This is a genomic window from Blattabacterium cuenoti, from assembly GCF_014251255.1.
GTDB classification, from domain to species: Bacteria; Bacteroidota; Bacteroidia; order Flavobacteriales; family Blattabacteriaceae; genus Blattabacterium; species Blattabacterium cuenoti_W.
Map to the genome: position 1 here is coordinate 519,043 of NZ_CP059182.1, position 57,671 is coordinate 576,713.

The window sequence follows — 57,671 nt, forward strand, 5'->3', positions numbered from 1 at the left end:
TAAAATACAGAAGGATAAAAAATATATTGAAATTTGGTTAACTTCTAAAAAAAATACGACTAATCAACCAAAAGAATTACTGGAAAATTTAATAAAATCACATGAAAAAATAATTCAAAATAATGAGGATAACCCTAAAAAAAATATTGAAGATAAAAATCATTTAGAAAAAAAAACGAAAATTGAAACAAAAAAAAATGAAAATAATAAAAAATAGCTTTTTACAAAAAAAATGACTCCTGTATTAAAATTTATTGCAAATCAAGATCAGAAACCTATTAGAATTGATAAATTTTTGATGCAATTAATTCCAAATATTAGCAGAAATCAAATTCAAAAAGCGACTAGATCAGGAAAAATTTTAGTCAATCAACATATTATAAAAAAAAATAATTATTTAATAAAGCCTTTCGATTTGGTAATAGTAGAAAAAACTATTACAAATAGTTCTATTTTTTTAGATTCCTCTTTTTTTTTAGAAAATATTACTGAAGAAAAAATACCTCTTAATATCATTCATGAAGATGAAGATCTTTTAGTTATAAATAAACCTGCGGGAATAGTCGTACATCCAGGGTTTGGTCATGAAAAAGGAACATTAATTCATGGAATTAAATATCATTTAAAAAATTTTTCTAATCAAAAAAAATTTCCTCCCAGATTAGGGTTAATTCACAGAATAGATAAAGATACCTCAGGTTTACTTCTTATAGCAAAAAATGAATATTCTCAAAAATGGTTATTGAAACAATTTTTTTATAAAACTATTTATAAAAAATATATTGCTCTAGTATGGGGGGATTTACAGAAAAAAGAAGGAAGTATAACTGGATTTATAGGAAGAGATCCTAAAAATAGAAAGAGAAGGATTCTTTTTAAAAATCCTTCTAAAGGGAAATATTCAATAACTCATTATAAAGTTGTAGAAAAATTTCAATATATAACATATATTTCCTGTTTTATAAAAACAGGAAAAACACATCAAATAAGAGCTCACTTCAAATATTTAGGACATCCATTATTTAATGATTCTACTTATGGAGGAAATAAAATTTTTATGAAAAAAAAACTTTCAAAAAAAAATATTGAATTTTTCAATATGTGTTTAAAAATTTTACAAAGACAAGCATTACATGCTATTTGTCTTTCTTTTATTCATCCAAATCATAAAAAATGTCATTTTACATGTCCAATTCCTGAAGATTTTCAAAATGTTTTACAAAAATGTAAAAATCAATTTTCTATTAAAAAAAATTAAATTCTTTTGTGTGTGATCCAATTATTTATAATAAGGTTCCTTTAAGAAGGAGATAAGAAATAGAAAAATATATAATCAATCCAACAACATCTACTAATGTTGCCACAAATGGAGTAGAAGAACTTGCTGGATCTCCTCTAAATTTTTTAATGATAAAAGGAAGCATAGATCCACTAAAAGTTCCCCATAAAACTACTCCTATCAAAGAAAAAGAAATAGTTAATCCAACCAAAATCCAATGGGGACCATAATTATAAAAATTAATATTATGCCAAGTCATAATACGTATGAACCCTGTTATTCCCAGAATACTTCCTAAAAAAAAGCCACATATTATTTCTCTTCGCATTACTATCCACCAATCTTTTATTTTTACTTCTCCTAAAGCCATAGCTTGAATAACTAAACTTGCAGCTTGAGATCCGCTATTTCCTCCACTTGAAACTACTAATGGAATGAATAAAGCTAAAACAATTGCTTTTTCTATCACACTTGAAAATTGCTGCATTACCGTTGTTGTAATCATTTCTCCTATAAATAATAAAGTTAGCCAGACAGCTCTTTTCTTTATTAATCTAAATAAAGGAACATTAAGATAAGATTGATTCAATACTTCCATTCCTCCTATTTTTTGAATATCTTCTCTATAATTTTCATTCAATACCCATAAAATATCATCTATGGTTACTATTCCCAACAAAATTTTCTGATCATCTATTACTGGAAGTGAAACTCTATTGTTCATAGAAAATATTTTAGTAGCTTCTTCTTCTGTATCCGTTACACATAATGCAGTATATTGTCCATCCATCAAATCAGATACTTTAGTTTTTGTATCTACTAATAAAAATTCTCGTATTTTTATATCATCTACTAATTTTCCTGTTTTGTCAATTATATATACAATTTCTATGACATCACTATTTTTTCCTTCTTTTCGTATATAATCTAATACTTCTTGAACACTCCAAGTATCTTGCACGGATAGACAATATGGAATCATTAAACGACCGACACTATTTTCAGGATATCCTAAAGAAACTAATGTTTTCCGTTTTTCTTCAGGGTTTAAATATTTAATTAAATCTTTTAAAGAATTTTTTGGAAGATTTTCCAAGAAGGAAACACGATCATCTACTGATAATTTATTTAAAAATTCCATCATTTTAATTGGTGGAAGACCTTCTATGATTTTTTTTTTTACAGTAAAATCTAAAACTTTAAAAACAGAAGTTGCTTTACATAGTTTTAATAAACTAAATATTTTTATAATATGATTTGGATAATCCTGAATTAATTTTACTAAATAACTAATAGTTTGATTATTTAAAAATTTTTCATTCAAATTATTTTGAAAATCATTCTTATGAGAATTAAACATTTCTTTTTTTTTTAGAAAAAATTCATATTTATTTACAAATATTGAAATTAATTTCAATCTTGATTGATTTATAAAACATTATCAAATCTAATAAATATTAGAAAATATGGAATATAATTTTCGTGAAATTGAAAAACGTTGGCAAACATATTGGAGAAAAAATCATCTTTTTTATGCAAAAGAAAATTGTTTTTATAAAAACAAAAAATATTACATTTTGAATATGTTTCCTTATCCATCTGGAGCAGGCCTTCATATTGGACATTGTTTAGGATATATCGCTTCGGATATTTATGCAAGATATAAAAGAGCAAAAGGATATAATGTATTAAATCCTATAGGATTTGATTCTTTTGGACTTCCTGCAGAACAATATGCTATTCAAACTGGACAACATCCTTATGAAACTACACGTAAAAATATTCAAAGATATAAAAAACAAATCAATAAAATAGGAATCTCTTTCGATTGGAGCCGTTCATTATGTACAAGTGATCCCACTTATTATCGTTGGACTCAATGGATGTTTATTCAAATTTTTAATTCTTGGTATGACAAAAAAAGTGAACAAGCTAAATCTATAGATACTTTGATTGAAGAATTTAATAAAAACGGAAATTTATTTGTAACTGCTAGCAGTTCATTCAATTACAAATTTAATTCAAAAGAGTGGAAAAAATTAAATTCTTTTAAAAAAGAATCCATTCTTTTAGACTATCGTTTAGCTTTTTTATGTAAAAAAACAGTTAATTGGTGTCCAGATTTAGGAACTGTTTTAGCAAATGAAGAAATAAAAAATGGAAAAAGTCAAAGAGGCGGATATCCAATTTACAAAAAGAAAATGTTACAATGGCATATCCGAATTAGCGCTTATATAGAAAGACTTTTAAAGGGATTAGAATTGATTGATTGTTCTAAGTCTTTAAAAAATTTACAATCTAATTGGATAGGAAAAAATTTAGGATCATCTATTTTATTAGAAATCATGTTTCCAAAAAAAAATAGAAAAAAAATAGAATTATTTATTTCTCGTCCAGAAACTATATTTGGAATGACTTTCATTATTTTATCTACAGATCATCCACTTGTAGAAAAAATTACTCTTTCTTCCCATAAGGAAAATGTGATGAATTATATTAACAAGAATAACAACATTCTATTAAAAAAAGAAACAACTATTTTTGGGGTTTTTACAGGAAATTATGTTTTTCATCCATTTATTATGGATAAAAAAATTCCTATTTATATCAGTGATGACTTTCCTATAGATAAGGAAACAAAATCTATAATAGGAATACCAGGTCATGAAAAAGATAGTTTTAAATTTGCGAAAAAATTTGGTTTGGAAATAATACAAGTCCTTCTTAAGGAAAAAAAAGTAGATGATTCTACTAAGAATAACGAAGATCAAAATGAAATATGCATAAATTCCGATTTTTTAAATGGATTAGATTCAAAAGAAGCAAAGGAAAAAATTATACGAATATTAGAAAAAAAAAATATTGGAAAAAGAAAAAATACATATAAATTACGAGATGCTGTTTTTTCTAGACAAAGATATTGGGGAGAACCAATTCCTATTTATTTTAAAAATAAAATCCCAAAAACTATTCCTATTGAAAAACTTCCTCTTCTTCTTCCAAAGATAGAAAATTATCATCCAAAAAATGGAAAATCTCCATTGGAGAGGGTAAATCAATGGGCTTGGGATGAAAAAAATATGAAAATAGTTTCAAAAGATCTTATAGATAAAAAACACGTATTTCCAATAGAAACTAGTACTATGCCTAGTTGGGCTGGATCAAGTTGGTATTTTATCCGTTATATGGATGTTCATAACCATCAATTTTTTATTGATAAAAAAAAAGAACATTATTGGAAAAATGTTAATTTATATATTGGAGGATCTGAACATACTACAGGACATTTGATTTATGCAAGATTTTGGCATAAATTTCTGAAGGATAGAGGTTGGATAAGTTCAGAAGAACCTTTTAAAAAAATTCTTAATCCAGGAATGATTCTTAGCTATTCTGCTATTATACTGAAAGCTATTGGAAAAAATATATTTGTCTCTTATGGATTAAGAAATAAAAATTATAATTTTTCATTTCAAGAAATTTATGTAGATCTATCTCTTATAAAAAATAATAAATTAAACATCAATCAATTTAAAAAATGGAGGACAGAATTTTCTAATGCAGAATTTTTTTTAGAAAAAGGAAATTTTTTTTGCAAAAGAAAATTGGAAAAAATGTCTAAGTCTAAATATAATGTAATTAATCCGGATAAAATCTATGAAAAATATGGATCAGATGTCTTTCGACTTTATGAAATGTTTTTAGGTCCCATTACACAATCTAAATCTTGGAATGATGAAAAAATTAATGGAATCAAAAATTTTATCAATAAATTTTGGCGGTTATTCCATAAAAATGGAGTTTTTCAAGTAAGTGAATTATCTCCAACTTTTGAAGAATTTCAAATATTACATAAAACAATAAAGAAATTGCAAGAAAAAATAAAATCTTTTTCTTTTAATACATCGATTAGTCTTTTTATGATTGTTGTGAACCAACTAACTATTTTAAAATGTAATAAAAGAAAGATATTGGAACCACTCGTCAAATTACTAGCTCCATTTGCTCCTCATATAGCTGAAGAACTTTGGAAAAAATTAGGAGGAAAAAAATCTGTTATTCTTTCTTCTATTCCTATTTTAGATACAAAATTTCTTGTAGAAAAAAAAATAACATATCCCATTATGTTAAATGGAAAGTTCAAATTTCAAGAAAAATTTGAATCAAATATTACAACAAAACAAATAAAAAAGAAAATATTAAATCATTATAAAACAAAATTCTTTTTAAAAGAAAAAGTATTAAAAAAAATAATCATAGTTCCAAAAAAAGTTATAAATATAATTATTTAACTAATCTTTAAGTGATTAAATTAAAAAAAATTTCTACATAAAATGTAGATTTGCATTCCATGATATAGCATTCATTTTTTAATTTTTTTTCATTTCTAGATTTAGAAAAGTGTAAAAACTTTTTTTTTATGTCAAAAAAAAACAAAAATAAAACGTATAGTTTTTTTAGTTTTCTAGAAAATAATTTTGATAAAGCAGCACAATTTCTTTCTATTGAAAAAGGCATTTTAGAACAAATTAAAGCTTGTAATTCTGTATACAGCATTCACTTTCCTGTAAAAATAGGAAAAAAAATAAAAGTGATTGAAGCGTACAGAGTTCAACATTCTCATCACAAATTACCCTGTAAAGGAGGAATAAGATATAGCATAAAAGTAACTCAAGATGAAATTATGACTTTAGCTGCATTAATGACATATAAATGTGCTATAGTAGATGTTCCTTTTGGAGGAGCCAAAGGAGGAATTAAAATGGATCCACAAACTATTTCTGTAGAAAATATAGAAAAGATAACTCGTCGTTACACTTCTGAACTAATTAAAAAAAATTTTATAGGACCAGGAATTGATGTTCCTGCTCCTGATTATGGGACTGGAGAAAGAGAAATGAGTTGGATTTTTGATACATTTTTATCTATTAGACCTGGAGAAGTAGATGCTTTAGCCTGTGTGACAGGAAAACCTGTATCACAAGGAGGAGTTAGAGGAAGAAAGGAAGCAACAGGATTAGGTGTTTTTTATGGAATTAGAGAATTGTGCCGTATCAAAGAGGATATGCTGTCTATAGGTCTTGATGTAGGGTTAATAGGAAAAAAAGTGATAATACAAGGGTTAGGAAATGTAGGATATCATGCCGCTACTTTTTTTCATGAAGCAGGAGCTATTATTATCGCATTAGCAGAAAGGGAAGGAGCTATTTACAATAAAAAAGGATTAAATGTATCCAATGTGATTTTACACTTGAAGAATACCGGATCCATATTAAATTTTCCAGGAGCAAAAAATATTGAGAATACAGAAAAAGCGTTAGAGTTAGAATGTGATATCCTTATTCCAGCGGCACTAGAAAATGTTATACACAAAAATAATGTCAATCGTATTAAAGCAAAAATTATTGGAGAAGCTGCAAATGGACCTATTACTCCAGAAGCGGATGAAATATTAGAAAAAATGGGAGTAATTGTAGTTCCAGACATTTATTTAAATGCTGGAGGAGTCACAGTCTCTTATTTTGAATGGTTAAAAAATTTAAGTCATGTCCGATATGGACGGATGGAAAAACGTTTTAGTGAAAATATGAATGCGGAATTACTGCAAGTGATAGAAACTATTTGCAAAAAAAAGATTTTAACAGAAGAAAAAAAAATTATTTTGAGAGGAGCAAGAGAAATAGATTTAGTCAGAAGTGGATTAGAAGATACAATGATTAGTGGATTTCATAAGATTCGTGAATTAAAAAAATCAATAGGAATAAAAAACATGCGTACGGCAGCATTTGTTTTTGCTATAAATAAAATCATAGATTCTTATGAAAGATTAGGAATTTTTCCATAATCTCCTAGGAAACTGAATATGTTATAAAAAAAATATCCTTTCCATGAAGTACAAAAGATCATTGTTGAAATTGAGCGGAGAAGCTCTTATGGGAAATAACGAATTTGGACTTCATTCTACTCGTCTTAAACAATATGCTGAAGAAGTAAAAAAAGTAGTAGATATGGGAGCTCAAGTCGCTATAGTTATTGGAGGAGGAAATATATTTAGAGGATTTTCTTCTAGAATCAAAGAAAACACGATCGATAGAATAGGAGGAGATTATATGGGAATGTTAGCCACTGTGATTAACGGAATAGCATTTCAATCTTATTTAGAAAATGTAGGAATATGTACTTACATACAAACCGCTATTAGAATGGATCAAATAGCAGAACCATTTGTCAAAGATAGAGCAATTCATCATCTTGAAAAAGGAAGAGTTGTTATATTTGTTGCAGGATTAGGAAATCCATATTTTACAACGGATACAGCGGCTGTATTACGTGCTATAGAGATAAAAGCGGATGTTTTACTAAAAGGAACTAGAGTTGATGGAATATACACAAATGATCCAGAAAAAGATAAATATGCCAAAAAACTTAAAAAAATATCCTTTGATATGGCATATAAAATGGGAATAAAAGTTATGGATCAAACGGCATTTATTTTAGGAAATGAAAATAATTTACCTATCATTATTTTTGATATGAATAGAAAAGGAAATTTTCAGAAAGTAATTTCTGGAGAAGAAATAGGGACCCTTGTTTCTAAAAAAAAATAGAAAAATCATGGATGAATTCAATAAAATTTTTTTTTACTGCAAAAAAGACATGGAAAAAATTTTGGAAAAATTCCAAAAAGAAATTCATCGTATTAGATTAGGAAGTAAATCGATTATTCCTTTTATAGAAAAAATAAAAATAAAATGTTATGGGGCTTTATTCCCTTTGATTGAAGTAGCCAATATTCACATTATAGATAACATAAATATTACAATTCAACCTTGGGATCGTTCTATAATATCTAATATAGACAAAGCAATCATAGATTCTAATTTAGGGGTTATGCCCACTAATAAAGGAGAATATATTCATATTCATCTTCCTATAATTACGGAAGAGGGAAGAAAAAATTTAATGAAAAAAATTAAATCACAAACAGAACAAGCAAAAGTCTTTATAAGAAATACACGAAAGAAAAACAATCAAAACATAAAAAAATTGAAACTATCAGAAGATTTACATAAAAAAGGGGAAAATAGAATACAGAAAATAACCAACGAATATATTCAAAAAATTGATTGTTTCTTTCTTTCTAAAGAAAAAGAAATACTGAAAAATAAATGAATGATAAAATAGAAAAATATTCAATTAAAGAATTATTAGATCAATATAAAATTTTCTTAAATAAAACAGTTTTAGTGGAAGGTTGGATTCGTTCTTTTAGAAATTCTATTTTTGTATCATTAAATGATGGATCTACAATACAAAATCTTCAAATTATTTTATCCAAAAATTTGGAAAAAAATTTTTTAAAAAAAATAACAATTGGAACTTCTATTCAAGTTATAGGAATTATAACAGAAAGCATAGGAAAAAAACAAAGCATAGAATTACGATCATTAAAAATAACTATTTATGGAGGAGTAGATCCTAAAAATTTTCAAAAATCTATTTTACAACCAAAACAACATAGTTTGGAAACATTGCGTAAACAAGCACATTTACGTTTTCGTACAAATCTTTTTAGTAGTATTATGCGAATACGTCATCATATAGCTTTTTTTATACATAAATATTTTCATAAAAATGGATTTTTTTATATTAACACTCCAATTATAACTACTTCCAATTCTGAAGGATCTGGAGAAATGTTTCAAGTGACTACTATAGATTTAAAAAATGTTCCCGTAAAAGGAAAGATTGATTATAAAAAAGATTTTTTTAAATGCCAAACCTATCTTAGTGTTTCTGGACAATTAGAAGCAGAAACAGCTTCTCTAGCATTAGGAAAAGTATATACTTTCGGTCCTGTTTTTCGTGCAGAAAATTCTAATACTTCACGCCATTTATCTGAATTTTGGATGATAGAACCAGAAATGGCTTTTTATCATTTAGAAGAAAATATGAACTTAGCAGAAGATTTTTTAAAATCTATCATTAAATCTATTCTTGATTTTTGTATAGAAGACTTATCATTTTTAAATGAACATATCAAAAAATGGAATTCTAAAAAAAAAGAAATTTCTCTTTTAGAAAAATTGAAATTTATATTGAAATTTCCATTTCAACGAATTAGTTATACTGAGGCAATAAATATTCTTAAAAAAAAGGAAAAAAACAAAAATTTTGTTTATCCAGTTATTTGGGGAATAGATTTACAATCGGAACATGAACAATATCTAGTTAGTGAATATTTCCAATCTCCTGTAATTGTATTTGATTATCCTTCTTGTATAAAAGCTTTTTATATGCGCATGAATAAGGATAGAAAAACAGTTAGAGCTATGGATGTTTTATTTCCAGAAATAGGAGAAATCATAGGAGGATCTCAAAGAGAAGAACGTTATGATATGTTATTAAATCGCATAAAAGATACAAAAATAGATAGTCGTAAACTTTGGTGGTATTTAGATACACGTCGTTTTGGTTCTGTTCCTCATAGTGGATTTGGATTAGGATTTGATCGCCTAGTTCAATTCATTACAGGAATGAAAAATATTCGTGATGTGATTCCTTTTCCAAGGACACCTAATAATGCAGAATTTTAAAACATGTTAAAACAAAGGTTATTACAAAAAAAACAACAGAGACTTTCTCCACAGCAAATTAAACTAATGAAATTAGTACAATTATCTACTTTGGATTTTGAACAAAGAGTAAAAAAAGAACTAGAAGAAAATCCAGCGTTAGAAGAAGATTATTCTAATAATGATTTTCCTACAGAAAATTGTGATATAGAATATCCGGAAAACACATTTGATATTTTTTCAGATACAGAAAATTCGAATAATCATAATAATAGAATAGAAGATTTTGATGAGATTAATATTGAAGAATATCTAAGTGATGATGAAATCATAGAGAATTCTTCTTATAAGAAAAACACAAGTATAAATAATACTTCTTTTAGGAGGAATAATCCTTATGGAATCTCTTTTCAAGAATATTTAAAAAGTCAATTACATACTTTTCGTTTCTTAAATAAGGAAGATTTATTGATAGCAGATTTTATAATAGGAAATTTTGATGAAAATGGTTATCTAAGAAGAGAAATATCTTCTATATCGGATGATATCTTTTTGATACTTGGAATATCAGTTTCTGTAGAAAAAATTGAAAAATTACTTTTTAATTATATACAAAAATTAGATCCTATAGGAATAGGATCTAGAAATTTACAAGAATGTCTACTTTTACAATTAAAAAATAAAAAAGAATCATTAGAAGTAAATTTGGCAAAAAAAATTATACAAAATTATTTTAAATCTTTTACAAAAAAAGATTATCAGAAATTACAAAATCAATTAAAAACAACAAAAAAAGATTTGCGAAAAGCTATCTATCAGATAGAAAAGTTAAATCCAAAACCAGGAAAAATCTATTCTGTAAATACTCTAAATTTAGATGATATTATTCCAGATTTCACTATTTTTATAGTGGATGGAAAATTAGAACTATCTCTAAATCATAGAAATACTCCAGAATTAAAAGTTTCGTCTTTATATTTAGATATGTTAAAATCTTATAAGTGTTCAAAAAAAAAAAGAGACAGAAAAAATGATGAAAATACTGTTTTGTTTATAAAACAAAAAATAGATTCAGCAAAATGGTTTGTAGATGCTATAAAACAGAGACAGAATACTTTAATGTTAACAATGAACGCTATTATGGATTACCAAAAAGAATATTTTTTAACTGGAGATCCATATAAAATAAAACCTATGATTTTAAAAAACATTTCTCAGAAAATTGGAGTAGGAATCTCAACGGTCTCTCGTGTTGCAAGCAGCAAATATGTAAATACACCATATGGAACTTTTCTAATAAAAAGTTTTTTTTCAGAAAAAATGATAAACGAAGAAGGAGAAGAAATTTCTTCAATTAAAATAAAAAAACTATTAGGAGAATCTATTGCAAAAGAAAATAAACAAAAGCCTTTAACTGACGAGAAATTATCAAAAATTCTTCAAAAAAAAGGTTATTTAATAGCTAGAAGAACTGTCACGAAATATAGAGATCAAATGCAAATCCCTATTGCAAGAATGCGAAAAATTTTATAATGGTTTTTTAATAATAATGGTTTTCCAATTAGAAAATTCTTTGATAGATAGAATAGAAAGTTCTCTTCCATATCCAGATTTTTTTATTCCTCCAAAAGGAAAACGAGGATCTGATTTTACTATTTCATTCACAAATACCATTCCAGTATTGATTTCTTTGGATAATATTTCCGCTTTCTCTAAATTTTCCGTCCAAATGGAAGCACCTAATCCATAACATGTAGCATTAACAATATAGGGAATTTCTTCTTCATCAGAATAAGAATAAACTAATCCTATTGGACCAAATATTTCCTCTTTGGGAATGTTTTTATTCTCTATCATCAATAATGATGGAGAAAAAAAATTTTTATCTCTTATAGATCTTAAACATATCTTTCCTCCATTTAAAATAATATTGTTGTATTGTTGATACAATCTTTCAGATAAATCATAACGAGAAATATAACCTATTTTAGTTGATTCATTGTACAAATCTCCTCTTTGATATTTTTTCATTTCCTGAATGACAATATCTATAAAATCATCTACAATAGAATTATCCACAATAAATCTTTTAGCAGAAATACATGTTTGTCCTGTATTATTTAATCTAGATTCTGCCGCCAATTTTCCAGTTTTCTCTATGTTTTTGACATCTTTCATTACTACAAAAGCATCATTTCCTCCTAATTCTAAAATAGATTTTTTAATATTTTTTCCTGATAAATATCCTATATGACTTCCAGCAAAATGACTTCCTGTAAAAGTAACTCCTTGTATAGTTGAATTAGATATCACCGATTCTATTTGGGGAATATCTATCAAAATAACTTGAAAAACTCCTTTTGGAAATCCAGATTCAATAAATATTTTTTCTAAAAGAATAGAACAACCTGCCGTATTAAGAGCAGGTTTTATAAAAATTACATTTCCTAATAGCAAATTAGGAATAGAAGATCTTATAGTTTGCCAAATTGGATAGTTCCAAGGCATAATTCCTAATATAGTTCCTATAGATTCAAATCGAACATAAGATTTTTCATATTCAGTAGTAGTTATCTCTTGAAAAAAAATAGATTCTTTAAAATTGGAATAATATTCACACAATTGTATACATTTATTTACTTCTGCTATTGATTGAGTTATGGGTTTCCCCATTTCCTGAGTAATTAAATACGATAGAATATCTATAGTTTTTTGCATGCAAAAAGACAGTCTAGTAATCTTTTTTATTCTATAAGAAAAAGAAGAATTTTTCCATTCTTTATATGCTTGATTAGCTATAGATAACTTATTAAAAATATCTTTTTCAGATAAAAAAGAATAAGTATTTAATATTTGATTATCATAAGGATTAATGGTTTTAAACTTATTCATATTTCCTCATTTTTTTTAGTAGTAGAATAAAAATAAAATTATACAATATATAATATAAAGTCTTTATTCTATAAAATAGGATCCAATCCTTTCCTTTTATTGATTTTTAACTTTTCCATTCAAACTAGCACTAGCAGAAATTTTTGCATGAAAAGCTATTGCATATAACTTTATTTTTTTTATAAACAAGAGAATCCCATTCGATCGAATAGGGGATAAAAATGTTTTTAACCCTATTTCTGAAATAAAATTTGTCTTTGATGAAAGAATTTCAAAAGGAAGATGTCCTGAATATAGGCGAATCATAAGAGCAGCCATTCCTCTAGGTAACAAAGCATCACTATCTGCATCAAAAAAAATACGTAATCCTTTTAATTGGGCTTCCAACCAAACTTGAGATTGACAGCCATGAATTAATTTGTCTTCTGATCGAAATTCATAAGATTTTTTTGGTAAATTTCTTCCTAAATCTATAAGATATTCATATTTTTCTTCCCAATTTTTTAGAAGAAAAAATTCTTTTTTTATCCTTTCTTCTTTATCCTGTAACGTCATTTCAAAAGTTTTATACATAAATATAATTTATGATTTTTTTAGGTTATTAGTGGGATTTATTAATAATTTTTCTCTAGCCATTTTTGCTGCTTCCGTCATATTTTTAAGTGATTTAATCACTTCATTCCATTTTCTAGTTTTTAATCCACAATCTGGATTGACCCAAATATTCCTAATTGGCAAATTATTAGAAGCTTTTTTAATTAAATCAAATATTTCTTTTACAGTAGGAATTCTTGGAGAATGAATATCATATACTCCTGGACCAATTTCATTTGGATAAGAAAACTCTGAAAAAGCTTTTAATAGTTCCATTTTTGATCTAGATGTTTCTATTGTTAAAACATCTGCATCTAAAGACGCTATATGAGGTAATATGTCATTAAATTCACTGTAACACATATGTGTGTGAATTTGAGTTTCATCTTTCACTACACTTGAAGAAATACGAAAAGCTTTGACTGCCCAATCTAAATAAAATTTCCAATTTTTCTTTTTCAAAGGCAACCCTTCTCTAATTGCGGGTTCATCAATTTGAATTATTCTAATCCCTGAATTTTCTAAAGATTTTACTTCATCTCTAATCGCCCAAGCAATTTGATAAGCTGTAGTAAAAAGTGGTTGATCATCTCTTACAAAAGACCACTGTAAAATAGTTACAGGTCCGGTTAACATTCCCTTCATTAATTTTTTAGTTTTAGATTGAGCAAAACAAACATGTTTAATCGTCATATCTTTATCTCGTATAACATCTCCATAAATAACAGGAGGTTTAACACAACGACTTCCATAACTTTGAACCCATCCATTCTCAGTAGAAAGAAATCCTTTTAGTTTTTCTGAAAAAAATTCTACCATATCATTTCTCTCGAATTCTCCATGAACTAAAACATCTAAACCAATTTCTTCTTGTTTTTTAATTACATCTATAATAAATTTTTCAATTCTTTTTTCATATTCTTCTTGACTTAATTCTTTCTTTTTAAACTTATTTCGTAGAGTTCTAATTTCCTTTGTCTGTGGAAAAGAACCAATAGTTGTAGTAGGAAATATAGGAAGATGAAATTTTTTATGTTGTTTTTTTTGTCTTCTTTCAAAAGAAGAAATTCTTTTAAAATCTTTATTTTTTGCGAGTATTACTCTTTCCTTCACTTTTTTATCCTGAAAAAAATCCTTTTCTTTCTTTTTGTCATAGAGAAGATCTTTCTTCCCCTTTATAATATTTTCTAAATCTTGTAATTCAGATATTTTTTGTTTTGCAAAAGCCATTCTCTCTTTTACAGAAGAAAGAATCAAATGTTCGTCTTCTATATCTATGGGAACATGAATAAGAGAACAACTTGGCGCAATCATGACACGTTCTTCTCCTAAAACTTCTATTGTCCTTTCTATTTTCTTAATGGAATTAACATAATTATTTTTCCAAATATTTCTTCCATCTATTATTCCCAAAGATAAAATAATTTTTGTATCACCCAATAAATTTAGAAGACTTTCTAATTGTTCTGGATCCTCTACTAAATCAACATGCAAAGCTTTTATTATAGAGTAATTTTTTATAACAGAAACATTCTCTGAAACTCCATCAAAATAAGATGTTAATAAAATATTAATTTCAGAACAACATTGAGACATTTTTTGATAAGCATATTGAAAAGCTTCTATTTCTTTTTTAGATAAAAAATCAAAAACTAAAACAGGTTCATCTAATTGAATCCAATTAGCTCCTTTCTCCTTTAACTGATTGATAATTTGTATGTAAATAGGAACAATATTTTCAATTAAATCCATTTTATCAAAATTATCTTTTCCTTTTCCTAAAAAAAGATAAGAAATAGGACCTATCAAAACAGGTTTGGGAATTGATTTTAATATGAATTTAGCTTCTTCAAATTCCTCAAATATTTTATTTGAGGAAATACTAAATTTTTGATTTTTATCAAATTCTGGAACTATGTAATGATAATTCGTATTAAACCATTTAGTCATCTCCATCGCTTTAATATCCCATCCTTTTTTTTGAAATCCTCTAGCCATTGCAAAATAAACATCAATATGATTAGGAGGAGTAGGAGTGTCATTGTCATAAGTGGATATTGAATGATAATATTCTGGAATAACACCTAATAATAAAGACATATCTAATACATGATCATAGAAACTAAAATCATTACATGGAATCAAATCTAAACCGTATTTTTTTTGTATTTTCCAATTTTCTTTTCGTATTTTTTTTCCAACATAAAACAATTGATTTGGATCAATTGGATTTGCCCAATAAGCTTCGCAAGCTTTTTTTAACTCTCTTCGTCTTCCTATGCGAGGATAACCTAAATTATGTTTCAGCATAAAAAATTTTATTTAATAAATAAATCTAAACCAAAAAACGGACTTTGTAGAATTTTTAGAAAATAGTTCGTCATATTCTCGTCCTTATTTTATTTCTATTTCTTTTTTATTCCATGGGAGAATGATATAAGTATTCTAAAATTTCTTTTTCCAAAAAAGAGAAATGGACATTTCTTCTCTTCATCATAATTTCAGCAGTTTCACAAACTTTTTTAAAAGGAATCACTTTTTTATCTTGTATCCCTCCCAAAGAAAAAGAAGGAATATATCTGGGAGGAAACCCATATCCAAAAATATTTGCATTCACACCAACCATGGTGGCTGTATTAAATTGAGTATTAATAGCAGACTTAGAGTGATCTCCCATAATCATTCCAAAAAATTGAACATCTATAGGGAAAAAACTTTTTTCTTTAAAATTCCAAACTGTTACTTTAGAATAATCATTTCTTAAATTAGAAATATTTGTTCCAGCTCCCAAATTACACCATTCTCCTAAAATAGTATCTCCCAAAAAACCATCATGAGCTTTATTAGAATAAGAAAATATAACAGAATTTTTGATTTCACCGCCTACTTTACAAAATGGACCGATAGTCGTTGCCCCATATACTTTTGTTCCCATATTTAATGTTGCTTCTTTACAAAGAACTGCTGGGCCTCTAATCATAGATCCTTCCATGATTTTAACTCCCTTTTCAATATATATAGGTCCAAATTTTGCGTTTAGCACAATATTATCTGCAATTGTTTCTTCTTCTAAGAAGATTCTTTCTTTCAAAAAAAGATGATTTTTTCCTAAAAGTGGAAAAGAATCTTTTCCTTTTGTTAGGAAATCAAAATCTTGTTTTAAGATAATTCCATTGTTTATAAATATATCCCATGGATATTGAATATGTATAATTTGGGTTTGGTTTATGTGATAAATCTTTTTGTATTTTTTTTCATTTTTTAAACTTAAAAAAAATGTCGTTTGATTCTTATCAGAATAATCTAAATAAGATTTTCGTACAGCTACGATTTGATCTTTAAAAACAATAGCTTCATTTTCTTTTAATTTTAAAATGATTTGAATCAAATTTTCATCTCTTGGAATGAAAGAAGAATTAATTAATAAAATATTCTCAAATCCATTCTTTTTTTCAATACCAGAAGAATATTTTTTTGAAAGATATGGCTGTGTAAAAACGATAGCTTTTCCCTCAATATATTTTTCCCATCTTTCTCTTATTGTCAGAATTCCTAAACGAATTTCAGATACTGGCCTAGTCAATGTAATAGGAAACAAATTTTTCCACTCTACTCCTTCAGACAATATGAAATACATAATAATAATGAAACATAAAATTAATTTTTTTGATATTTTTCATATTTTTTCTTAAACTTTTCTGCTGGACCTGTTTTTCCTAAAAATCTTTTTTCTCCAGTAAAAAAAGGATGTGAAAAACTGGATATTTCCATTTTACATAATGGATAATCTAATCCATTTATTTGAATGGAGTCTTTTGTTTTTACAGTAGATCTACATATTAATATTTTTTCGTTATTAATATCTTTAAAAACAACAGGTCTATAATTTTTAGGATGTATTTTTTTTTTCATAATTTGAAATATTTTTGTCAATAATTATGTTTTTTGTTGAGTAGTAGTAGGAAAACGATAAATCATTCCATTAATATTCATCCCAGCTCCTAATGATGCCATTAATATAGTATCTCCAGGATTAATTTCATGAGGGGGCATCTTTCCTTGAAGAATTAAATCTAATAAAGTAGGAACAGTTGCCACAGAAGAGTTTCCGAATTTTTGTATAGTCATAGGCATTAAATTTGTGTAAAAATCTTTGTCTTTGAAAAAAGAAGATGAATAATTATATAATTTCAACAATCTTTTCAAAATAGCATAATCCATTTTAGCATTTGCTTGATGAATAAGAATTTTTTTAATATCCTTTAAATGTAAATCAGCATGATCTAATATACTTTTTAGCATATTAGGAACTTCTGTTAATGCATATTCATAAATACGTCTTCCATTCATTCTAATATTCACTAGAGATTTTTTATAACGAGGATTTAAAGAAGGACCATTCGATAAATAATGTAATTCTTCATTATTGTTACATTGAGAATCATAACAAATTATCCCATAATTTTCATTTTCTATTTCGATTGCAGATAAAACTACAGCTCCTGCTCCATCTGAAAAAATCATGGCATTTCTATCATGTGGATCTATTACTTTAGATAGAGTTTCAGAACTTGTGATCAAAATATTTTTAGCATATTTAGATCGTAAAAGTTGATCTGCTAAAATCATTCCTTCGATCCATCCTGGACATCCAAAAATCATGTCATATGGACGACATTTTCTATTTTTTATTTGAAGTTTGTTTTTCACTCTAGCTGCTATAGATGGCATAAAATCAGATTGAAAAGAAATCGGGTGAATATCTCCATAATTGTGAGCAGAGATAATATAATCTATTTTTTCTTTATAAATTTTAGAATTCATTAAAGCTCTTTTTGCAGCAATAGTTGCAATATCGGAATTAAATAAAGCATTATTTATATATCTCCTTTCTTCTATTTCTGTTATTTTCTGAAATTTATTAATAATTTCTTCATTAGATTTATTAATTTTTAATCCTTTTTTATCGTAAAATGTATGTTTTAAAAAATGATTACTTTTTATAATCTTTTTTGGTAAATAGTGTCCAGTTCCTGTAATGATTGATCGAATCATTTTTTTTTGCTACTTTGAAAATAATAACTCAAAAAAATCTTTGTGAAAAAATCGTTTTTTTATTAATTTCTGTTAATATTATAAAAAATAATCTTATGAACAAAGACCCCCTTTTTTCAAGGGAAAAAGAATTAACAAAAATGTTTGACGATATTTCTTCAAAATATGATTTGATTAATCATATTTTGTCTTTTGGAATAGATTTTTTATGGAGAAGAAAAGCTGTTCATTTACTTAGTCAAATAATAACAACTACAAAAGAAAAAAAAAAATATTAGATATAGCTACTGGAACTGGAGATTTGGCTATTTTACTAGCTAAAAGATTTGATGATATCAATGTAATTGGATTGGATCCATCTGATAAAATGCTAAAAATAGCTAAAAAGAAAATAAAAAACAATTTTTTGGAAAAAAAAATTCAAGTGATTCAAGGATATTCACAAAATATTCCATTTGGAAATAATACTTTTGATATAGTGACTATTTCGTTTGGATTAAGAAATTTTCAGTATTTTCACCGTTCTTTTAAGGAAATCTATAGAATTCTTAAACCCTTAGGGATTTTAGAAATTTTGGAATTTTCTCTTCCTTCAAATACTTACGTAAAAAAAATTTACCATTTTTATTCTCATTTTTTTTTACCTAAAATAGGAAATTTTTTATCAAAAAATCATTTTGCTTATAGCTATTTACAAGAATCTATTAAATCTTTTTCAGATTCTTATTATGGAAATAAAATGAAAAAATTATTAAAAGATCACAGATTTAAAATTATTCATACAAAAAAATTAACATGTGGAATTGCATCTATTTATTTATCAATAAAATAATTTTAAAAAAAAAACTGATTTTTAATTAAAAATTAAAAGTTATGAAGTATTTATCTGGATATTTAACATCTACTTTTATAAAAAAAAGAATTAAAAATATAAAATCTATTCTATGTTCTCCAATAGAAATACAACATAGACTCATTCATCAATTGATTTTATATGCAAAAAACACTGAGTTTGGTAAAAAATATGGATTTTGCGAGATCAAAAAATATCAACAATTCTCAGAAAGAATTCCCATATGCAAATATATAGATTTACATCCTATAATTAAGAGAATTCGTCAAGGAGAAAAAAATATATTATGGCCAGGTAAAATCAAATGGTTTGCTAAATCGTCTGGAACTACAAATACAAAAAGTAAATATATTCCTGTAACAAAACATTCTATGAAGGAATGTCATTATAAAGCAGGAAAAGATATGTTATCTATATATATTCATAATCATCCAAAAACAAAAATTTTTTTTGGAAAAGCTCTTCGTTTAGGGGGAAGCTTTGAATTATATAAAGACTATAATACTTTTTGTGGAGATTTATCTTCTATTTTGATAAAAAATCTTCCATTCTGGGCAGAATATATTAGTATTCCTAAAAAGAAAATCGCTTTAATAAGTGAATGGGAAAAAAAATTAAAAACTCTTGTCAAAGAAACCGCATACAAAGATGTACGTATTCTTTTAGGAGTTTGTTCTTGGCTTCTTATTTTTTTAAATCAATTGTTAAAAACATTAAAAGAAAATAAAATAAACGAAATATGGAAGAACATAGAAGTGATATTCCATGGAGGTGTAAACTTTAAACCATATCTTCCTCAATATAATGATTTATTTTCTAAATCTATTAATTATTATGAAATATATAGCGCATCAGAAGGTTTTTTTGCAGTGCAAGATAGAAAAAATGGAAAAGATCTTTTGCTTTTGTTAGATCATGGAATTTTTTATGAATTTATCCCTATGGAAGAATTCTACAATCCATTTCCAAAAATTATTCCTATTGAAAAAGTAGAATTAAATAAAAACTATGCACTTGTTATTTCTACAAATGCTGGATTATGGAGATATGTAGTTGGAGATACTATAAAATTTACTAGTTTATCTCCATACAGAATATCTGTTTCTGGAAGGACAAGCCATTATATTAATTCTTTTGGAGAAGAGTTAATCATTGAAAATGCTGAAAAAGCATTAGACATAGCTTGTAGAAAAACGGATTCTGTTATTCATGAATATACAGCTGGTCCTATCTATATGAATCAAAAAAATTCTGGAGCTCATGAATGGATTATTGAATTTAAAAAGCCTCCAAAAAATTTAAACAATTTTAGAGACATTTTAGATAATGAATTGAAATCTTTGAATTCAGATTATGAAACTAAAAGATATAAAAATATAATCTTACGTCCTCCTGTTATATATGTTGCTAGAAATGGATTATTTTACGATTGGTTAAAAACCCAAAAAAAATTAGGAGGACAAAATAAAGTTCCACGTTTATCTAACGATAGGAAATATATCGATTCTCTACTTAAAATAGAATAAAAAATTTTTAACTTTATTTTTTCATTAAACATCCTTCTATTAGAATAGTTATAAGGAGAATAAGAATAGAAATATAATATATATGTATTTTACATCAGATAAAAAAAAAGAAATATTTAAAACTTATGGAACATCTATTTTAGATACAGGTTCATCCAAAACGCAAATTGCTTTATTCACTTATAGAATTAAGCATTTAAGTAAACATTTGGAAAAGAACAAAAAAGATTTCAACACAGAAAGAGCACTGGTAAAATTAGTAGGAAAAAGAAAAAAATTACTGAAATATCTAGAAAAATATGATATAAATAGTTATAAAAAACTTATCAAACATTTAGAATTAAGAAAATGATCATTAAGAGGATTCTCCTACTCAAAAAAAAACTAGTAATCATTTCGAATAGAAATACAATCTTTTTATTTTTTAAAAAAATTATTATAGAATAGAAGAAAAAAATTCAATATGTCAGATCCAGTCAAAGAAATCATTTCTCTAGAAGAAGATGATCGTACTATTGTTCTAGAAACAGGGCAATTAGCCAGACAAGCAGATGGTTCCGTTATTGTAAGAACAAAAAATACAATGTTATTAGCGACTGTCGTTGTTTCTAAAGAAATCATTCCAAATGAAATCAATTTTTTACCATTAACAGTGGATTATAGAGAAAAATATTCTGCTGGTGGAAAAATTCCTGGTGGATTTATAAAAAGAGAAGGAAGACCTTCTGATGAAGAAATTTTAACAATGAGATTAGTAGATCGTGTTTTGAGACCTACTTTTTCAGAATTTTTTAGAAGAGAAATACAGATTATGATATCTTTGCTATCATATGATAGAACAGTATTACCAGATGGATTAGCTGGATTAGCAGCATCTACTGCTTTGTCTATCGCAGGAATCCCATTTGAGGGTCCTGTATCAGAAATACGTATTATACGTGTCAATAAAAAATTTATTCTAAATCCTAATTTAGATCAATTGAAAGAAGCAGATATGGATTTAATAGTAGGAGCTTCTACAAATTCTATTCTCATGATAGAAGGAGAAATGAAAGAAATTACAGAAAGTGAATTTTTAAATGCTATTACTATTGCTCATAAAGCAATAAAAAATCAAATAAAAGCACAAATTAAACTTGTGGAAAAGTTACCAAAAAATCGTTTTTTTTTCATTGAGAATGATTTTGATATGGAAAATTCTTTGTTAGAAAATGAAAATTTGAAAAAAAAACTATTTTCCTTCTCTTACGAAAAAATTGAAAAACTTTACCAAAGTTTTTTGGTGAAAAAAATGAGATCTATTCAAGAAAGAAAAATATTAAATAATTTCAAAAAAAATTTGTCTTTAGATGAAAGAGAAAAAAATGAAATTTTTATTCATCAATATTATGAAGAAATGAAAAAAAAAATAATTAGACATATGATTTTGAAAAAAGGAATTAGATTGGATGGAAGAACCAATCAACAAATACGACCAATATGGAGTATTGTGGATTATCTTCCAGGAGTTCACGGATCTGCATTATTTTCAAGGGGGGATACTCAATCTTTAACTACAGTAACACTAGGATCATCTTTAGATGCTAATAGAATAGATAACGTTATTATGGAAAATCAAGAAAAATTTTATCTTCATTATAATTTTCCTCCATTTTCTACTGGAGAAATCCGTCCAATTAGAGGAGTTACTAGACGTGAAGTAGGTCATGGAAATTTAGCACAAAGATCATTAAAAAACGTTATTCCTCCTAATAATCCATATACAATTCGTGTTGTTTCTGATATCTTAGAATCTAATGGATCTTCTTCTATGGCAACAGTTTGTGCAGCAAGTTTAGCATTAATGGATGCAGGGATTCCTATTGAAAATCCTGTTTCCGGTATTTCCATGGGATTATTTACAGATAAAGAAAAAAAAGTGATCATCTCTGATATTATGGGAGACGAAGATAGTTTTGGGGAAATTGATTTTAAAATAACAGGAACAAAAAATGGAATTACCGCATGTCAAATGGATGTTAAAAAAACACAAGGATTGACATATGATCTTTTAAATCAGATTTTAAATCAAGCTTTAAAAGGTCGTATGTTTATACTAAAAAAAATGCGAGAAACTTTACCAAGTTATAGAAAAAAATTGAAACCTAATGCTCCAAAAATATATACTTTAAATATTCCAAAAGACTTCATAGGCGCAGTCATAGGATCAGGAGGAAAAGTAATTCAAGAAATACAATCTGATACAGAAACAAGTATCTTAATTGAAGAAAAGGGAGGAACAGGATATATTGAAATTATAGGAAAGGATTCCAATAAAATAGAAAAAGCTATTAATAGAATCAAAGAGATTACTTTTGTTCCTGAAATAGGAAAAGTTTATAAAGCAAAAGTAAAATCTATAAAAGATTTTGGAGCTTTTGTGGAAATATCCAAAGGAATAGAAGGATTATTGCATATTTCTGAAATAAGATGGAAAAGGTTAAATAATATAAAAGACGAGTTGCACGTAGGAGATATTATTGATGTCAAGTTTATGGGAATTGATGATAAAAACAAAAAAATGAAACTTTCTAGAAAAGTTCTTTTTCCTCGTCCTAAAAAAAAATAATTCTATAAAACTTAGAAAAAAAACATGAGACAACTCAAAATTACTAAACAAGTAACTAATCGTGAATCTGAATCTTTAGATAAATATCTTCATGAGATAGGAAAAATTCCGTTATTAACACCAGAAGAAGAAGTAGAATATGCTCGTAGAGCAAGAGAAGGAGATGCATCTGCTATAGATAAACTTGTGAATGCCAATTTACGTTTTGTTGTTTCTGTGGCAAAACAATATCAAAATCAAGGATTAAGTTTATGTGATTTAATAAACGAAGGAAATTTAGGATTGATAAAAGGAATATTACGTTTTGATGAAACAAGAGGATTTAAATGTATTTCTTATGTTGTTTGGTGGATTAGACAAGCTATTTTACAAGCAATAGCAGAACAATCACGATCTATTCGTCAACCTACAAACAAATTAGCTTTATTAAATAAAATACTTAAAACTCTTGCTCAATTAGAACAAGAATTACAAAGAACTCCTTCTATAAGAGAAATAGCAGAATATTTAAATATGAATGAAAAAGATGTAGAAGAATCTATAAAAAATTCAGGAAGACATGTTTCTATGGATGCTCCTTTAATAGAAGGAGAGGATTCTAATTTATATGATTTAGTTAGATCGGATGAATCTCCTCGTCCAGATGAACATCTAGAAAAAGAATCTCTTAGAAAAGACATCAAAAGAATTTTGGAAACTTTAAGTGAAAGAGAACGTCGTGTTATTATTTTGCATTTTGGTTTAAATGGATCTCCGCCAATGACATTAGAAGAAGTCGGACAATCTTGTGATTTAACAAGAGAAAGAGTCAGACAAATTGAAAGTATTGCTTTAAAAAGATTGAAACATTCTTCTAGAAGCAAAATTCTTAAGCCTTATCTGGGATAAAAAAAAAGACCTCGAAGGGATTTGAACCCATAATCTTCTGATCCGTAGTCAGATGCTTTATCCAATTAAGCTACGAGGCCTATCATTATGTGAATATATAAAAAAAATATTTTTTAGGATAAAAGTATTTTTAAAAATTTTTCTATTTGAAGTGAAGAATTTCCAACAAGACCTCCATCTATATCTTCTTTAGAAAAAATATTTCTTGCATTAGTATCGTTTATACTTCCTCCATACAAAATATGGATTTTTTTTGATATTTTTTCTCCATATTTGTCTAAAAATAAAGTACGAATATACTTATGCATTTTTTGAACTTGTTCAGGAGTAGCTGTTTCCCCTGTTCCAATAGCCCATATAGGTTCGTATGCAATAATAAAATTGCTAATTTTTTCTGAAGTACATTGAAATACAGTTTCTTCTAACTGATTTTTAACAACGATAAACTGTTCTTTTCTTTTTCTTTCAAAAAATGTTTCTCCAACACAAAAAATAATGTTTAATCCATATTTTAAAGAAATATGAATTTTTTTTAGTAAAATGTCATTTGTTTCGGAAAAATATTTTTTCCGTTCGCTATGTCCTAATATTACTTGTTTAATTCCTATAGATCTTAGCATAGAGGCAGATACTTCTCCCGTATAAGGTCCATTTTCCATTTGATGAACGTTCTGAGCAGCAACATTTAAAGAAGTCCCTTGTAAAATCTGATTCGAAATTTGTAAAAAAGGAAAAGATGGTGCAATAATAACCTTTTTTTTGTAATTTATTTTTTTATCAAAAAAAATTTTTAGTAAATCTCTAAGAAAAGAAGTCGTTTCATAGAAATCATGATTCATCTTCCAATTTGCAATTACAATCTTTTTTTTCATTTTAATTAATTCTTCTATTCTTTCTTTTTTTCGAGTTTTAGTGTGTGTCTCTAGTAGGAGAGTCAAAGTAAAAAAGAGATAAATTCTAATTCATTTTCATTTTTTCTATATCTCTATTCTTAGAGAGTAAAAAGATTATCATTTTTAACATTTTTAAATAAAATTTTTCCAAATCTTTAGATTTAGAAAGAAAATTTTTTTTTTTTTTACAAGATAAAATGTTTTCTACAATTGTATCTATTGATAATCCATCATTGATTTCTTCTTTATCGTTCCAATTTTTAATTGGATTTAATTGTTTGTTATATATATTTAAAATTTTAGAATGTGAAATCTTTCTTTTCAAAGAAGAAGAAAAATTTAATTTTATTAATGTTATTATAATGTAATTAATAACATCTAGATATGTATCTATAATGTTTTCTTCTTTTACTTTTGTATTTCCTTTTTTTTGAATATTTTGTATACGTAAAATTTTTATAAAAATTTGATCTATCATAGAAGAAATTTTTAAAAATTTCCATGATAAATCATAATCTTTTAATTTTTCTTTAAATAATTTTTTACATTTTTCAATGATAAAATCAATGAAAATATGATTCATATCATTTAATTTTATTAATTGATAAATTACAAAAAATAGTTTTAATTAATGATAATTAATTGCGCAGGATCTTTATTATGTTTCAATAAACCAAAAATTATGGGAATAGTAAATGTAACTCCTGATTCCTTTTATGATGGAGGAAAATTAAATTCAGAATCCAAAATATTACAACATGTAGAATCTCTATTAAATGAAGGTTCTGATTTTATAGATATTGGAGGTTGTTCTACTCGTCCAGGAGCTAAATTTCCAACAGAAAAAGAAGAGATCAAACGAATAATTAGTCCTATTCGTTCTATATTAAAGACATTTCCAAATACTAGAATATCTATAGATACTTTTCGTAGTAAAGTAGCAGAAATAGCAGTAAAGGAAGGAGTTGTCATGATAAATGACATATCTGGAGGAATGTTAGATAAAAACATGTTTTTTCTTTTGAAGAAACTGAAAATTCCATATATATTAACTCATATGCATCATCATCATATAAATAGAAAAAAAATTTCTAATTCTGAAAAAATTAAAAAAAATATTAATCCAATTATAGAAATCAATCATTTTTTTTCTAAAAAAATTTATTATTTGAAACAATATGGAATAAATGATCTAATTTTAGATCCTGGATTTTGTTTTGGAAAAACATTGGAACAAAATTTTCAATTATTAAAACATTTGTCTCTATTAGGATTTGAAGATCATTTAATTTTAATTGGTGTTTCTAGAAAATCTATGATTCAAAATATTCTAAAAATTTCTTCTAAAGAATCATTAAATGCTACTTCTATCATTCATACTTTATCTCTGTTAAAGGGAGTTAAATTATTACGAGTACATGACGTAAAAGAAGCTGTAGAATGTATCAAATTAGTTCAATATTATGAAGAAATATAATTTTTTCATAAAAAAACTTAATTATTTATGAATCCATTTTTTTTATTTTATATTTTTTTTTAGAATTTCTTTCATTGATATTTTAGATATTTTTTTAGTAGCTATTATTTTATTACAAGTATATAGACTTGTTTATAACACAGCTGCTTTAAATATTTTTTATGGAATTATTGCTACTTTCATTTTTTGGAAAATAGTAGAAATGTACAAAATGAAACTTCTTAGCATAGTTATAAGTGCTTTTTTTAAAGGAGGTTTCTTAGCTTTAATTATCTTATTTCAACCAGAAATAAGAAAATTTCTTCTTATAGTTGGGAGCAGAATTTTTTTTAAAAAATTTGTTTTTTCTCTATTCGAAAAATCTGAAGTTACTTCTTCAGTAAAAACTGAAACTATAGATAGTATTGTAAAAGCTTGTGCTATTTTTTCGGGAGATAAAACAGGAGGATTGATTGTGATTCAATTACATCAGGATCTAAAAGAATTTATCCAAAATGGAGATGAAATGGATGCCAAAATTAATATTCCTATTTTAGAAAGTATTTTCTATAAAAATAGTCCGTTACATGATGGTGCTGTTGTTGTAAGAAAAAATAAAATTGTGAGAACAAGAGCTATATTACCAGTATCTTATAATAAAGAAATTCCATCTCGTTTAGGTCTTCGTCATAGAGCTGCTATTGGATTATCTGAAAAAACAGACGCAATATGTCTCGTTATTTCTGAAGAAACTGGTTATATATCTTATATAAAAGATCAAAATAGAACAGTCATTACTAACATAAATCATCTAAAAATGAAACTTGAAGAAGATTTACTTTGACTTTTTTTTTAAAATTTTAAAATACTTTGTATTTATATATAAATATTTTATATAAAAATGAACATAAAAAATTTATATAATTTATATACTATTTCTTCTGGAGTAGAAATAAATAGTAAAAAAGTAAAAAAAGGTTCTATTTTCTTTGCTTTGAAAGGAAAAAATTTTAATGGAAACCAATTTGCTAATGAAGCCATTTCAAATGGAGCAATGATGTCAATAGTAGATGATCCAAGATACACTTTTCCTTTTAAAAATATTTTTTTTGTAAAAAATACTTTGTTTTCTTTGCAAGAATTAGCAAAGTATCATAGATTACAACTTCAAAATATTCCTATTATTGCTATTACTGGAAGTAATGGAAAAACAACAACTAAAGAATTAACAGCAGCTATTTTAGCTGAAAAATATAATCTTGTTCATTCTACTAATGAAAATTTCAATAATCATATAGGAATTCCATTGACGATTCTATCTATGTCTAAAAAGACACAAATTTCTGTGATAGAAATAGGAGCTAATCATGAAAAAGAAATAGAAAAAATGTGTTCTATAATTAATCCAGACTATGGATATATAACTAATTTTGGAAAAGCTCATTTAGAAGGATTTAAAGATATGAAAGGAGTGATTCGTGGAAAATTAGAATTATACGATTTTTTAAAAAAAAATAAAAAAAAAGTTTTTGTAAATGGAGATGATCCCATTCAATTAACTAATAGTTTAGGAATGAATAGATATATTTTCTCTGAAAAATATAATTCATATGTAAATGTAAAAATTAAATATTCATGGAATCAAAAAAATTTAACATCTATTTTAGATTTGAATAATCTACAAATAGTATCCAAATTAATAGGAAACTATAATTTATACAATATAGCTTCTGCCATAACTATTGGGAATTATTTTCAAGTTTCTTTAAAAAAAATTAAAAAAGCTGTGGAAAAGTATGTTCCCAACAATTATAGATCTCAAATTTTTCAAAAAAAAAATATAAAAATTATTATGGATTGCTATAATGCCAATCCTACTAGTATGAAGAATGCTCTCACATATTTTAATAATCAAATTGAAGGTAAAAAAATAGCTATATTGGGAGATATGGATGAATTAGGTTTTTCTTCTAAAGAAGAACATCAAAAAATTATTTTTTATCTAGAAAAAAGTAATATCAACACAGTTTTTTTAATTGGAGAAATGTTTTTTCACACTACTATTAAAACTTCTGATAAAGTGAAAAAGTTTTTTAATAAAAATATTTTTATACAGTGTATAAACAATTATTGTTCTATTATTCTTAATACAGATTATCTTCTCATTAAAGGTTCTAGAAAAAACTATTTAGAAAGTATAATAGATTTAATCTAAATTTGTTGTAGATTTATATCTTAAAGATTAAATTTGTATGCGAAAAAAACTTCATAATTCATAAAATTTTTCTTTTATGAAAGAAATTACCACAGAAACCTATTTGAAGTGGTTTAAAGATATGTCTTTTTGGAGAAAATTTGAGGACAAATGTCGTTCCCTATATTTAAAACAGAAAATAAGAGGTTTTTTGCATTTATATAACGGGCAAGAGGCACTTCCTGCAGGATTAATTCATGCTATGGATTTATCTAAAGATAAAATGATAACGGCTTACCGATGTCATATTTTTCCCATTTCTATGGGAGTGGATCCAAAAAAAATCATGGCAGAACTTTTAGGAAAATCTACAGGAACTTCTCACGGAATGGGAGGTTCTATGCATATATTCAGTAAAAAACATCGTTTTTATGGAGGACATGGAATAGTAGGAGGTCAAATTCCATTAGGAGCTGGAATTGCTTTTGCCGATAAATATTTTAACAGAGATTCTGTAACTATTACACTTATGGGAGATGGGGCTGTAAGACAAGGTTCTTTACATGAAACTTTTAATATGTCCATGATATGGAAACTTCCTGTTGTTTTCATATGCGAAAATAATCAATATGCTATGGGAACATCTGTAAAAAGAAGCACCAATATGAAAGAAATTTATCAAATAGGTTTTGCATATGGAATGCCATCTTATCCTGTAGATGGAATGGATCCTGAAAAAATAGCAAAAATAGCTTTTTCTGCTATTGAAAGAGCTAGAAGGGGAGATGGTTCTACATTTATAGAAGTTAAGACTTACAGATATAGAGGTCATTCAATGTCTGATGCAGAATCATATCGTAGTAAGGAAGAAATTCATTTCTATAAAAAAAAGGATCCCATTTTGAAATTAAAAAATATTATTATTAGAAATCAATGGGAAACTATAGAAAATCTAAATTCTATTGAAAATGAAATAAAAAAAGAAGTAGAATCTTGTGTTGAATTTGCAGAAAAATCGGATCCTCCTTCTTTAGAAGAAATGTATAATGTTGTTTATAACGAGACAAATTATCCTTTTTTAGATAAAGTGATCCAGTGATTCGATTTTATTCATTCCATCCATACATACATATAAAGAAACAGAAGAAAACAAAACATAGGAGGAGTAGAGTAATATAGTAAAGTAACATACATAATAAATAATATATAAAATAAATATCTGAAAAAAAAGAATGGCAGAAATAATATCCATGCCCCAATTAAGTGACACAATGGAAGAGGGAACAGTTGTCAAATGGAATAAAAAGGTAGGAGACAAAGTTTCAGAAGGAGATATTTTGGCGGAAATAGAAACGGATAAAGCGACTCAAGATTTTGAAATTGATGTTAGTGGAATTCTCCTTTTTATAGGGGTAAAAGAAGGAGAAAAAACACGTGTTAATGAGACACTCGCTATCATTGGAAAAGAAGGAGAAGATATCAGTTTTCTTTTGTCTGAGTTAAAGAAAGAAAAAAAAAGTGAAGAAGAAGAAAAAGGAAAGAGAAGATTTATATCTCCTGTAGCAAAAAAAATGGCAAAAAAAATAGGAATTCCTATAAATAAAATAAAAGGAAGTGGAGAAAGAGGTCGTATCATTAAAAGAGATGTTGAAACATACGATAAAAATTTTAATCCTACTAAAGAGAAAGAGGAAGAAATGAAGATAAAAATAGAATCACGATATCCTCATTCTTCAATGAGAAAAAAAATTGCAACACATTTAACAAATTCTAAATTCACGGCTCCTCATTATTATTTAGTAATTGAGATTAATGTAGAAAAAATGATACAATTAAGAAAAAGTTTGAATGAAAAACTTTCTACAGAAGAGAGGATCTCTTTCAATGATATTATTATTAAAGCAGTTTCTATATCTTTGAAAGATCATCCTAATGTAAATGCTTCATGGAAAAAAGAAGAAATTATATATCATCCTTATATTCACATTGGAGTAGCCGTCTCTGTAAAAGATGGATTAATAGTTCCAGTAATTAAAAATACTGATCAAAAATCATTACTTCAAATATCTAAAGAAATAAAAGATAAAGTATTTCGTTCTAAATCAAAGAAAATACAACCAGAAGAAATAGAAAATAGTACGTTTACAGTTTCTAACTTGGGAATGTACGGAATTGAATTTTTTACTTCTATAATTAATATCCCTAATTCATCTATTCTTTCTGTAGGAGCTATTATGGAAAAACCTATTGTTAAAAATTCAAAAATAGAAATAGGACATGTTATGAAAATAACTCTATCTTGCGATCACAGGATTATAGATGGAACAACAGGAAGTAGTTATCTTCAGACATTAAAGAAAATGTTAGAAGATCCTATTACTATATTAGTTTAGTTTTATGTTTTTTTTATCCTTCTTTTTTCTTTGGAAAAAGATAGGATATAAGAATTGTAGATAAAAATATAATAGAAGGAAAAAATGTAAAAAATCTTTCATAGAAAAGAAAAGTCTTTTTTTTGTCTAAAAAATAAAAAATAAGTTTTACTCCAAGTATGATGATCACATAAAAAGCGGAATCTTTCAAAAGAGGTTTTTTTTCCATTATTTTCACAAATACTTGAGTAATCCATCTCGTAGACAAAATTCCTATAAAAATACCTAAAAAAATTAAAATACAATTTTCTGATAAAGAAACAGCTGCAAAAATGTTATCAATAGAAAAAGATAAATCCATTATTTCTATACTAAGAATTGTTTTCCAAAACGAATTTATGTTTTTCTTGTTATTTAAATTTTCTTTCTTTTTCTTGTTTTTGGAGAAGAAATATCTGCCCCCAAGATAAATTAAATAAATTCCTCCTAATGGCTTTAACCACCATATTTGAATTAATTTATATGCAAATATTAAACAAACACTCCTAAAAAAATAAGCTCCAAAAATACCATATTTTATAGCTTTTTTTCTATCTTCTTTTTTTATGTCCATCATCATAGATGCTAATAATGCTGCATTATCTATTGATAAAATACTTTCTATAAAAAAAATATTACCTACAGTGTAAATAGAAACTATAGGATGATCAATAATATTTTGAATGTCATTTTTTACAATGAATGAAATCATAATTCATTTAAAATGAACTTTGCAATTTCAATAAATTTCTGTAAGTACCTTGTTTTGAAATCAAATATTTATGTTTTCCTTGTTCTATAATTTTTCCTTTTTCTAATACAATAATATGATCTGCATTTCGTCTGAGAGTAGAAGATAATCTATGAGCTATTACTAATAAAGTTCGGTTTTTCATCATATGATTTAAAGCTTTCTGTACAGCTATTTCAGATTCTGTATCTAGAGAAGAAGTCGCCTCATCTAGTATCAGAATAGGAGGATTTTTTAATACGGCTCTTGCAATGCTAATTCTTTGTTTCTGCCCCAGAGATAATTTGTTTCCATTGTATCCAATAACTGTATTATATTCTTTTGGAAGTTTCTTAATAAAACAATGTGCATTTGCAATTTTAGCTGCTTGTATTATAGAATCCATAGAAACTATTTCTTCTACACCTAATGCAATATTATTGAAAACAGAATCATTAAAAAGAACTGGTTCTTGAGTAACCATTCCTAATAATCTTCTATAATCTCTAGTATTTAAACATTTGATATTGATTCCATCAATAGTAATCTCTCCAGAAGAAACATCATAAAAATTAGCAAGTAAATTTGCAATAGTAGATTTTCCACTTCCAGATTTTCCTACTAAAGCTATAGTTTTTCCTTTTTTTATAGTAAAATTTAAGTTTTGAATTAGAACTAATTTGTTATATGTGAATGAGACATTCCGAAACAAAATTTCATCTTCAAAATGAAAAATTGATTGAGATCTTTTTTTTTCATTTGAAACACATTTAGTATTTAATATTTCCACAATACGTTCTACAGAGGCTCTTCCTTTTTGAATATTCGATATAGAATTTACTAAACTTTTTGTTGGGTTGATTATTTGAAAAAAAAGACCTATAAAAGGGAAAAGAATTTCTGGATTCATTCCTTTTTTTTCTAAAAAAAGTTTTCCTCCATACCAAACAATTAAAATCATAGTAATGGAACTCAAAAATTCACTAATAGGAGAAGCTAATTCTTTTTTTCTATTAACACGTGCGGAAAGTTTTCTTTGACATTCAGATATGTTTTCAAAACGTCTTTGCATTTGATTTTCTGCATTAAAAATATTTATAACCTTTATAGAATTTAATGTTTCTTCTATCACAGAAAACAATTTTCCTAATTGATTTTGAGATCCTATCGCATCTTTTTTCAAACTTTTCCCTATAATAGATATTAATGTTCCCATTAAAGGAAGCAAAATAAAAACAAATAATGTTAACTGATAACTCATAAAAAATAAAGTAAATAAATGAAAAGAAACTATAATAGGATAACTAATAATATTAGCTAAAGAATTTACTATAGATCCTTCTATTTCGTTAATATCATTAGATAACCTTGACATTAAATCTCCATTTCTCTTATTAGAAAAAAAAATAATAGGTAAAGACAATATTTTTTTATGAAAATCATTCCGTATATTTCTAACTATAGAAGTTCTTATTCCTATCATAAAATATTCTGCTAAATATCTAAAGACATTTCGTATTAAAAAAAGGATCATAATAAAAATACAAAAAATGGCAAGTGTATTTGTTTTTCCATATTTATATGATATTGAATTAATACAATTGTGAAAATATTTTATAAAAAAATCAAAATATCCATTAAAAAAATTAAAAAATGTTGTTTTACTTTCTTCTTTTTTTTCAGTGACTTCAAGTAAAAGACTTAACACAGGAGAAATAGATATTATAGATATAATAGAAAACAAAGAATGTAAAAAATTACACGATATATTAAGAATATAATAATATTTATAGGGTTTGAAATAAGTTAAAATTTTTTCAAGTACATTCATTTAATTTATTTAAGTCCTATTTATAACAAAATTGTGTTATAATAACATAAATTTTTTTTTCAATAAAAAACTACGAATAAGAATTCGTATAATAAATTTGATTACAATTTTTATATGCATTATCTTATGATTTTTCAGAAAAAAAAACAAAAAAATGATAAACTTTTTATTTATTAGCATTGAAGAAAGTTTTTTTATTATTTTTATAGCTCTTCTTATATTTGGACCAAAAAAAATTCCTGATATAGCTCGCGGAATGGGTGAAGGAATTAGATATTTAAAAAATGCTAAAAACAAAATAAAAAATGAAATAATACAAAACAGTATTCAAAATTCAAAAAATAAAAATTTTTTTTTCAATAAAAAAAAAAAGAATCCTCCTAAAAAAACTAAAACGGAATAAGAATATAATCATTCCATGAAAAACTAAATATTCTTAATATTATTTCTATAATCTTTTATGATTGATTTATCAATCAATATTCTTCCTAAATTTTCTAAAGAATTTTTTCTCAAATAAGAATTTAATTCTTCCATTTCGGAAGAAAAATAAGAAGGAATTTTAGAAGGGTAAAAATGTTTTAAAGGTCTTACAAAAAAAATTCCTTTTTCTCCTAGTATAGGTTTAGAAGTTTCATATAATTTTAATGAAGAAGCAAAACCAACAACTTTAGGTTCTCTATCCCCATCAATTATGGAATCATAAAAATTTATTTTATAAGATTTTTTTATTTTTTTAGAAAAATAAAATGCTATTTTTTCCAAATTTGGATTTGAAAATTTTTTTCTCATCATATGAGATAAAAACTTATTTATTTTTTCTTTTTTTAAAAAAAGAACTAAATTATTTTTTGTTTTTTCTATTGAAAAAACTCTATTTTGAATTTTTGAAAGATATACGACAATATAATCTCTCTTGGAAGTAGAAATCATTTTGCAATCTCTTTCTTTTCTATTTTTTTCAAATGCCCAATGAATTATTTCTTTATCTTTTTCTGTATTTAATTCATCAATATGAGATTGATCAAATTTAATATTTTTCAAATATATTGTTTCGTATTTATTTTTTCTTGCATGATTAATAAATTTATTAAAATTAGAATTTTTATTTTCAATAAAAAATTTTCTTACTTTTTTGTAAAGAGAATTTTCTGTTTTTTTAGATGGAGTAAGAGTCTTTACAATGACTGCAAATTGATAAGCAGGCATCGGAATACTTTTTTTATCAATTCTAAATATATGATAACCAAATTTTGTTTCAGAAAAACCTATCATTCCTTTTTTATTTTTCAATGAAAAAATATCAAATGAATTAATAGAATAATTAGAATAATTTTGATCATCATATTTTATCCATCCTAAACTTCCTTTATCTTTTTTCGCACTCATTAAATCATCTGATTTTTTTATCACAAAAGAATCAAACAAAGAAGGATTTTTTTTAATCATATGAAATATATTCTCAGCTATTTCTTTAGCTTTTTTCTTCGTTCTGTGATTAGAAGAACGTATTGCATCTCTATGAGAGATTAAAATATGACTCACTAAAACGGAATCAGATATCATTTTTTTTCCAATTAGTTTAGCCATAAAATAAATATTTTCTTCCTTTATAGGTCCTATAATATTTCCAATTTTTTTATTTTTTGAAATAAAATTTTGTAAAACAGGTGGAAGAGACTTTTTTAAGTAAAAATTTGAATCAAAAAGTTTTTCAGATTGTTTTGAAACAAAAATATAATTTTGATTAGTAGATTGAAATTTACGAAATAATTTTTCCATCTTTTTTTTCATTTGATTTTCATCATCTAAAGATGGTTCAGAACGAAAAATAACGAAACCAAGACTTCTTATATTTTCTCTTTTATAAAGAAATTTATGATTCTTAATGTAATCATAAATATCATGATTTTTTATTAAAAACATGTTTTTATATCTATTTTCTATTTCTGAATAAGGAATAAAAACATAATCAATAAAAGAAAAAAAATTTTTATCCTTATAATTAAATTCTGCTTCAACTGAAGATGTATTTAATCCATACATTAACATTTCTATATATTTCTTTGCAAATATTTTTTTTGTTATATTTTTTTTTTCATAGGACCAAATATTTTTTTCTTCCTCAATTTTAGGATTCTGAACTTCAGATTCATTTTCTAATATTTTCAAATAATTTTTAAATTTTTTAAGATCTAAATTTCCATAAAAATCTTGAAAATCAAACACATGACTATATATAGATTGTTTAGAAACAGCATTCCAAAAATCTTTTTTTGTACTCTGTATTCCCAATTTTACAGCTTCTTGATTTAATATTTTTTCGTATACTAATAATTTCCAAGCTTCATTCTTCAAATAAAAATCTGGTTCTTCTTTACGAAATTGTTTCAAAAATTGAAAACAATCGATATATTCTTTCATAGAAATATTTTCTCCATTGACTTTCCCAACAATATTTGGACTTTCATAAAAAATTTTTAATAAAACATTAGGATCTAATACAAAAAAAAACAAAGAAATTCCTATAAATAAAAATAAAATCCATGTATTCCTTCTTATTTTTTCTAAAAAACTCATATATAATTTTTTTTTCTAAGAAAAACTTCTTCTATTTTATTTTTAGATACTTTGTTTATTGAAATAAAGAAAGTATCACTAATCATTATCTTTTCTCCTTTTTTAGGAATATTTCCTGTACAAGAAACAATTAAACCTCCTAAGGTTTCATATTCCTCTGATTTAGGAAGATCTAATTTATATTTAGTATTAAGAAAATCAATTTCTAAACGAGCAGAAAATAAAAACTCATTTTCATTTAATTTCTTTTCCACAAATAGAATTTCATCATGTTCATCTTTTATATCCCCAAGAAATTCTTCTAAAATATCTTCTATAGTTATCATTCCTGCTGTTCCACCATATTCATCTAATATTATAGCAATACTTTTTTTTTTCTTAATAAGAAGATCCATTATTTTTCGTATTGGAGTTGTTAAATGAACTAATTCTACTGGTCGAATTATAGATTCAAGATAATTTATTTTTTTTTTGAAGAATTCCAAATAATGAATATATCCTATAATATTATCTATATTATTTTTATAAATAACAATTTTTGAAAATCCTTTTTCTGTAAATTTATAACGAATTTTATCAAGAGAAGAAGTATTTATGTTGTAAGCAACTATTTCTTTTCTAGGAACCATACATTCTCTTGCTTTTTTTTCAGAAAAATCTAAAGCTTTATGAAAGATTTCCACTTCTGATTCTACTATTCCCTGAATATTGTTTTCTATATTTTCTGATATAAAAGAAATTAAATCTTCCTTATCAAAAATTTTAGTTTTTTCATTTCCTTTTTCCCCCAAAAAATTTAGAAAAATATTAGATAGATAAGTAATCAAATTTGTAATAGGAGAAAATATTTTATATAAAAAATATGCAGGAATAATAAATAAATTTAATAATTCATTAGAATATGCACTAAATATCATTTTAGGAATAAATTCTCCAATAATAAGAATAATAGTAGCGGAAAAAATTGTTTCTAGCAGAAAAAACCAAAAAGAATTATTGTAAATAAAAAACCATTTTGGAATAAAAAATGGAAATAATTTTCCCATATAAATTCCATATACGACTAAAGATATAGTATTTCCTATTAACATTGTCGTTATAAATTTTTTTGAATGTTTCATGCTTTTAGAAAGCAATTTAGAACGAAAAGAACCTTTCTTTTTTTCCAATTCTATTTGAAAAAAACTAGAAGAAATCAAAGCCATTTCCATTCCAGAAAAAAAAGCAGATACAAGTATAGTAATAAAAACTATACTAATATAAAAAATCATACCATTTTTATATAGGGATAATTCCACTAATATTTTTCAAGCTAATATTTTTAAAATCATCAGATGCCTCCAGTCCATTCATTGCCCGCAACATAGTTCCATCTGGATAATATATAATTGTACACTTATTGTTAAATATTTTTTTTTGTTTTCTATTCCAAAAAATTTCATCCGTTTTTAAAAAATATCCATTGGAACTTACAACTCTAATATTTCCTTTGATATGATAAAAAATTTTTTCAGTTGATTTAACCCAATCTGCAGTAAGAGAAATATATTCTTTTGTATTTTTTTTATCAAAAAAAAATAATTGTATTCCTTTAGGAAACAAAGTAGAAATAGAATATTCTTCCATAATTGGAAAATTCATGAATAATCTAGGAATTCCATTTTCCTTAGATAAAATACTTGTGCGAAGAAAAATCCTATGAGGAATTTCTTTACGTTTTTTATTCTTTATCAACTTAATGAAATTTTTTTTTTCTGTTGTACATGAAAAAAAAAGAAAAAATACTAATAAAAAAAATAGCTTTACAAAACTTTTCAAAAGATTACTTCTTCTTATTTTTTTATTGTTGTACTTTTGTATCATAGTTAATCGGTATCTTAGCTCAGTTGGTAGAGCAAAGGACTGAAAATCCTTGTGTCCCCGGTTCGATTCCGGGAGATACCACTAAAAAAAAATAATCAAATTCCTAATTCTTTTTTGACTTCTTCTGTGATATCTATTCCTTTATTAACTAATACTCCTTTTCCAGGACTACAATCATCTACACGTAGAATATTTTTATTTCTATCCATTACTTTATGGATGGCATTATCTATTTTTTTAGACAAAGGATTTAACAGTTGTTCTTGTCTTTTAGCTAAATCTTCTGCAGCTTTTTTTTGATATGCATGAACTCTTGCTTGAAAAACTTCTAATTCTCTTTTCAAAACTGGATTTCTATTCCTCTGAAATCTTTTAGATTTATTATGAAATTCTTTCACTAACTTTTCCAATGTATTTTCATGACTTTTAGTCAATTTTTCTAATTCTTTTTTAGCAGTAGAAAATTCAGGCATTTTCTCAACCAGAATCGTACTATTAAGACAAACAATTCTTTGACTACATTCTTTAGAATATCCTTGTATACCAATTATATTAAAAAATATAAAAAACAATAGATAATAAAAAATCATATTTTTTCTCATAAGAAAAATTTTAAAATTTAATTTCAATTAATCTTGACCTATGATAAAATGTGTTTTCCATTTTGATTTAAAATGATCTTTTCCTTCTTCATTATTACTACTTATTCCCATTATTATAGGATGACCAAAATCTATTCCAAAAAATCCTATAGGAGAAAAAAACATACGAAATCCAACTCCAAAAGATTTATTCATTTTAAATGGATTAAATTTTTTATAAGAATCACTAATACTTCCTCCTTCTAAAAAGAAGGAAGTCCAAAATTTGGACAAATTTTCATTTTCATTAGAAAATGATTTAATCAAATAACGAATTTCAAAAAGAGATTTATTATAAATAATTCCTCCATCATTTGGAGTAAGATCTTCATGATCGGAATATCCTCTTAATGAAATATGATCTCTATCTTCTAATTTGTTTCCACCCATAGAAAATTTATGAAATGAAAAATAATTTTTTTCATTATTCCCTAATATTCCAAATTCTCCACCTACTTTAATTACCATTTGATCTACAATTTTTTTATACCAATAAGAAACCATTTTAATCTTAAAAAATTCCATCCAATCTAATTGATTTTTGTTTTTATTCTTTAAAACCAAAGAATAAGGAAGAGTAAAAATTGTATCAACTTGTATTTTTGATCCATCAATAGGATAAATTAAGTCTGGATCTCCATAAAATCTTTGAAAAGAAATTAAGTAATTTAAATTATTCAATCGTAAAAAAGGATCACTATGACTTTTTTTGTAAAAAAATTTATCATAACACGTCGATAATCTTATTTTAGAATAAGGATCCAAAAAAGTTAAAAATTTATCCCAATAAATAGAAGATCCTATTTTTTCTAAAAATATTTCTTCATTTTTTGGAAAAAAAGACTTATCGTTTTTTATTTTATTTTTTGAGAAATAAGTTTCAAAAGTAAGAGATGTTGGATTTTTTTTCTCTATCCATGGTTCTGTAAAAGAAAGTCCATAAGATTTTTTATCTTTTCCAAATTGACTAAATAATAATAATTTTTGTCCTTCTCCTTGAGGGATAGGATTCCAATTCCATTTCAAAAAATTAAGAAGAGAAAAATTTCCAAAACTTAATTTTAAGTTTCCAAGAAGTTTTCCTTTTTCATATCCTCCATGCAATTTGATTTGATTAGATCCTTTTTCAACTACATGCCATTCTATATCTACACGATCATGCTCCTTATTGGGTTTAATATATGGATAAATTTTATTTGTCTCAAACAGATTTAAATTTACCAAACGAAGTAAACTAGATTTTATTTCTTTAGGAGAAAGAAGATCTCCTGGAGAAGTGGTTAATTCACGTCTAATAACATGATCTTTAGTGATTGTATTTCCTGATATATTTACTTTCTTTATATATACTGGATGATTTTCTTCTATTTTTATCTCTAGATGAACTTGATTTTTATTATCTATTTTTGTTTCTATAGGAACAATTTTTGCGAAAAAATATCCTCTATCTAAATAATTTGAAATAATACTATATGCATAATCTGAATTAGAAATATTGTTATTAATTCCAATTTTATCATAAGGATCTCCTTTTTTATAAACAAGAATTTTTCTCAAAAAATCTGTTTTAAAAACAGTATTTCCTATAAAATTAACATCTCCTAAAGAATATTGATTTCCTTCAATCACTTTTATTTTTATGCTATAATTGCCAGATTCTTCTTTCCATATCGTATCTAAAATCACTTTAGCATCTAGAAATCCCATTGAGAAATATTTTTCTCTAATATTTTTTAAATCATCTTTTATTTTTTCATCTACGAAAAGAAAAGGTTTTTCTATTATGGGAATATAAAATTTATTTCTAGTCTTAGTCATAAGACTCATCAACATTTTTTGACTTAAAATTTTATTTCCATCAAATAAAATACTTTCTATAAAAGTCTTTTTTCCTTTTCTCACAGAGAGATTTAAAATATTCTTCTTTTTTTTACAAAATAGAATATTTTTTTTTATATAAATTTCTTTATATCCTTTTTTAAGATAATAATCTTTAATTTCATTATGAAGAGATTGAATTAAATCATAAGAAATTTTCTCTCCTTCACGTATTTTTTGAACAGTGTCAAATTGTGTTATTCCAGTCCCTTTTATATTTATTTTGTGAATTTCTATTGAATCTTCTAAATCAAAAAGCAAATCAATTTCATTTTCTTTTGATGAAAATCTATCCTTTTTATAAAAAATAGAAATCTTTTTAAAAAGATTACTTTTCCATAATTCTTTAATGATATCATCTATTTTTTTCCCAGGAATTTCAATCTTATCTCCAATAGAAAGATGAGACAAATTTGAAATAAAAATAGGATCATATTTTGTTTTTCCTATGATTTTAATATTTTTTACAATGAAAAAAGAATTTTTATTTTCTTGAATTCCATTTTCTATTCCTATTTGATTTGTTTTAGCAAATAAGAAATGTATTTGTATTATTATTAAAAAGAAAAATATTCTATTTATCTTTTTTTTCATATTCATTCTTGGTTCATAAAATGAAACGCTTAATTAAGTTATCCTTATCCAACTTTTCCAAATCTACGTTTCCTTTTTTGATAATTTATTATAGCTTCAAAAAAATCTTTTTTACGAAAATCTGGCCATAAAACATTGGTAAAATAAAATTCTGCATAAGCAGATTGCCAAAGTAAAAAATTACTGATACGTTGTTCTCCACTAGTTCTAATTATAAGATCTACATCTGGAATATCATTAGTATATAAATGATTTTTAAAAGAAGAATGAGTTACATCATTTAATGACAAATGTCCAATTTTAACTTTTTCAGCAATATTTTTTGTTGCTCTCAAAATCTCCTCTCTTCCTCCATAACTTAAGGCTAAAATTAAAGTTCCCGATGTATTATGTTTCGTTTTTTTTCTAAAAAAAATCAATTCTTCTTGAATTAATTTAGAAAATTTTTCTATTTCTCCTATAGGAATAATTTTGACATTATTTTCATGAATTTCTTCTAAATGACTTTTTAAATTAACATGAAATAGACGCATTAAATTATCTATTTCCTTTTTTGGACGATTCCAGTTTTCTGAGGAAAAAACATATAAAGTAATATAGGGAATTCCTAATTCTTTTCCAACACTTATAGTTTCTCTTACAGATTGAATTGCATTTTCATGACCAAATGTTCTTAACTTCCCTCTTTTTTCGGCCCAACGTCCATTCCCATCCATAATAATGGCTACATGATGAGGAATATTTTTGTAATTTATTTTTTCTAACAAATTTTCCATAAAATCATAATCCATAGTTCTATTCGACTCTACTTAACTTTTTTAGTAGACTAATAATTAAACTAACAAATATATATAGAAAATTAAGAAAAGATAGACTGTTTTTATTTTAATTTCTTTGATCCATTCCCCATAATAATTTTTCTCGTAAAGTTTTATAGTAAGTTTGTTTTTTTTCTTGAATTAAATATATATAAAAAGGAGCTTTTCTAATAGATAATTCATTCTCCTGACTTAAAGAAGTAAGCCGAGTGTCCAAAGACAAAGAATAAGATTGAACACGACTATGTATTTTTAAATGTACTTTTTGATGATCTGAAATAATTAATGGACGTGAAAATAAATTGTGTGGAGATATAGGAGTAAGAACAAAATTTTTATTATCTGGAGTAATAATTGGCCCTCCACAACTTAAAGAATATCCGGTAGAACCAGTAGGTGTAGAGATAATTAATCCATCTGCCCAATAAGATGTTAAAAATTCATTATCTATATATGCATCTATAGTAATCATGGAAACTGTTTCTTTACGAAAAATCACTATTTCATTTAACGCAAAATTAAAAAATAGATCATGATTTTTTATGATCGAAGTTTCTAACCATAATAAACTGCGAGGAATTAAATGAAATTTTTGATTAAAAATTTGATCTATTTTTTTTAGAAAAACATCCTTGTTAAAAGTTGCTAAAAATCCTAAATTTCCTGTATTGACTCCAACAATAGGAATTCCTGAATCTCTAATTAGAGTAATAGCAGATAATATAGTTCCATCTCCTCCAAAAGTAAACATTAAACTGAAATCTTTTGTTAATTCCTTATAATGAGAAAAAATTGGAAAATTCAAATTTTTAAATTCTTCAAAAGAAGATAAAACATTAAAAAATGATTTCTCAATATAAATTTTTATTGAATGATTTGATATATAGCCTATGAACTGTTTCATGTATGGAATATTTTTCTTAACAAATTTTTGTCCATATACGGCTATTTTCATTGTGTATTTACTTAATTTTTTTTTCTTAAAATAAATAAAAATTACAAATTTTATTGATTTATTCACATTTTACTTAATTAGTTTCGTCTTAATTAAACTAAATTTGTTTTTTTTGTTTCTTTAAAAAAAGAAAACAATGAAACAATCTTTATTTCATGCTAAAGTTCTTTTGTTTGGAGAATATGGAATTTTGGAAAATTCTAGTGGACTTTCTATTCCTCATGATTCCTATCAAGGAACTTTAAAATTTCAATCTACTTCTTCTAGAGAATTTTTTTCTTCTAATTTAGAATTAGAAAAATATTTTAAATTTTTATTTTTTCTAGAAAAAAATAAAAATTTAGTTTCATTAAATCTGAAAAAATTATATGAGGATATTCAAAAAGGAATTTTTTTTTATTCAAACATTCCTCAAAAATATGGAATTGGAAGTTCAGGTGCATTAGTTGCCGCTATTTATGAGAAATATGCTATAAGTAAATTGAAAAAATGTACAAAAAAACACGAAAACATAATAAATTTAAGGAAAATATTTAGTCAAATGGAATCTTTTTTTCACGGAAAAAGTTCTGGAATTGATCCTTTAATTTGTTACTTAAATATTCCTTTGCTTATTCGTTCAGAAACGAATATCTCTTCTATAAGAATTCCTACAAAAAGAATAAAAAAAGGAAAAGGAGCTATTTTTTTACTAGATTCAGGAAAACCCAGTAAAACATCATCCATGATAAAATTTTTTTTAGAAAAATTAAAACATGATAAATTTAGAAAAATATTGAAAGAAGAATTTATAAAATATAATGAAAAATGTATAGAAACTTTTCTTAAAGGAGATTTTAAAGTTTTACTAAAACACGTCAAGTTACTTTCCGCTTGGGTTTTTCATCATTTTCGTCCTATGATTCCAAAAAATTTTTTGAAAATATGGGAAGAAGGACTTTTCACGAACATACATTATCTAAAATTGTGTGGTTCTGGAGGAGGAGGTTTCTTATTAGTATTTACTCCAAATTATGATTTATCTATAAAAAAACTAAAAAAATATACAACAGAAGTTCTTTTTCGTTTTTAAAGAAAAAAAGTTGATAATGAACAAAAAAAAAGATGGGTTTATACGATTAAATCATTACTTATCTAATGCAGGTATTTCTTCAAGAAGAAAATCTGATCAATTGATTCAATCAGGAGTTGTAGAAGTGAATGGAAAATATGTTTCAAAACTAGGAACTATAATTCACGTAAATGATATTGTCAAATTACATGGACATCGCATTAAAAATAAAAAAAAAATATATATACTTCTTAATAAACCAAAAGGAGTTATCACTTCTACAAGTGACAGATATAAAAGAAAAACAGTTATGGATTTAATACCAAATTTTTCTAATAATCGAGTCTTCCCTGTAGGAAGACTCGATCGTTTAACCACAGGAGTCTTACTTCTTACAAATGATGGATCTCTCACTGAAAAATTAACTCATCCAAAATATAATATTAAAAAAATATATCATGTTTTATTAAACAAAAAAATTAAACCCCAAGATATTGATCTCATTAGAAAAGGAAAGATATCTCTTTATGAAGGAAGAATCAAAGTTGATTTTATTTCCTGCGGAAATAGAAAAAATAGAATAAAAATAGGATTACATATAGGATGGAATAGAGTGATTAGACGCCTTTTTAAAAAACTAACTTATCAAGTTATACAACTAGACAGAGTGAATTTTGGAGGATTCACTAAAAAAAATCTTAAAGTAGGATGTTGGTGTTTTTTAAATAAAAAAGAAATAAATAACACAATAAAAATTCATGAAAAAAATAAGCATTATTAATGGTCCTAATTTAAATCTTTTAGGAAAAAGAGAACCAGAATTATATGGAACTGAAAGTTTTGTATACTTCCTGAAAAAATTGAAAAAAAAAAACTTTTTTGTGATATAGATATCACTTATTATCAAAGTAATCACGAAGGAAAAATTATAGACATTTTACATGTTGTTGGATTTCAATCAGATGGAATTGTAATTAATGCGGGAGCTTACACTCATACATCTTTAGGGATTGCTGATGCTATTAAATCAATCCCAGCTCCAGTTATAGAAGTTCATATTTCTAATGTCCATTCAAGGGAATCTTTTAGAAAAAGATCATTTTTATCTTCTGTATGCAAAGGAACTATTTTTGGATTTGGATTAAAATCTTATGAGTTGGGAATAATCAGTTTTTTTTTATAAAATTTATTTCAAATTATGAAATTTTTCAATAAAACGAATAATTTTTTCTTTTCCATATTTTTTCTTTACAGAAACTTGAAAACATTTAGGAATTGAAAAAAATTTTTTTTCAATTTTTTTTTTATGTAAAAAAATATTTTTATTAAGATTTCTTTTATTTAATTTATCTGTTTTTGTAAAAATAATACAAAAATGAATTCCAAATATTTTCAATTTTTGCATGAAATCTATATCCATTTTTTGTAGTGTAATTCTGCAATCAATTAATAAAAACAAACAAGTAAAATTTTTATGAAAAATGTAGTCTTTGATTAATTTATCTGTTTTTTTTTTTCTCTCTTTTTTTTAGTAGAATACCCATATCCGGGTAAATCTATTAAATACCATTGATGATTTATTAAAAAATAATTAATAAATTCTGTTCTTCCAGGATGGGAAGAAACTCTGGCAAGTTTTTTTCCAATAATAAGATTAATTAAACTAGATTTTCCTACATTAGAACGTCCAGCAAAAACATATTTAGGGAAATCAGAAAAAAAGAATTGATTTGAAGTGACCATACTTCCTTTAAATTGTGCTGAAAGAATTTTCATAGTTTTTTTTTTCAAATTTAGAAAGCCATTTTTCTAATATTTCTATAAATTTTTTTGGATGTTCCATCATAGGAACATGTCCGCATTTGTCTATCCAATGTAATTCAGAATGAGGAAGCAGCCTATAAAATTCTTTCGCTACTTCTGGAGGGGTTACATGATCTTGTTTTCCCCAAATTAAACAAATAGGCTGATGAATCATAGACAAATCTTTTGACATATTGTATTTCATAGCGCTTCTTGCAAGATACAAAGTTTTAATTCCTTTTTTCTTATCATTCACAATATGAAATACTTCATCTACTAATTTTTTAGTAGCAATTTTAGGATTAAAAAATACTTCCTGTGATTTTTTTTTAATATATTCGTAATTTTCTCTTTTAGGAAAAGCATCTCCAAAAGATTTTTCAAATAAACCTGAACTTCCTGTAAGAACAACAGAGTGAACTAAATCCAATCTTTTTTTTGCTATTATTAAAGCAATATGTCCTCCAAGAGAATTCCCTATTAATGTCGATTTTTTAACACCTATCTCACTTAAAAATTGAGCAATATATTTAGATAAACTATAAATATTTGTAAGAAATAAAGGCCTATTATAAAGAGGAAGTGAAGGAATAATCACTTGATATCCTTTTTTTGGAAAAAAATCTAAAAGAGCATTAAAATTGCTTAATCCTCCCATCAACCCATGAAGTAGTATTAAGGGATGACCTTTTCCCTTTTTTATATAAGAATACTTTTTTTCTTTTTGAATACACATAAAATCATATGTTTTTATTATTAAGTTGTTTTTTTTTCCATTTTTCTTGAATTAAAAAATAGGCTTTTTTAGCTGCAATTTCTTCTGATTTTTTTTTTGACGGACCTCTTCCTTTAGTTTTTATTCCATATTTAGAAACGGTAAATTCAGACAGATAAGTAATTATCTGTTTATTTTTTTCTGAAACTCCTTTTTCTTCTCTAAAAGTGTTAAAATTTATAAAAAATTTGTTTTTTTGAGACCATTCTATAATCCATACTTTGTAACTAAAAATCTCCTTTTGCAACTTTGCAACATTAACATGAGAATGTAATATTTTTTTATATACAAAATCTTTGCAACCTTTGTATCCTATTTCTAAATAAATGAATCCTATTAAAGCTTCAAGAATATTTCCTAATATATTATCTGATATAATTGTATTTTCTTTTTTTAAAAAAATATCTGTAAGAGTTAATTTTTTAGAAATTTCATTTAAATTTCTTCTACATACGATTTTAGATCGTACTTGAGTTAATTCCCCTTCTTTTTTTTCAGGAAGTCTTTCACATAAAAAATGTGAAATAATGGAATTTAATACAGCATCTCCCAAGAATTCTAATCTTTGAAAATCAAAAAAATAATTCTTTTTATCAAAATTTCTTTTTTTTGTTGAAAAGCTATGAATAAATACCTTTTTCAACAATTTTAAATTATTAGGACAAAAACCCAATATTTTTTTTAATTTACTAATTAAAACAGAATCATCATTTTCATCATTTTTTTTCATCAAAAAAATGTTATTAAATAACATCTATTTTCTTAAATAAAATACAAACATTGTGTCCTCCAAAACCAAAAGTATTACATATACTAATTTTTACTTCTCTTTTTATAGCTTTGTTTGGTGTAAAACTAATTTTTGGATCTATCTTCTCATCTAGATGAAATAAATTAATAGTTGGCGGAATTATTTTTTTTGTTAAAGGAAGAATAGAAGCTATTGCTTCTATTGCTCCTGATGCTCCTAATAAATGTCCTGTCATAGATTTTGTAGAATTAATATCAATATTATATATATTATCATGAAAAACTTCTTGAATTGCTCTCACTTCAGCAAGATCTCCTAAAATAGTAGAAGTTCCATGAGAATTAATGTGATCTACTTCACAATATTCAATTCCAGCATCTTGAATTGCTGTTGTCATTGCTAAAACAATCCCTTTTCCTTCTGGATGAGGAGCCGTGATATGATAAGCATCTCCAGACATTCCTACTCCTCCTATTTCTGCATAAATAGTAGCTCCTCTTTCTTTAGCATGTTGATATTCTTCAAGAATTAGACATCCAGATCCTTCTCCTAAAACAAATCCATCTCTATCCTTATCGAAAGGCCGTGAAGCGGTTTGATAATCTTCATTTCTAGTAGATAATGCATGCAAAGCATTAAATCCTCCTACTCCACTTTGCGTAATAGCTGCTTCGGAACCACCAGCAACCATAATATCTGCCTTACCCAAACAGATTAAATGATAAGCATCTACTATTGCATTAGATGATGAAGCACAAGAAGATACAGTTGCATAATTAGGTCCATGAAGACCATAATTCATAGAAATAAATCCAGCTGTAATATCTATGAGCATTTTAGGAATAAAAAATGGACTAAATCTAGGATATCTTCCCCCGTTAACATAATCTGAAATAGATTTTTCTAAATTTAAAAGACCTCCTATTCCAGAAGACCAAACAACACCTATCCGTTCTTTTTTTTCATTAGAAAAATTTATTCCACTATTTTTAACAGCTTCTTCAGAAGCTAAAATCCCATATTGAGCACACGGATCTAATTTTCTTCTTTCTTTTTTACTAAAAAAAACACTCGGATCATAATTTTTCAATTCACAAGCAAATTTAGTTTTATATTTTTTTGTGTCAAAATATGTAATAGGAGCAGCTCCGCTTTTTCCCTTAATAAGGGATATCCAATACTCTTCTACATTATTTCCTATTGGATTAATAGAACCAATTCCAGTAACGACGACTCTCTTTAATTCCTCTATACCTCCCATAAACAAAATAATAAATATTATTATTCATTTTTCTTTTTTTTAAGAATCAGGAACTTCACCTTTTTTTTCTTGATTTTTATTCATCTTTTCTTTCTCATTTAAAAGATCTTCTATTGCCTGTATAGCTTCACCGACAGTAGTAATTTTCTCCGCTTTTTCATCAGAAATACTAATATTAAATTCTTTTTCGAACTCCATAATAAGTTCCACTATATCTAAGGAATCTGCACCTAAATCATTAGTAAAGCTAGCTGTTGGAAGAATTTCATTTTCTTCTACACTTAATTTTTCTACGATAAGAGCATTGACTCTTGATGCAATATCAGACATAGAATCTATAGTTTTTGTTTTTTTTTATGATACAAAATTAGTAAACTTTTGTAAATCATATATAAATTTGTCTTTCATAGAAATTCAATAACAAAATATGAGTTCTCTTTCTATAGAAAATTACGGAATCCTAAATTCTTCAAATTATTGTCAATTATCTCCTGATGAATTACAAAACATAATTATTAAAAATGGAATGGGAATGGAAACAAAATCAGGAGTATTGGCTATTAATACTGGTTCTTTTACTGGAAGATCTCCTAAAGATAGATTTATTGTTAAAGATCGTATTACAGAAAATAAAATTTGGTGGGATGAAAAATTTAATCAATCATTTGATCAAAAAAAATTTGATAATTTGTATCAAAAACTCGTTCATTATTTATCTGGTAAAAAATTATATGTAAGAGATGGTTATCTTTGCTCGGATAAACGTTATCAGCTGAATATTCGTTCTATTAGTGAATATCCTTGGTCTGATCTATTTATACATAATCTTTTTTTAAGGATTCCAAAAATTGGAAGAATCCTTCCAGATTGGTTATTGTTATGTGCTCCTGGATTTTATGCTAATCCAATAACGGATGGAACACGGAAAAAAAATTTTTCTATATTAAATTTCTTAAAAAAAATTATATTAATTGGTGGATCTGGATATACAGGAGAAATAAAAAAATCCATTTTTTCTGTTCTAAATTTCATACTTCCTACATATAAAAATGTATTTCCTATGCATTGTGCTGCAAATGTAGGAATTCATAAAAAAGATACTGCTCTTTTCTTTGGATTATCTGGAACTGGAAAAACAACTATTTCCAGTGGAGATAAGAATAGAAAATTAATAGGAGATGATGAACATGGATGGACATATGACAACATTATTTTTAATTTTGAAGGAGGTTGTTATGCAAAAATATTGGGAATTTCTAAAGAAAAAGAACCAATGATTTATCATGCAATAAAAAAAGGAGCTATGTTGGAAAATGTAGTTTTTAAAAAAGGAACAAAAGAAGTTGATTATTTCAATGATTCTATCACGCAAAACATGCGAATCAGTTATCCTATTTTTTTTGTAAAGAATATTGAAAAAAAATTGTTATCTTCCAATATAAGAAACATTTTTTTTCTAACTTATGATGCTTTTGGAGTATTGCCTCCTATAGCAAAATTAAACAAAGCACAATCTGCTTATTATTTTTTATTGGGATACACTTCTAAAGTCGCTGGAACAGAATTAAATATAAAAAAACCACAAGCAACTTTTTCTTCTTGTTTTGGAGCTCCATTTATGCCTCTACATCCTATTCAATACACAAATATGCTAATAGATAAATTAAATAAGACGGAAATAAGCGTATGGATGGTTAATACCGGATTTATATCTGGAGAAGATTCCCTAGGAGGATTTCGAATCCAATTAAAAGATACACGTAAACTTGTAAAATCTGCCTTGGATGGATGTTTATCTAAAGTTCCTTATGAAAAAGATCCTATTTTTAATTTTAAAATTCCAAAATATTGTCCGGGAATATCTTCTGATATATTAAATCCCAAAGAAACATGGAAAGATAAAAAAATGTATCAAATTCAAGTAGAAAAACTTGTAAAAAAATTTATTAAACATTTTGATAAATACAGAAAATACACAAATAAAAGTCTCTCATCTGGAGAACCTAAAATATTATAATTCATTTTTTTTACTCAAAATATACTTTCCTAAAATATCAAATTCCACATTAACAATGTCTCCAATTTTTAAATATTTAAAATTTGTTTTTTCATATGTATAAGGAATAACCGATGTGCTAAATCTGAATTTAGCACATTTTATTATAGTCAGACTGATTCCATTTATGGCAATAGATCCTTTTTCTACAACCACATTGTATAAACTTTTTTTAGAAAGAAAAGAAAAAATCCAACTTCCATTTTTGTTTTCTATTTCAATGATTTTAGCTGTTGTATCTATATGTCCTTGTACGATATGACCGTTTAATCTTTCATTAATTTTCATTCCACGTTCTAAATTTACTTCATCATTTATTTTTAATACATTTAAATTAGTACGATAGAAAGTTTCTTCAGAAGCAATTACTGAATAAATTTTTTTATTGTGATTTATATTTATTATGGTAAAACATATTCCATTATGAGAAATACTTTGATTAATTTTTATTTCGTTATATAAAAATGGATTATTCAAAGTGATACAAAGATTATTTTTATCTCGATATAATCTATGGACTTTTGTTGTACATTCTATGACTCCAGTAAACATATAAAAAATAATTTATTTTTTTTAATAAAAAATATAATTTAAAATAATTTTTAAATGCTTTTATGAAAAATAGAAAAATTAGAGTGGGAATCTCTACTGGAGATCTCAATGGAATAGGAATGGAAATATTTCTAAAGGTATGCCGTAAAAAAAAACTTTTAGATTTTTTTACACCTATACTATTTGGATCTAAAAAATTGTGTTCTTATTATAAGAAGATTCTAAATATCGAAGTTAGCAATATACGAGAAATAAAAAGTTTCAAAGAGATTGTTGATTATAAAATCAATGTTTTAAATATTTGGAAAGAAGATATTAAATTTGATTCTATTGGAATTAATCCTGATTCAGGAAAATATCCTATTTTATCTTTAAAAAAAGCAACTAAAGCTTTAAAAGAAGATAAAATAGATGTTCTTGTAACAGCTCCAGTAAACAAAAATTGGATGAACATCAAAGGATTTCCTTTTTTTGGTCATACCGAATATTTCCAAAATGTTTTGGAAGGAGAATCATTAATGATAATGATTCATGATACTTTAAAAATTGCCTTAGTTACTAATCATTTACCATTGAAAAAAGTGAGTTCAGAACTCACTTTAGAAAAAATTATAAAATCTGTACAGATTTTACATAAATCTTTATTAATAGATTTCTCTATAGAAAAACCTAAAATGGCAGTGTTAGGATGTAATCCTCACTCAGGAGAAAATGGTTTAGTTGGAGATGAAGAAAAAACAAAAATTAAACCAGCTATTGATTATTTATTTCAAAAACAAAAATTATTAGTTTTTGGTCCTTATTCTCCAGATGGATTTTTTGGAAATCATAGTTATCGTTATTTTGATGCTATTTTAGCAATGTATCACGATCAAGGGTTAATTCCTTTTAAAACATTAACCTTTAATGAAGGAGTCAATTTTACTGCAGGACTTTCTCATATACGAACTTCCCCAGACCATGGAGTAGCATATGATATTGCCAAAAAAGGAATTGCTAATGAAAAATCTTTTGAAGAAGCTATTTTCAGTGCAATAAAAATATTCAAAAATAGAAAAGAACATATGAAAATTTCAAAAGAAAAAGATCTTTCATAAAAGAATAAAAACAATATTCTTTTTTACTTGTAACAAACCTCCATTTATTTTAATAATAAAATTTTTCTTCTTAAAAGAAGATAATTTTAGGAATCCTCCTCCTAGGAGAGAGATCATTGAATCATGATTTTCTAATATTTGAAAAAATCCATTTAATCCAGGAGCTGTTATAGATGTTGCGCTATCTTGATAGAAAACTTTTTCATAATTAATAATTGTAACCTGCATTGTTTTGTATATTTTTTTTTTATTATTTATCTATTCTATCCTACTTTTTTTACAGTTCCTATCACTTGTTCAATAGTTCCTTTCAAATTAAAAGCTATTTCTGGAATATTATCCAATTCTCCATCCATTATCATATTAAATCCTTTAATTGTATCTTCAATTCTTACAAATTCCCCTTCAATTCCTGTAAACTGTTTTGCTACATGAAATGGTTGAGATAAGAATCGTTGAACACGTCTAGCACGAAAAACTGTCAATTTATCTTCTTCACTTAATTCTTCTATTCCTAAAATCGCTATAATGTCTTGCAAAGAATTATATTTCTGTAAAATTTCTTTAACACGTTGTGCACAATCATAATGATCTTTATGAATAATATCCGGAGACAAAATCCGTGAAGTAGAATCTAATGGATCAATTGCAGGATAAATTCCTAAAGAAGCTATTTTTCTTGAAAGAACTGTTGTTGCATCTAGATGAGAAAACGTAATAGCTGGAGCTGGATCTGTTAAATCATCTGCAGGGACATAAACCGCTTGTACAGAAGTTATAGATCCTTTTTTAGTAGATGTTATTCTTTCTTGCATAGATCCCATTTCAGAAGACAAAGTTGGTTGATATCCAACAGACGAAGGAATTCTTCCTAATAAAGCTGAAACTTCTGATCCGGCTTGAGTAAATCTAAATATATTATCTATAAAAAACAAAACATCTTGTCCTTTTTTTTCTATAGACTGATCTCTATAATACTCTGCTAATGTTAATCCAGATAAAGCAACTCTAGCTCTTGCTCCGGGTGGTTCATTCATCTGTCCAAAAACAAAAGCAGCTTTAGATGTCTTTAAAGCTTCTTTATCTACTTTAGTCAAATCCCAATTTCCTTTTCTCATTGATTTCATAAAAGAATCTCCATATTTTATAATTCCAGATTCCAACATTTCTCTTAATAAATCATTTCCTTCTCTAGTACGTTCTCCTACTCCTGCAAATACAGAACGTCCTCCATGTCCTTTTGCTACATTATTAATTAGTTCTTGTATTAATACAGTCTTCCCTACTCCAGCTCCTCCAAATAATCCAATTTTTCCTCCTTTTGGATAAGGTTCTATCAGATCAATAACTTTAATTCCTGTATAGAGTATCTCTGTTTTAGTAGATAAATCTTTAAATTTTGGAGGAACCCTATGAATAGGTTTAATTTTATCTAAATTATCTAATCCATCTATACTATCTCCCAAAACATTAAATACACGTCCATTAATAGATTCTCCTGTAGGCATACAAATTGGACCATTCATAACCTCTACTTCTTTTCCTCTTTGTAATCCGTCTGTTGTATCCATAGATATACAACGAACAGTAGATTCTCCAATATGTTGTTGGACTTCTAGTACAATTTTCTTATTATGTAAATTCACTTTTAATGCATCATATATTTTAGGAAGAAAAGAAACTTCTTTAAAAGAAACATCCACAACGGGTCCTATAATTTTAATTATTTTTCCTTTTAATTTTTTCTTGTGCATAGAATTTTTTCTATAGAGTATACGCAAATCATTTATATTTGTAAATGTAAAAGAAAAAAGATAAAAAAAATTTGAAAATTTATTCATTCATTGATGAATTTTCTTCTTTTATCCCATGTGTCTTTACACTCGGAGTTTTTGATGGAGTTCATAGAGGCCATCAAAAAATTATTCATGATTTAGTTCTTAGAGCAAAAAAAGAAAAATTGTTTTGTTCAGTTTTACTTACTTTTCATCCACATCCAAAAGAAATATTAGAACCAAACAGAGAAATTTTTTATTTAAATACTCTTTCTGAAAGAATTTATAATCTGAAAAAAACAGGAATAGAACACTTGATTATTCATCCTTTTACTGTGAATTTTTCAAAATTAAGTACAAAAGATTTTTTGAAAAAAATTGTATCTTCTAAATTAAAAATAAAAAAATTTATCACAGGATATGATTCTCATATTGGAAAAGACAGAGATGTATCTTCTCATCATTTGAGAAAATTTTCTCCTATTTATGGATTTAAAATTTATCAAGTGAATCCTTATAAATTCAACAAAAAAATTATAAGTTCTACTAATATACGGGAATCTCTTATCAAAGGAAATATAGAATGGGCGAATCAAGCTTTAGGGTATTCGTATACTTTATCAGGTTTTGTTATCAAAGGAAATGGAATTGGAAGAATTTTAAATTATCCCACTGCTAATATTCAAGTAGATACAAAAAAATTAATTCCAAAAAAAGGAGTATATGCTGTGAAAATTAATTTTTTACATAAAAAATATCAAGGAATGTTGAACATAGGAGTATGTCCTACCATTAAAAGAAAAAATAAAAAAGTAAAGATAGAAGTTCATATCTTTGATTTTAAACAAGATATTTATGGAAAAAAAATAGATATTTTTATACTTCAAATTATTCGTGAAGAAAAAAGATTTAATACACTTCAAGATCTAAAAATACAAATGGATAAAGATCAAATAAAAATAAAAAATTTTTTTCATAAATATAGATCAAAATAATAATCATTATTGTGATAAATCAAGTAGATCAAATTATTCAACATATACTTAAAAAAAAAGAAGAAAATATAAAAAAAAAACTTTTATTAGTATCATTTGATAGTTGTATTATAAAATATATACAAAGAAAATATACTAAAGAATTTAGTGCTTCTAACAAAACAGTAATCATTTACACAATAGAAAAGTTTTTAGAAAAAATTTCTGGTTTATCTCTATCTCATATAGATTATATTCTTTTGTTTTTTTTTGAAATATTAAAAAAAAAAAATAGTGTTTTAGCAAAAAATTTTAATGATTTTTTAAAATGGGCTCCTAATATATTGAATGATTTTCATGATTTGGATATTAATTTAATTAAATTAAAATCTTTTTTTTCTTATATCATTTCTACAGAAAAAATAAAAGAATGGAATCCAAATATTTTAGAAATAGAAAAAAAAAATTTCTTTTTTTGGGAAGAAATTTACAAAATTTACTACATTCTTCAATGTCAACTTTTAAAAAAAGGAAAAGCTTATTTCGGAATGCTTTTTAGAATTTCTTTTCTTAAATTAAGAAATTTTTTTTCTAAAAACAGAAATATACAAATAGTATTTTTTCTTACAAAATCTCATTTTGTTAATGAATGCGAAAAAAAGTTCATAAATAAAATGATTCAGTTGAATCAAGAATCTCTTCTAATATATAATTTATTTTCTAGTAATAATAAGAAGAAAAAAAATTTGTTCTTAAAAAAGAATTATTATGATTTTTTCATTCAAAAGAAATATGAACCAATATCAAAAAAAATTCTCCATTTAGAGAAGATAAAAATAATCAGTGTTTCTAAAGAAATAGAACAAATACATATTGTAGAAAAAATAATTTCTAGACTTATTAAAAATGGAAAAAAACCACATAAAATAATTATAATGTTAGGAGATAACTATTTATCTATTCCTTTGTTTCATTCTCTAAAAAAAATTACAGGAGTTCATTTATCCATTATGAATTATCCATTCAAATTCCTTCCAATTCACTCGACTTTTTATTCAATTTTTCAATTGCTTTTAAGAAAAGAAAAATTCAAAAATTTTCATAAAGAAGATATAATGAGAATATTATCTGATGGATATATACAAAAGATTTTTTTAAGAAAAAAATTATTATTAGAAATATTTAACACAAAAAATTTAGATTTTATATCTGAATCTATGATAAATAAATATTTATCAAAAAACGATTTAGAAATCATTTTTAAAATACAAACTAATAAAACTAAAAAATGCATTATTGGCATTATTAGTTTCATAAAACTATTGAAAACCTTTTTTTTCCTGTTTCCAGAAAAACATCTATTAGAATTAAAATTTTTATCAGTTCTAGAAATTTATATGAAAAAAATGAAGATTTTAGTAAGAAAAACAAAAAATAGTTTTTTTTTGGGAATAAAAGATGTATTCAATCTATATCAACAATTTATAAACACAGAAAAAATACAATATAAACAACCTCATCCCCAAGGATTATCCATGATAGGATTTATGGATCCATATTTTGGAGATTTTGAAACAACAATTATAACTTCCGTTAACGAAGGAATTATTCCACCAGATAAAAAAAAATATAATACTTTCATCCCCTTAGATATTCGTAAAAAATTAAATCTTCCTATTTTTCAAGAAAACGAAGAAATCTATCAACATCATTTGATAAATATTTTGCAAACATCAAAAAATGTTTATTTGATATATAAAAATCAACCAGATGAACTAAATTCTGGAGAAAAAAGCCGTTTTATTTATCAAATAGAAATGAACTGTAATAATTTTACAACTGAAAAAAAAGAAAATATTCCATTATTTATTTCAAAAAGATCTCCTATTGTTATAAAAAAAACGGAATCTATAATCAGACGATTAGATGAACTTTCTCGTCACGGATTTTCTCCTTCTTCTATTCATTTATATAATTGTAATCCACTTTTATTTTATTATAAAAAAATTATTGGATTAAAGAATCCAGAAGAAATTTCTTTCAAACAAAAAATAGGAAAAATAGTCCACAAAATATTGGAAATATTATATAAACCTATTAAAGGTCGTTTATTAACGATTGATTTTATTAATACAATAAAAAAAGATTATGAATTTACCACAAAAAAATTTCTTTTAGAAGAAGAAACTCAAACAACTTTTCTTCCTTATCCAAAAGGAAGGAAAATGTTACTACTATCTATAGTAAAAACTTACATAAAAAATTTTATTTCATGGGATGAAAAACTAATTCAGAAAGGTCATCAAATTTTTATGAAAGAATTAGAATATAGTATTTCAACAGAATTAGAAGACATTCGATTTCAAAAAGTAAATTTATACGGAATTATAGATCGTATAGATGAATTCGATGGAACTACACGTATTATTGATTACAAAATAGGAATACAAAAATTGAAAAG

Annotated in this window: 53 protein-coding genes, 2 tRNA genes and 1 pseudogene (2 of these 56 only partly in view); 28 read left to right on the top strand and 28 right to left on the bottom strand. The window is 25.4% G+C overall.

Features of this window, described 5'->3' with window-relative positions; translation table 11 throughout:
• On the top strand, positions 1 to 217 hold the end of the coding sequence (locus tag H0H77_RS02515; protein ID WP_185851487.1) for a PASTA domain-containing protein. It extends 704 nt beyond the left edge of the window; 217 of the gene's 921 nt are visible here — the last part of the coding sequence; its start codon lies beyond the left edge, outside the window; its stop codon occupies positions 215 to 217.
• 15 nt (positions 218 to 232) lie between these two features.
• Positions 233 to 1,258 (top strand): RluA family pseudouridine synthase, encoded by a 1,026-nt coding sequence (locus H0H77_RS02520; RefSeq protein ID WP_185851488.1) that lies wholly within the window; start codon positions 233 to 235, stop codon positions 1,256 to 1,258.
• A 25-nt stretch (positions 1,259 to 1,283) separates the two neighbouring features.
• On the opposite strand, the gene mgtE is transcribed toward H0H77_RS02520, so the two are convergent.
• Positions 1,284 to 2,639, bottom strand: a complete 1,356-nt coding sequence (mgtE, locus tag H0H77_RS02525) for a magnesium transporter (protein WP_185851489.1) — start codon at positions 2,637 to 2,639, stop codon at positions 1,284 to 1,286.
• Between the two features lie 106 nt (positions 2,640 to 2,745).
• Between mgtE and leuS the strand changes: the two genes are divergently transcribed.
• The 6 genes from leuS (at position 2,746) to rpoN (ending at position 11,388) form a co-directional block, all read left to right on the top strand.
• Positions 2,746 to 5,571 carry a leucine--tRNA ligase gene (leuS, locus tag H0H77_RS02530; RefSeq protein WP_185851490.1) on the top strand — a complete coding sequence of 942 codons (2,826 nt, stop codon included), beginning with the start codon at positions 2,746 to 2,748 and terminating at the stop codon, positions 5,569 to 5,571.
• 128 nt (positions 5,572 to 5,699) lie between these two features.
• The gene (locus H0H77_RS02535) at positions 5,700 to 7,124 is read left to right on the top strand and encodes a Glu/Leu/Phe/Val family dehydrogenase (RefSeq protein ID WP_185851491.1); all 1,425 of its coding nucleotides are present in this window, start codon (positions 5,700 to 5,702) and stop codon (positions 7,122 to 7,124) included.
• Positions 7,125 to 7,167: 43 nt separating this feature from the next.
• On the top strand, positions 7,168 to 7,887 hold the full coding sequence (pyrH, locus tag H0H77_RS02540; RefSeq protein WP_185851492.1) for a UMP kinase: 720 nt from the start codon (positions 7,168 to 7,170) through the stop codon (positions 7,885 to 7,887).
• 7 nt (positions 7,888 to 7,894) lie between these two features.
• Complete coding sequence (gene frr, locus H0H77_RS02545; protein ID WP_185851493.1) at positions 7,895 to 8,452, top strand: ribosome recycling factor; 558 nt, start codon at positions 7,895 to 7,897, stop codon at positions 8,450 to 8,452.
• Positions 8,449 to 9,876, top strand: coding sequence for an asparagine--tRNA ligase (gene asnS, locus H0H77_RS02550; protein WP_185851494.1), 1,428 nt, complete (start codon positions 8,449 to 8,451; stop codon positions 9,874 to 9,876). The genes frr and asnS overlap by 4 nt, the downstream gene beginning before the upstream one ends.
• Positions 9,877 to 9,879: 3 nt before the next feature.
• Entirely contained in the window at positions 9,880 to 11,388 is a 1,509-nt protein-coding gene (rpoN, locus tag H0H77_RS02555) for an RNA polymerase factor sigma-54 (RefSeq protein ID WP_185851495.1), read from the top strand.
• Here the strand turns inward: rpoN and H0H77_RS02560 are convergent.
• From H0H77_RS02560 to H0H77_RS02585, 6 genes are all read right to left on the bottom strand, one after another.
• A complete protein-coding gene (locus H0H77_RS02560) occupies positions 11,383 to 12,747 on the bottom strand; it encodes an aldehyde dehydrogenase family protein (protein WP_185851496.1) in 1,365 nt (454 codons plus the stop codon). The genes rpoN and H0H77_RS02560 overlap by 6 nt on opposite strands.
• A 96-nt stretch (positions 12,748 to 12,843) precedes the next feature.
• Positions 12,844 to 13,302, bottom strand: coding sequence for a SufE family protein (locus H0H77_RS02565; RefSeq protein WP_185851880.1), 459 nt, complete (start codon positions 13,300 to 13,302; stop codon positions 12,844 to 12,846).
• A gap of 27 nt (positions 13,303 to 13,329) precedes the next feature.
• Complete coding sequence (metE, locus tag H0H77_RS02570) at positions 13,330 to 15,651, bottom strand: 5-methyltetrahydropteroyltriglutamate--homocysteine S-methyltransferase (protein ID WP_185851497.1); 2,322 nt, start codon at positions 15,649 to 15,651, stop codon at positions 13,330 to 13,332.
• A 106-nt stretch (positions 15,652 to 15,757) separates the two neighbouring features.
• The gene (locus H0H77_RS02575) at positions 15,758 to 16,978 is read right to left on the bottom strand and encodes a putative sugar nucleotidyl transferase (RefSeq protein ID WP_238783786.1); all 1,221 of its coding nucleotides are present in this window, start codon (positions 16,976 to 16,978) and stop codon (positions 15,758 to 15,760) included.
• 20 nt (positions 16,979 to 16,998) lie between these two features.
• On the bottom strand, positions 16,999 to 17,253 hold the full coding sequence (locus tag H0H77_RS02580) for a type B 50S ribosomal protein L31 (protein WP_185851498.1): 255 nt from the start codon (positions 17,251 to 17,253) through the stop codon (positions 16,999 to 17,001).
• Positions 17,254 to 17,277: 24 nt separating this feature from the next.
• Positions 17,278 to 18,396 carry a 3-oxoacyl-ACP synthase III family protein gene (locus H0H77_RS02585; protein WP_185851499.1) on the bottom strand — a complete coding sequence of 373 codons (1,119 nt, stop codon included), beginning with the start codon at positions 18,394 to 18,396 and terminating at the stop codon, positions 17,278 to 17,280.
• Between the two features lie 95 nt (positions 18,397 to 18,491).
• On the opposite strand from H0H77_RS02585, the gene H0H77_RS03100 reads away from it, so the two are divergent.
• From H0H77_RS03100 to H0H77_RS02610, 6 genes are all read left to right on the top strand, one after another.
• Positions 18,492 to 18,674, top strand: a complete 183-nt coding sequence (locus tag H0H77_RS03100; RefSeq protein WP_262886693.1) for a class I SAM-dependent methyltransferase — start codon at positions 18,492 to 18,494, stop codon at positions 18,672 to 18,674.
• A gap of 23 nt (positions 18,675 to 18,697) precedes the next feature.
• Positions 18,698 to 19,228: a ubiquinone/menaquinone biosynthesis methyltransferase gene (locus H0H77_RS02590; RefSeq protein WP_262886694.1), complete on the top strand. Its 531-nt coding sequence runs from the start codon at positions 18,698 to 18,700 to the stop codon at positions 19,226 to 19,228.
• 41 nt (positions 19,229 to 19,269) lie between these two features.
• The gene (locus H0H77_RS02595; RefSeq protein WP_185851500.1) at positions 19,270 to 20,775 is read left to right on the top strand and encodes a GH3 auxin-responsive promoter family protein; all 1,506 of its coding nucleotides are present in this window, start codon (positions 19,270 to 19,272) and stop codon (positions 20,773 to 20,775) included.
• A gap of 82 nt (positions 20,776 to 20,857) precedes the next feature.
• Positions 20,858 to 21,127 carry a 30S ribosomal protein S15 gene (gene rpsO / locus H0H77_RS02600; protein ID WP_185851501.1) on the top strand — a complete coding sequence of 90 codons (270 nt, stop codon included), beginning with the start codon at positions 20,858 to 20,860 and terminating at the stop codon, positions 21,125 to 21,127.
• A 111-nt stretch (positions 21,128 to 21,238) separates the two neighbouring features.
• Entirely contained in the window at positions 21,239 to 23,383 is a 2,145-nt protein-coding gene (locus H0H77_RS02605) for a polyribonucleotide nucleotidyltransferase (RefSeq protein ID WP_185851502.1), read from the top strand.
• 24 nt (positions 23,384 to 23,407) lie between these two features.
• Complete coding sequence (locus H0H77_RS02610) at positions 23,408 to 24,271, top strand: sigma-70 family RNA polymerase sigma factor (protein WP_185851503.1); 864 nt, start codon at positions 23,408 to 23,410, stop codon at positions 24,269 to 24,271.
• Between the two features lie 6 nt (positions 24,272 to 24,277).
• Here H0H77_RS02610 and H0H77_RS02615 read toward each other — a convergent pair.
• The 3 genes from H0H77_RS02615 to H0H77_RS02625 all read right to left on the bottom strand — a co-directional run bounded on the left by H0H77_RS02615 (position 24,278) and on the right by H0H77_RS02625 (position 25,747).
• Positions 24,278 to 24,351 (bottom strand) — tRNA-Arg (locus tag H0H77_RS02615).
• Between the two features lie 33 nt (positions 24,352 to 24,384).
• Positions 24,385 to 25,143 (bottom strand): triose-phosphate isomerase, encoded by a 759-nt coding sequence (gene tpiA, locus H0H77_RS02620; protein ID WP_185851504.1) that lies wholly within the window; start codon positions 25,141 to 25,143, stop codon positions 24,385 to 24,387.
• Positions 25,144 to 25,228: 85 nt separating this feature from the next.
• On the bottom strand, positions 25,229 to 25,747 hold the full coding sequence (locus H0H77_RS02625) for a DUF1599 domain-containing protein (protein ID WP_185851505.1): 519 nt from the start codon (positions 25,745 to 25,747) through the stop codon (positions 25,229 to 25,231).
• Between the two features lie 48 nt (positions 25,748 to 25,795).
• Here H0H77_RS02625 and folP point away from each other — a divergent pair, with 48 nt between their 5' ends.
• From folP to H0H77_RS02650, 5 genes are all read left to right on the top strand, one after another.
• Entirely contained in the window at positions 25,796 to 26,641 is an 846-nt protein-coding gene (folP, locus tag H0H77_RS02630; RefSeq protein ID WP_185851506.1) for a dihydropteroate synthase, read from the top strand.
• 106 nt (positions 26,642 to 26,747) lie between these two features.
• Complete coding sequence (locus tag H0H77_RS02635) at positions 26,748 to 27,464, top strand: diadenylate cyclase (RefSeq protein WP_238783821.1); 717 nt, start codon at positions 26,748 to 26,750, stop codon at positions 27,462 to 27,464.
• Positions 27,465 to 27,521: 57 nt separating this feature from the next.
• Positions 27,522 to 28,835, top strand: coding sequence for a UDP-N-acetylmuramoyl-tripeptide--D-alanyl-D-alanine ligase (locus tag H0H77_RS02640; RefSeq protein WP_185851507.1), 1,314 nt, complete (start codon positions 27,522 to 27,524; stop codon positions 28,833 to 28,835).
• A gap of 76 nt (positions 28,836 to 28,911) precedes the next feature.
• Complete coding sequence (gene pdhA / locus H0H77_RS02645; protein ID WP_185851508.1) at positions 28,912 to 29,913, top strand: pyruvate dehydrogenase (acetyl-transferring) E1 component subunit alpha; 1,002 nt, start codon at positions 28,912 to 28,914, stop codon at positions 29,911 to 29,913.
• Positions 29,914 to 30,046: 133 nt separating this feature from the next.
• Positions 30,047 to 31,207: a dihydrolipoamide acetyltransferase family protein gene (locus H0H77_RS02650; RefSeq protein WP_185851509.1), complete on the top strand. Its 1,161-nt coding sequence runs from the start codon at positions 30,047 to 30,049 to the stop codon at positions 31,205 to 31,207.
• Positions 31,208 to 31,220: 13 nt separating this feature from the next.
• Here the strand turns inward: H0H77_RS02650 and H0H77_RS02655 are convergent, their stop codons facing one another.
• Both H0H77_RS02655 and H0H77_RS02660 read right to left on the bottom strand, forming a co-directional pair.
• Positions 31,221 to 31,937, bottom strand: a complete 717-nt coding sequence (locus tag H0H77_RS02655; protein ID WP_185851510.1) for a DUF475 domain-containing protein — start codon at positions 31,935 to 31,937, stop codon at positions 31,221 to 31,223.
• A gap of 7 nt (positions 31,938 to 31,944) precedes the next feature.
• The gene (locus H0H77_RS02660; protein WP_185851511.1) at positions 31,945 to 33,786 is read right to left on the bottom strand and encodes an ABC transporter ATP-binding protein; all 1,842 of its coding nucleotides are present in this window, start codon (positions 33,784 to 33,786) and stop codon (positions 31,945 to 31,947) included.
• A 154-nt stretch (positions 33,787 to 33,940) separates the two neighbouring features.
• Between H0H77_RS02660 and H0H77_RS02665 the strand changes: the two genes are divergently transcribed.
• Positions 33,941 to 34,189, top strand: coding sequence for a Sec-independent protein translocase subunit TatA/TatB (locus H0H77_RS02665; protein ID WP_185851512.1), 249 nt, complete (start codon positions 33,941 to 33,943; stop codon positions 34,187 to 34,189).
• 23 nt (positions 34,190 to 34,212) lie between these two features.
• On the opposite strand, the gene H0H77_RS02670 is transcribed toward H0H77_RS02665, so the two are convergent.
• Genes H0H77_RS02670 through H0H77_RS02680 form a run of 3 tightly spaced genes read right to left on the bottom strand, consistent with a single transcriptional unit; the run spans position 34,213 to position 38,229 of the window.
• The gene (locus H0H77_RS02670; protein WP_185851513.1) at positions 34,213 to 36,366 is read right to left on the bottom strand and encodes a peptidylprolyl isomerase; all 2,154 of its coding nucleotides are present in this window, start codon (positions 36,364 to 36,366) and stop codon (positions 34,213 to 34,215) included.
• Complete coding sequence (locus tag H0H77_RS02675) at positions 36,363 to 37,637, bottom strand: hemolysin family protein (protein ID WP_185851514.1); 1,275 nt, start codon at positions 37,635 to 37,637, stop codon at positions 36,363 to 36,365. The genes H0H77_RS02670 and H0H77_RS02675 overlap by 4 nt, the downstream gene beginning before the upstream one ends.
• A 7-nt stretch (positions 37,638 to 37,644) precedes the next feature.
• Positions 37,645 to 38,229 (bottom strand): hypothetical protein, encoded by a 585-nt coding sequence (locus H0H77_RS02680; protein ID WP_238783787.1) that lies wholly within the window; start codon positions 38,227 to 38,229, stop codon positions 37,645 to 37,647.
• Between the two features lie 8 nt (positions 38,230 to 38,237).
• On the opposite strand from H0H77_RS02680, the gene H0H77_RS02685 reads away from it, so the two are divergent.
• Positions 38,238 to 38,310, top strand: a tRNA-Phe gene (locus tag H0H77_RS02685).
• Between the two features lie 14 nt (positions 38,311 to 38,324).
• On the opposite strand, the gene H0H77_RS02690 is transcribed toward H0H77_RS02685, so the two are convergent.
• The 4 genes from H0H77_RS02690 to H0H77_RS02705 form a co-directional block, all read right to left on the bottom strand.
• The gene (locus H0H77_RS02690) at positions 38,325 to 38,819 is read right to left on the bottom strand and encodes an OmpH family outer membrane protein (RefSeq protein ID WP_238783788.1); all 495 of its coding nucleotides are present in this window, start codon (positions 38,817 to 38,819) and stop codon (positions 38,325 to 38,327) included.
• Between the two features lie 39 nt (positions 38,820 to 38,858).
• Positions 38,859 to 41,342 carry a BamA/OMP85 family outer membrane protein gene (locus tag H0H77_RS02695; RefSeq protein ID WP_185851516.1) on the bottom strand — a complete coding sequence of 828 codons (2,484 nt, stop codon included), beginning with the start codon at positions 41,340 to 41,342 and terminating at the stop codon, positions 38,859 to 38,861.
• A gap of 44 nt (positions 41,343 to 41,386) precedes the next feature.
• Positions 41,387 to 42,118, bottom strand: coding sequence for an isoprenyl transferase (locus tag H0H77_RS02700; RefSeq protein ID WP_185851884.1), 732 nt, complete (start codon positions 42,116 to 42,118; stop codon positions 41,387 to 41,389).
• Between the two features lie 109 nt (positions 42,119 to 42,227).
• Positions 42,228 to 43,115, bottom strand: coding sequence for an NAD kinase (locus H0H77_RS02705; RefSeq protein WP_185851517.1), 888 nt, complete (start codon positions 43,113 to 43,115; stop codon positions 42,228 to 42,230).
• A gap of 136 nt (positions 43,116 to 43,251) precedes the next feature.
• Between H0H77_RS02705 and H0H77_RS02710 the strand changes: the two genes are divergently transcribed.
• The 3 genes and pseudogenes from H0H77_RS02710 (at position 43,252) to H0H77_RS02720 (ending at position 45,349) form a co-directional block, all read left to right on the top strand.
• Positions 43,252 to 44,187 carry a mevalonate kinase family protein gene (locus H0H77_RS02710; protein ID WP_185851518.1) on the top strand — a complete coding sequence of 312 codons (936 nt, stop codon included), beginning with the start codon at positions 43,252 to 43,254 and terminating at the stop codon, positions 44,185 to 44,187.
• 16 nt (positions 44,188 to 44,203) lie between these two features.
• Positions 44,204 to 44,947, top strand: a complete 744-nt coding sequence (locus tag H0H77_RS02715) for a pseudouridine synthase (protein ID WP_185851519.1) — start codon at positions 44,204 to 44,206, stop codon at positions 44,945 to 44,947.
• Positions 44,925 to 45,349, top strand: a pseudogene (locus H0H77_RS02720) (type II 3-dehydroquinate dehydratase). Before H0H77_RS02715 ends, H0H77_RS02720 begins: the two are co-directional and overlap by 23 nt.
• A 3-nt stretch (positions 45,350 to 45,352) precedes the next feature.
• Here H0H77_RS02720 and H0H77_RS02725 read toward each other — a convergent pair.
• The 6 genes from H0H77_RS02725 to H0H77_RS02750 form a co-directional block, all read right to left on the bottom strand.
• Entirely contained in the window at positions 45,353 to 45,586 is a 234-nt protein-coding gene (locus H0H77_RS02725; RefSeq protein ID WP_185851520.1) for a hypothetical protein, read from the bottom strand.
• A 74-nt stretch (positions 45,587 to 45,660) separates the two neighbouring features.
• Complete coding sequence (locus H0H77_RS03110; RefSeq protein ID WP_185851521.1) at positions 45,661 to 45,942, bottom strand: GTP-binding protein; 282 nt, start codon at positions 45,940 to 45,942, stop codon at positions 45,661 to 45,663.
• The gene (locus tag H0H77_RS02735; RefSeq protein ID WP_185851522.1) at positions 45,917 to 46,705 is read right to left on the bottom strand and encodes an alpha/beta fold hydrolase; all 789 of its coding nucleotides are present in this window, start codon (positions 46,703 to 46,705) and stop codon (positions 45,917 to 45,919) included. The genes H0H77_RS03110 and H0H77_RS02735 overlap by 26 nt, the downstream gene beginning before the upstream one ends.
• Before the next feature lie 4 nt (positions 46,706 to 46,709).
• Positions 46,710 to 47,474 carry a ribonuclease III family protein gene (locus H0H77_RS02740; RefSeq protein WP_238783789.1) on the bottom strand — a complete coding sequence of 255 codons (765 nt, stop codon included), beginning with the start codon at positions 47,472 to 47,474 and terminating at the stop codon, positions 46,710 to 46,712.
• Positions 47,475 to 47,487: 13 nt separating this feature from the next.
• Complete coding sequence (gene fabF, locus H0H77_RS02745) at positions 47,488 to 48,756, bottom strand: beta-ketoacyl-ACP synthase II (RefSeq protein ID WP_185851524.1); 1,269 nt, start codon at positions 48,754 to 48,756, stop codon at positions 47,488 to 47,490.
• A 39-nt stretch (positions 48,757 to 48,795) separates the two neighbouring features.
• The gene (locus H0H77_RS02750; protein WP_185851525.1) at positions 48,796 to 49,086 is read right to left on the bottom strand and encodes an acyl carrier protein; all 291 of its coding nucleotides are present in this window, start codon (positions 49,084 to 49,086) and stop codon (positions 48,796 to 48,798) included.
• A gap of 97 nt (positions 49,087 to 49,183) precedes the next feature.
• Between H0H77_RS02750 and H0H77_RS02755 the strand changes: the two genes are divergently transcribed.
• Positions 49,184 to 50,773, top strand: a complete 1,590-nt coding sequence (locus tag H0H77_RS02755) for a phosphoenolpyruvate carboxykinase (ATP) (RefSeq protein ID WP_185851526.1) — start codon at positions 49,184 to 49,186, stop codon at positions 50,771 to 50,773.
• Here the strand turns inward: H0H77_RS02755 and H0H77_RS02760 are convergent.
• The gene (locus H0H77_RS02760) at positions 50,768 to 51,364 is read right to left on the bottom strand and encodes a riboflavin synthase (RefSeq protein WP_185851527.1); all 597 of its coding nucleotides are present in this window, start codon (positions 51,362 to 51,364) and stop codon (positions 50,768 to 50,770) included. The two genes, H0H77_RS02755 and H0H77_RS02760, sit on opposite strands and share 6 nt — an antisense overlap.
• Positions 51,365 to 51,426: 62 nt before the next feature.
• Between H0H77_RS02760 and pdxA the strand changes: the two genes are divergently transcribed.
• The gene (gene pdxA / locus H0H77_RS02765; RefSeq protein ID WP_185851528.1) at positions 51,427 to 52,461 is read left to right on the top strand and encodes a 4-hydroxythreonine-4-phosphate dehydrogenase PdxA; all 1,035 of its coding nucleotides are present in this window, start codon (positions 51,427 to 51,429) and stop codon (positions 52,459 to 52,461) included.
• On the opposite strand, the gene H0H77_RS02770 is transcribed toward pdxA, so the two are convergent.
• Both H0H77_RS02770 and atpD read right to left on the bottom strand, forming a co-directional pair.
• Entirely contained in the window at positions 52,456 to 52,689 is a 234-nt protein-coding gene (locus tag H0H77_RS02770) for a F0F1 ATP synthase subunit epsilon (protein ID WP_185851529.1), read from the bottom strand. The two genes, pdxA and H0H77_RS02770, sit on opposite strands and share 6 nt — an antisense overlap.
• Before the next feature lie 35 nt (positions 52,690 to 52,724).
• The gene (gene atpD / locus H0H77_RS02775; RefSeq protein WP_185851530.1) at positions 52,725 to 54,215 is read right to left on the bottom strand and encodes a F0F1 ATP synthase subunit beta; all 1,491 of its coding nucleotides are present in this window, start codon (positions 54,213 to 54,215) and stop codon (positions 52,725 to 52,727) included.
• Between the two features lie 71 nt (positions 54,216 to 54,286).
• Here atpD and H0H77_RS02780 point away from each other — a divergent pair, with 71 nt between their 5' ends.
• Both H0H77_RS02780 and H0H77_RS02785 read left to right on the top strand, forming a co-directional pair.
• Positions 54,287 to 55,231, top strand: a complete 945-nt coding sequence (locus tag H0H77_RS02780) for a bifunctional riboflavin kinase/FAD synthetase (protein WP_185851531.1) — start codon at positions 54,287 to 54,289, stop codon at positions 55,229 to 55,231.
• A gap of 11 nt (positions 55,232 to 55,242) precedes the next feature.
• Positions 55,243 to 57,671 carry the 5' portion of a PD-(D/E)XK nuclease family protein gene (locus tag H0H77_RS02785; RefSeq protein WP_185851532.1) on the top strand. 328 nt of this gene lie beyond the right edge of the window, so 2,429 of the gene's 2,757 nt are visible here — the first part of the coding sequence; the start codon lies at positions 55,243 to 55,245; its stop codon lies beyond the right edge, outside the window.

Excerpts from the sequence above, each read along its gene's own strand:
- H0H77_RS02735 (WP_185851522.1), bottom strand. The coding sequence starts at position 46,705 with ATGTGTATTCAAAAAGAAAAAAAGTATTCTTATATAAAAAAGGGAAAA.
- rpoN (WP_185851495.1), top strand. The coding sequence starts at position 9,880 with ATGTTAAAACAAAGGTTATTACAAAAAAAACAACAGAGACTTTCTCCA.
- H0H77_RS02750 (WP_185851525.1), bottom strand. The coding sequence starts at position 49,086 with ATGTCTGATATTGCATCAAGAGTCAATGCTCTTATCGTAGAAAAATTA.
- pdxA (WP_185851528.1), top strand. The coding sequence starts at position 51,427 with ATGAAAAATAGAAAAATTAGAGTGGGAATCTCTACTGGAGATCTCAAT.
- mgtE (WP_185851489.1), bottom strand. The coding sequence starts at position 2,639 with ATGTTTAATTCTCATAAGAATGATTTTCAAAATAATTTGAATGAAAAA.
- pdhA (WP_185851508.1), top strand. The coding sequence starts at position 28,912 with ATGAAAGAAATTACCACAGAAACCTATTTGAAGTGGTTTAAAGATATG.
- H0H77_RS02520 (WP_185851488.1), top strand. The coding sequence starts at position 233 with ATGACTCCTGTATTAAAATTTATTGCAAATCAAGATCAGAAACCTATT.
- H0H77_RS03110 (WP_185851521.1), bottom strand. The coding sequence starts at position 45,942 with ATGAAAATTCTTTCAGCACAATTTAAAGGAAGTATGGTCACTTCAAAT.
- metE (WP_185851497.1), bottom strand. The coding sequence starts at position 15,651 with ATGCTGAAACATAATTTAGGTTATCCTCGCATAGGAAGACGAAGAGAG.
- H0H77_RS02770 (WP_185851529.1), bottom strand. The coding sequence starts at position 52,689 with ATGCAGGTTACAATTATTAATTATGAAAAAGTTTTCTATCAAGATAGC.
- H0H77_RS02680 (WP_238783787.1), bottom strand. The coding sequence starts at position 38,229 with ATGATACAAAAGTACAACAATAAAAAAATAAGAAGAAGTAATCTTTTG.
- H0H77_RS02575 (WP_238783786.1), bottom strand. The coding sequence starts at position 16,978 with ATGTATTTCATATTGTCTGAAGGAGTAGAGTGGAAAAATTTGTTTCCT.
- H0H77_RS02625 (WP_185851505.1), bottom strand. The coding sequence starts at position 25,747 with ATGAATCATATTTTCATTGATTTTATCATTGAAAAATGTAAAAAATTA.
- H0H77_RS02675 (WP_185851514.1), bottom strand. The coding sequence starts at position 37,637 with ATGATTTTTTATATTAGTATAGTTTTTATTACTATACTTGTATCTGCT.
- H0H77_RS02660 (WP_185851511.1), bottom strand. The coding sequence starts at position 33,786 with ATGAATGTACTTGAAAAAATTTTAACTTATTTCAAACCCTATAAATAT.
- tpiA (WP_185851504.1), bottom strand. The coding sequence starts at position 25,143 with ATGAAAAAAAAGATTGTAATTGCAAATTGGAAGATGAATCATGATTTC.
- H0H77_RS02705 (WP_185851517.1), bottom strand. The coding sequence starts at position 43,115 with ATGAAAATAGCCGTATATGGACAAAAATTTGTTAAGAAAAATATTCCA.
- folP (WP_185851506.1), top strand. The coding sequence starts at position 25,796 with ATGATAATTAATTGCGCAGGATCTTTATTATGTTTCAATAAACCAAAA.
- H0H77_RS02725 (WP_185851520.1), bottom strand. The coding sequence starts at position 45,586 with ATGGATATAGATTTCATGCAAAAATTGAAAATATTTGGAATTCATTTT.
- frr (WP_185851493.1), top strand. The coding sequence starts at position 7,895 with ATGGATGAATTCAATAAAATTTTTTTTTACTGCAAAAAAGACATGGAA.
- asnS (WP_185851494.1), top strand. The coding sequence starts at position 8,449 with ATGAATGATAAAATAGAAAAATATTCAATTAAAGAATTATTAGATCAA.
- H0H77_RS02760 (WP_185851527.1), bottom strand. The coding sequence starts at position 51,364 with ATGTTTACTGGAGTCATAGAATGTACAACAAAAGTCCATAGATTATAT.
- H0H77_RS03100 (WP_262886693.1), top strand. The coding sequence starts at position 18,492 with ATGAACAAAGACCCCCTTTTTTCAAGGGAAAAAGAATTAACAAAAATG.
- H0H77_RS02670 (WP_185851513.1), bottom strand. The coding sequence starts at position 36,366 with ATGAGTTTTTTAGAAAAAATAAGAAGGAATACATGGATTTTATTTTTA.
- H0H77_RS02700 (WP_185851884.1), bottom strand. The coding sequence starts at position 42,118 with ATGGAAAATTTGTTAGAAAAAATAAATTACAAAAATATTCCTCATCAT.
- H0H77_RS02580 (WP_185851498.1), bottom strand. The coding sequence starts at position 17,253 with ATGAAAAAAAAAATACATCCTAAAAATTATAGACCTGTTGTTTTTAAA.
- H0H77_RS02655 (WP_185851510.1), bottom strand. The coding sequence starts at position 31,937 with ATGATTTCATTCATTGTAAAAAATGACATTCAAAATATTATTGATCAT.
- H0H77_RS02585 (WP_185851499.1), bottom strand. The coding sequence starts at position 18,396 with ATGATTCGATCAATCATTACAGGAACTGGACACTATTTACCAAAAAAG.
- fabF (WP_185851524.1), bottom strand. The coding sequence starts at position 48,756 with ATGGGAGGTATAGAGGAATTAAAGAGAGTCGTCGTTACTGGAATTGGT.
- H0H77_RS02610 (WP_185851503.1), top strand. The coding sequence starts at position 23,408 with ATGAGACAACTCAAAATTACTAAACAAGTAACTAATCGTGAATCTGAA.
- atpD (WP_185851530.1), bottom strand. The coding sequence starts at position 54,215 with ATGCACAAGAAAAAATTAAAAGGAAAAATAATTAAAATTATAGGACCC.
- H0H77_RS02755 (WP_185851526.1), top strand. The coding sequence starts at position 49,184 with ATGAGTTCTCTTTCTATAGAAAATTACGGAATCCTAAATTCTTCAAAT.
- H0H77_RS02595 (WP_185851500.1), top strand. The coding sequence starts at position 19,270 with ATGAAGTATTTATCTGGATATTTAACATCTACTTTTATAAAAAAAAGA.
- H0H77_RS02565 (WP_185851880.1), bottom strand. The coding sequence starts at position 13,302 with ATGACGTTACAGGATAAAGAAGAAAGGATAAAAAAAGAATTTTTTCTT.
- H0H77_RS02710 (WP_185851518.1), top strand. The coding sequence starts at position 43,252 with ATGAAACAATCTTTATTTCATGCTAAAGTTCTTTTGTTTGGAGAATAT.
- H0H77_RS02740 (WP_238783789.1), bottom strand. The coding sequence starts at position 47,474 with ATGAAAAAAAATGATGAAAATGATGATTCTGTTTTAATTAGTAAATTA.
- leuS (WP_185851490.1), top strand. The coding sequence starts at position 2,746 with ATGGAATATAATTTTCGTGAAATTGAAAAACGTTGGCAAACATATTGG.
- H0H77_RS02665 (WP_185851512.1), top strand. The coding sequence starts at position 33,941 with ATGATAAACTTTTTATTTATTAGCATTGAAGAAAGTTTTTTTATTATT.
- H0H77_RS02535 (WP_185851491.1), top strand. The coding sequence starts at position 5,700 with ATGTCAAAAAAAAACAAAAATAAAACGTATAGTTTTTTTAGTTTTCTA.
- H0H77_RS02640 (WP_185851507.1), top strand. The coding sequence starts at position 27,522 with ATGAACATAAAAAATTTATATAATTTATATACTATTTCTTCTGGAGTA.
- H0H77_RS02715 (WP_185851519.1), top strand. The coding sequence starts at position 44,204 with ATGAACAAAAAAAAAGATGGGTTTATACGATTAAATCATTACTTATCT.
- pyrH (WP_185851492.1), top strand. The coding sequence starts at position 7,168 with ATGAAGTACAAAAGATCATTGTTGAAATTGAGCGGAGAAGCTCTTATG.
- H0H77_RS02690 (WP_238783788.1), bottom strand. The coding sequence starts at position 38,819 with ATGATTTTTTATTATCTATTGTTTTTTATATTTTTTAATATAATTGGT.
- H0H77_RS02695 (WP_185851516.1), bottom strand. The coding sequence starts at position 41,342 with ATGAAAAAAAAGATAAATAGAATATTTTTCTTTTTAATAATAATACAA.
- H0H77_RS02650 (WP_185851509.1), top strand. The coding sequence starts at position 30,047 with ATGGCAGAAATAATATCCATGCCCCAATTAAGTGACACAATGGAAGAG.
- rpsO (WP_185851501.1), top strand. The coding sequence starts at position 20,858 with ATGTATTTTACATCAGATAAAAAAAAAGAAATATTTAAAACTTATGGA.
- H0H77_RS02605 (WP_185851502.1), top strand. The coding sequence starts at position 21,239 with ATGTCAGATCCAGTCAAAGAAATCATTTCTCTAGAAGAAGATGATCGT.
- H0H77_RS02560 (WP_185851496.1), bottom strand. The coding sequence starts at position 12,747 with ATGAATAAGTTTAAAACCATTAATCCTTATGATAATCAAATATTAAAT.